The sequence below is a fragment of the Treponema ruminis genome, assembly GCF_014201975.1.
GTDB lineage: Bacteria > Spirochaetota > Spirochaetia > Treponematales > Treponemataceae > Treponema_D > Treponema_D ruminis.
This window is the reverse complement of sequence record NZ_JACHFQ010000007.1, coordinates 1-55,258: the sequence shown is the minus strand read 5'-3', so window position 1 is coordinate 55,258 and position 55,258 is coordinate 1. Positions and strand designations below refer to the sequence as shown.

60 protein-coding genes, 1 pseudogene and 1 riboswitch are annotated in these 55,258 nt (G+C 40.5%); of the genes and pseudogenes, 26 read left to right on the top strand and 35 right to left on the bottom strand.

Going from position 1 to position 55,258, the window contains the following annotated elements:
• Positions 1-222: 222 nt before the first annotated feature.
• The 8 genes from HNP76_RS11275 to HNP76_RS11240 all read right to left on the bottom strand — a co-directional run bounded on the left by HNP76_RS11275 (position 223) and on the right by HNP76_RS11240 (position 7,799).
• Positions 223-789 (bottom strand): leucine-rich repeat domain-containing protein, encoded by a 567-nt coding sequence (locus tag HNP76_RS11275; protein WP_184660560.1) that lies wholly within the window; start codon positions 787-789, stop codon positions 223-225.
• 105 nt (positions 790-894) lie between these two features.
• A complete protein-coding gene (locus tag HNP76_RS11270; RefSeq protein WP_184660557.1) occupies positions 895-1,389 on the bottom strand; it encodes a leucine-rich repeat domain-containing protein in 495 nt (164 codons plus the stop codon).
• Positions 1,390-1,408: 19 nt separating this feature from the next.
• Positions 1,409-3,544 (bottom strand): leucine-rich repeat protein, encoded by a 2,136-nt coding sequence (locus HNP76_RS11265; RefSeq protein ID WP_184660555.1) that lies wholly within the window; start codon positions 3,542-3,544, stop codon positions 1,409-1,411.
• A gap of 55 nt (positions 3,545-3,599) precedes the next feature.
• Positions 3,600-5,021 carry a vWA domain-containing protein gene (locus HNP76_RS11260; RefSeq protein WP_184660553.1) on the bottom strand — a complete coding sequence of 474 codons (1,422 nt, stop codon included), beginning with the start codon at positions 5,019-5,021 and terminating at the stop codon, positions 3,600-3,602.
• 25 nt (positions 5,022-5,046) lie between these two features.
• Positions 5,047-5,319, bottom strand: coding sequence for a hypothetical protein (locus HNP76_RS11255; protein ID WP_184660551.1), 273 nt, complete (start codon positions 5,317-5,319; stop codon positions 5,047-5,049).
• A complete protein-coding gene (locus HNP76_RS11250; protein WP_184660549.1) occupies positions 5,319-6,659 on the bottom strand; it encodes an AAA family ATPase in 1,341 nt (446 codons plus the stop codon). The genes HNP76_RS11255 and HNP76_RS11250 overlap by 1 nt, the downstream gene beginning before the upstream one ends.
• Positions 6,660-6,709: 50 nt before the next feature.
• On the bottom strand, positions 6,710-7,345 hold the full coding sequence (locus tag HNP76_RS11245; protein WP_184660547.1) for a sigma-70 family RNA polymerase sigma factor: 636 nt from the start codon (positions 7,343-7,345) through the stop codon (positions 6,710-6,712).
• An 85-nt stretch (positions 7,346-7,430) separates the two neighbouring features.
• Positions 7,431-7,799 carry a DUF2493 domain-containing protein gene (locus HNP76_RS11240; protein WP_184660545.1) on the bottom strand — a complete coding sequence of 123 codons (369 nt, stop codon included), beginning with the start codon at positions 7,797-7,799 and terminating at the stop codon, positions 7,431-7,433.
• Between the two features lie 78 nt (positions 7,800-7,877).
• Here HNP76_RS11240 and HNP76_RS11235 point away from each other — a divergent pair, with 78 nt between their 5' ends.
• Entirely contained in the window at positions 7,878-8,600 is a 723-nt protein-coding gene (locus HNP76_RS11235; protein WP_184660543.1) for a hypothetical protein, read from the top strand.
• Positions 8,601-8,615: 15 nt separating this feature from the next.
• Here the strand turns inward: HNP76_RS11235 and HNP76_RS11230 are convergent, their stop codons facing one another.
• The gene (locus tag HNP76_RS11230; RefSeq protein WP_184660541.1) at positions 8,616-8,825 is read right to left on the bottom strand and encodes a hypothetical protein; all 210 of its coding nucleotides are present in this window, start codon (positions 8,823-8,825) and stop codon (positions 8,616-8,618) included.
• Positions 8,826-9,013: 188 nt separating this feature from the next.
• Between HNP76_RS11230 and HNP76_RS11225 the strand changes: the two genes are divergently transcribed.
• The 5 genes from HNP76_RS11225 (at position 9,014) to HNP76_RS11205 (ending at position 11,225) form a co-directional block, all read left to right on the top strand.
• Positions 9,014-9,376 (top strand): hypothetical protein, encoded by a 363-nt coding sequence (locus HNP76_RS11225; protein WP_184660539.1) that lies wholly within the window; start codon positions 9,014-9,016, stop codon positions 9,374-9,376.
• Positions 9,373-9,897, top strand: a complete 525-nt coding sequence (locus tag HNP76_RS11220; RefSeq protein WP_184660537.1) for a hypothetical protein — start codon at positions 9,373-9,375, stop codon at positions 9,895-9,897. The genes HNP76_RS11225 and HNP76_RS11220 overlap by 4 nt, the downstream gene beginning before the upstream one ends.
• Positions 9,898-10,265: 368 nt before the next feature.
• Positions 10,266-10,490, top strand: a complete 225-nt coding sequence (locus HNP76_RS11215; RefSeq protein WP_184660536.1) for a hypothetical protein — start codon at positions 10,266-10,268, stop codon at positions 10,488-10,490.
• Positions 10,491-10,551: 61 nt separating this feature from the next.
• Positions 10,552-10,800, top strand: coding sequence for a hypothetical protein (locus HNP76_RS11210; RefSeq protein ID WP_184660534.1), 249 nt, complete (start codon positions 10,552-10,554; stop codon positions 10,798-10,800).
• 119 nt (positions 10,801-10,919) lie between these two features.
• A complete protein-coding gene (locus HNP76_RS11205; RefSeq protein ID WP_184660532.1) occupies positions 10,920-11,225 on the top strand; it encodes a hypothetical protein in 306 nt (101 codons plus the stop codon).
• Positions 11,226-11,394: 169 nt separating this feature from the next.
• Here HNP76_RS11205 and HNP76_RS11200 read toward each other — a convergent pair whose 3' ends face one another.
• Entirely contained in the window at positions 11,395-11,757 is a 363-nt protein-coding gene (locus HNP76_RS11200; RefSeq protein WP_184660530.1) for a hypothetical protein, read from the bottom strand.
• Between the two features lie 117 nt (positions 11,758-11,874).
• On the opposite strand from HNP76_RS11200, the gene HNP76_RS11195 reads away from it, so the two are divergent.
• Positions 11,875-12,081: a hypothetical protein gene (locus HNP76_RS11195; RefSeq protein ID WP_184660527.1), complete on the top strand. Its 207-nt coding sequence runs from the start codon at positions 11,875-11,877 to the stop codon at positions 12,079-12,081.
• 106 nt (positions 12,082-12,187) lie between these two features.
• Positions 12,188-12,529 carry a hypothetical protein gene (locus HNP76_RS11190; RefSeq protein ID WP_184660525.1) on the top strand — a complete coding sequence of 114 codons (342 nt, stop codon included), beginning with the start codon at positions 12,188-12,190 and terminating at the stop codon, positions 12,527-12,529.
• A gap of 61 nt (positions 12,530-12,590) precedes the next feature.
• Here the strand turns inward: HNP76_RS11190 and HNP76_RS11185 are convergent, their stop codons facing one another.
• On the bottom strand, positions 12,591-13,151 hold the full coding sequence (locus HNP76_RS11185; protein WP_184660523.1) for a hypothetical protein: 561 nt from the start codon (positions 13,149-13,151) through the stop codon (positions 12,591-12,593).
• Positions 13,152-13,246: 95 nt separating this feature from the next.
• Positions 13,247-13,462: a hypothetical protein gene (locus HNP76_RS11180; protein ID WP_184660521.1), complete on the bottom strand. Its 216-nt coding sequence runs from the start codon at positions 13,460-13,462 to the stop codon at positions 13,247-13,249.
• A 127-nt stretch (positions 13,463-13,589) separates the two neighbouring features.
• On the opposite strand from HNP76_RS11180, the gene HNP76_RS11175 reads away from it, so the two are divergent.
• Positions 13,590-15,029, top strand: a complete 1,440-nt coding sequence (locus HNP76_RS11175) for an ATP-binding protein (RefSeq protein ID WP_184660519.1) — start codon at positions 13,590-13,592, stop codon at positions 15,027-15,029.
• Between the two features lie 148 nt (positions 15,030-15,177).
• Here HNP76_RS11175 and HNP76_RS11170 read toward each other — a convergent pair whose 3' ends face one another.
• On the bottom strand, positions 15,178-15,519 hold the full coding sequence (locus HNP76_RS11170) for a hypothetical protein (RefSeq protein WP_184660517.1): 342 nt from the start codon (positions 15,517-15,519) through the stop codon (positions 15,178-15,180).
• A gap of 149 nt (positions 15,520-15,668) precedes the next feature.
• On the opposite strand from HNP76_RS11170, the pseudogene rhuM reads away from it, so the two are divergent.
• Positions 15,669-16,136, top strand: a pseudogene (gene rhuM / locus HNP76_RS11165) (RhuM family protein); the annotation flags it as partial.
• Positions 16,137-16,373: a hypothetical protein gene (locus HNP76_RS11160; protein WP_184660515.1), complete on the top strand. Its 237-nt coding sequence runs from the start codon at positions 16,137-16,139 to the stop codon at positions 16,371-16,373.
• Positions 16,374-16,545: 172 nt separating this feature from the next.
• Here HNP76_RS11160 and arfB (HNP76_RS11155) read toward each other — a convergent pair whose 3' ends face one another.
• The 7 genes from arfB (HNP76_RS11155) to HNP76_RS11125 form a co-directional block, all read right to left on the bottom strand.
• Positions 16,546-16,956, bottom strand: coding sequence for an alternative ribosome rescue aminoacyl-tRNA hydrolase ArfB (gene arfB, locus HNP76_RS11155; protein WP_246462685.1), 411 nt, complete (start codon positions 16,954-16,956; stop codon positions 16,546-16,548).
• A gap of 22 nt (positions 16,957-16,978) precedes the next feature.
• Positions 16,979-17,617, bottom strand: a complete 639-nt coding sequence (locus tag HNP76_RS11150) for a metallophosphoesterase (RefSeq protein ID WP_184660511.1) — start codon at positions 17,615-17,617, stop codon at positions 16,979-16,981.
• A gap of 1 nt (position 17,618) precedes the next feature.
• Positions 17,619-18,449 carry a metallophosphoesterase family protein gene (locus HNP76_RS11145; protein ID WP_184660509.1) on the bottom strand — a complete coding sequence of 277 codons (831 nt, stop codon included), beginning with the start codon at positions 18,447-18,449 and terminating at the stop codon, positions 17,619-17,621.
• An 18-nt stretch (positions 18,450-18,467) separates the two neighbouring features.
• Positions 18,468-18,986, bottom strand: coding sequence for a hypothetical protein (locus HNP76_RS11140; protein WP_184660507.1), 519 nt, complete (start codon positions 18,984-18,986; stop codon positions 18,468-18,470).
• 59 nt (positions 18,987-19,045) lie between these two features.
• A complete protein-coding gene (locus tag HNP76_RS11135) occupies positions 19,046-20,098 on the bottom strand; it encodes an RNA ligase family protein (RefSeq protein ID WP_184660505.1) in 1,053 nt (350 codons plus the stop codon).
• 135 nt (positions 20,099-20,233) lie between these two features.
• Entirely contained in the window at positions 20,234-20,578 is a 345-nt protein-coding gene (locus HNP76_RS11130; RefSeq protein WP_246462683.1) for a helix-turn-helix domain-containing protein, read from the bottom strand.
• Positions 20,579-20,864: 286 nt separating this feature from the next.
• Positions 20,865-21,284: a helix-turn-helix domain-containing protein gene (locus tag HNP76_RS11125; RefSeq protein WP_184660503.1), complete on the bottom strand. Its 420-nt coding sequence runs from the start codon at positions 21,282-21,284 to the stop codon at positions 20,865-20,867.
• Positions 21,285-21,444: 160 nt separating this feature from the next.
• Here HNP76_RS11125 and HNP76_RS11120 point away from each other — a divergent pair, with 160 nt between their 5' ends.
• Entirely contained in the window at positions 21,445-22,911 is a 1,467-nt protein-coding gene (locus HNP76_RS11120; RefSeq protein ID WP_184660501.1) for an ATP-binding protein, read from the top strand.
• 263 nt (positions 22,912-23,174) lie between these two features.
• Here HNP76_RS11120 and HNP76_RS11115 read toward each other — a convergent pair whose 3' ends face one another.
• Complete coding sequence (locus HNP76_RS11115; protein WP_184660499.1) at positions 23,175-23,696, bottom strand: O-acetyl-ADP-ribose deacetylase; 522 nt, start codon at positions 23,694-23,696, stop codon at positions 23,175-23,177.
• 96 nt (positions 23,697-23,792) lie between these two features.
• On the opposite strand from HNP76_RS11115, the gene arfB (HNP76_RS11110) reads away from it, so the two are divergent.
• Positions 23,793-24,203 carry an alternative ribosome rescue aminoacyl-tRNA hydrolase ArfB gene (gene arfB / locus HNP76_RS11110; RefSeq protein ID WP_184660497.1) on the top strand — a complete coding sequence of 137 codons (411 nt, stop codon included), beginning with the start codon at positions 23,793-23,795 and terminating at the stop codon, positions 24,201-24,203.
• A complete protein-coding gene (locus HNP76_RS11105; RefSeq protein ID WP_184660495.1) occupies positions 24,197-25,054 on the top strand; it encodes a DUF72 domain-containing protein in 858 nt (285 codons plus the stop codon). Before arfB (HNP76_RS11110) ends, HNP76_RS11105 begins: the two co-directional genes overlap by 7 nt.
• Here the strand turns inward: HNP76_RS11105 and HNP76_RS11100 are convergent.
• A complete protein-coding gene (locus HNP76_RS11100; RefSeq protein WP_184660493.1) occupies positions 25,044-25,499 on the bottom strand; it encodes a very short patch repair endonuclease in 456 nt (151 codons plus the stop codon). The genes HNP76_RS11105 and HNP76_RS11100 overlap by 11 nt on opposite strands.
• A 140-nt stretch (positions 25,500-25,639) precedes the next feature.
• Between HNP76_RS11100 and HNP76_RS14465 the strand changes: the two genes are divergently transcribed.
• A complete protein-coding gene (locus tag HNP76_RS14465; protein WP_184660491.1) occupies positions 25,640-26,929 on the top strand; it encodes an ATP-binding protein in 1,290 nt (429 codons plus the stop codon).
• Positions 26,930-27,093: 164 nt separating this feature from the next.
• On the opposite strand, the gene HNP76_RS11090 is transcribed toward HNP76_RS14465, so the two are convergent.
• The 3 genes from HNP76_RS11090 to HNP76_RS11080 all read right to left on the bottom strand — a co-directional run bounded on the left by HNP76_RS11090 (position 27,094) and on the right by HNP76_RS11080 (position 31,447).
• On the bottom strand, positions 27,094-28,407 hold the full coding sequence (locus HNP76_RS11090; protein WP_184660489.1) for an LlaJI family restriction endonuclease: 1,314 nt from the start codon (positions 28,405-28,407) through the stop codon (positions 27,094-27,096).
• Positions 28,407-29,495, bottom strand: coding sequence for an AAA family ATPase (locus HNP76_RS11085; RefSeq protein ID WP_184660488.1), 1,089 nt, complete (start codon positions 29,493-29,495; stop codon positions 28,407-28,409). The genes HNP76_RS11090 and HNP76_RS11085 overlap by 1 nt, the downstream gene beginning before the upstream one ends.
• Positions 29,496-30,013: 518 nt before the next feature.
• Complete coding sequence (locus HNP76_RS11080) at positions 30,014-31,447, bottom strand: DNA cytosine methyltransferase (RefSeq protein WP_184660903.1); 1,434 nt, start codon at positions 31,445-31,447, stop codon at positions 30,014-30,016.
• Positions 31,448-31,669: 222 nt separating this feature from the next.
• Here HNP76_RS11080 and HNP76_RS11075 point away from each other — a divergent pair, with 222 nt between their 5' ends.
• From HNP76_RS11075 to HNP76_RS11045, 7 genes are all read left to right on the top strand, one after another.
• Positions 31,670-31,894, top strand: coding sequence for a DUF3791 domain-containing protein (locus HNP76_RS11075; RefSeq protein ID WP_184660486.1), 225 nt, complete (start codon positions 31,670-31,672; stop codon positions 31,892-31,894).
• Positions 31,894-32,385, top strand: a complete 492-nt coding sequence (locus HNP76_RS11070) for a DUF3990 domain-containing protein (protein ID WP_184660484.1) — start codon at positions 31,894-31,896, stop codon at positions 32,383-32,385. The genes HNP76_RS11075 and HNP76_RS11070 overlap by 1 nt, the downstream gene beginning before the upstream one ends.
• The gene (locus tag HNP76_RS11065; RefSeq protein ID WP_184660482.1) at positions 32,378-32,596 is read left to right on the top strand and encodes a hypothetical protein; all 219 of its coding nucleotides are present in this window, start codon (positions 32,378-32,380) and stop codon (positions 32,594-32,596) included. Before HNP76_RS11070 ends, HNP76_RS11065 begins: the two co-directional genes overlap by 8 nt.
• A gap of 89 nt (positions 32,597-32,685) precedes the next feature.
• Positions 32,686-35,631, top strand: a complete 2,946-nt coding sequence (locus tag HNP76_RS11060) for a DUF3427 domain-containing protein (protein WP_184660480.1) — start codon at positions 32,686-32,688, stop codon at positions 35,629-35,631.
• Positions 35,567-36,055, top strand: coding sequence for a (deoxy)nucleoside triphosphate pyrophosphohydrolase (locus HNP76_RS11055; RefSeq protein WP_246462682.1), 489 nt, complete (start codon positions 35,567-35,569; stop codon positions 36,053-36,055). The genes HNP76_RS11060 and HNP76_RS11055 overlap by 65 nt, the downstream gene beginning before the upstream one ends.
• A 235-nt stretch (positions 36,056-36,290) precedes the next feature.
• Complete coding sequence (locus HNP76_RS11050) at positions 36,291-36,470, top strand: hypothetical protein (protein ID WP_184660478.1); 180 nt, start codon at positions 36,291-36,293, stop codon at positions 36,468-36,470.
• The gene (locus HNP76_RS11045) at positions 36,463-37,215 is read left to right on the top strand and encodes a tRNA1(Val) (adenine(37)-N6)-methyltransferase (protein ID WP_184660476.1); all 753 of its coding nucleotides are present in this window, start codon (positions 36,463-36,465) and stop codon (positions 37,213-37,215) included. The genes HNP76_RS11050 and HNP76_RS11045 overlap by 8 nt, the downstream gene beginning before the upstream one ends.
• A gap of 93 nt (positions 37,216-37,308) precedes the next feature.
• Here HNP76_RS11045 and HNP76_RS11040 read toward each other — a convergent pair whose 3' ends face one another.
• A complete protein-coding gene (locus HNP76_RS11040; protein WP_184660474.1) occupies positions 37,309-38,613 on the bottom strand; it encodes an NCS2 family permease in 1,305 nt (434 codons plus the stop codon).
• Positions 38,614-38,648: 35 nt separating this feature from the next.
• A complete protein-coding gene (locus HNP76_RS11035) occupies positions 38,649-39,014 on the bottom strand; it encodes a metal-dependent transcriptional regulator (protein WP_184660472.1) in 366 nt (121 codons plus the stop codon).
• A 184-nt stretch (positions 39,015-39,198) separates the two neighbouring features.
• Between HNP76_RS11035 and HNP76_RS11030 the strand changes: the two genes are divergently transcribed.
• Positions 39,199-41,271 (top strand): methyl-accepting chemotaxis protein, encoded by a 2,073-nt coding sequence (locus HNP76_RS11030; protein WP_184660470.1) that lies wholly within the window; start codon positions 39,199-39,201, stop codon positions 41,269-41,271.
• Positions 41,272-41,474: 203 nt separating this feature from the next.
• On the opposite strand, the gene HNP76_RS11025 is transcribed toward HNP76_RS11030, so the two are convergent.
• The 8 genes from HNP76_RS11025 to HNP76_RS10990 form a co-directional block, all read right to left on the bottom strand.
• The gene (locus HNP76_RS11025; RefSeq protein ID WP_184660468.1) at positions 41,475-43,154 is read right to left on the bottom strand and encodes a Na/Pi cotransporter family protein; all 1,680 of its coding nucleotides are present in this window, start codon (positions 43,152-43,154) and stop codon (positions 41,475-41,477) included.
• A gap of 1 nt (position 43,155) precedes the next feature.
• Positions 43,156-44,172: a PASTA domain-containing protein gene (locus HNP76_RS11020; RefSeq protein ID WP_184660466.1), complete on the bottom strand. Its 1,017-nt coding sequence runs from the start codon at positions 44,170-44,172 to the stop codon at positions 43,156-43,158.
• A 3-nt stretch (positions 44,173-44,175) separates the two neighbouring features.
• Positions 44,176-45,171, bottom strand: coding sequence for a methionyl-tRNA formyltransferase (fmt, locus tag HNP76_RS11015; protein ID WP_184660464.1), 996 nt, complete (start codon positions 45,169-45,171; stop codon positions 44,176-44,178).
• A gap of 17 nt (positions 45,172-45,188) precedes the next feature.
• On the bottom strand, positions 45,189-45,764 hold the full coding sequence (gene def, locus HNP76_RS11010) for a peptide deformylase (RefSeq protein WP_184660462.1): 576 nt from the start codon (positions 45,762-45,764) through the stop codon (positions 45,189-45,191).
• A 22-nt stretch (positions 45,765-45,786) separates the two neighbouring features.
• On the bottom strand, positions 45,787-47,154 hold the full coding sequence (gene hisD, locus HNP76_RS11005; protein WP_246462678.1) for a histidinol dehydrogenase: 1,368 nt from the start codon (positions 47,152-47,154) through the stop codon (positions 45,787-45,789).
• A gap of 89 nt (positions 47,155-47,243) precedes the next feature.
• Positions 47,244-48,671 carry an alanine/glycine:cation symporter family protein gene (locus HNP76_RS11000; protein ID WP_184660460.1) on the bottom strand — a complete coding sequence of 476 codons (1,428 nt, stop codon included), beginning with the start codon at positions 48,669-48,671 and terminating at the stop codon, positions 47,244-47,246.
• A 67-nt stretch (positions 48,672-48,738) separates the two neighbouring features.
• Positions 48,739-48,837, bottom strand: a riboswitch (glycine riboswitch).
• A gap of 236 nt (positions 48,838-49,073) precedes the next feature.
• Positions 49,074-49,916, bottom strand: coding sequence for a 5-dehydro-4-deoxy-D-glucuronate isomerase (kduI, locus tag HNP76_RS10995; RefSeq protein ID WP_184660458.1), 843 nt, complete (start codon positions 49,914-49,916; stop codon positions 49,074-49,076).
• A 46-nt stretch (positions 49,917-49,962) separates the two neighbouring features.
• Complete coding sequence (locus tag HNP76_RS10990) at positions 49,963-50,307, bottom strand: hypothetical protein (RefSeq protein ID WP_184660456.1); 345 nt, start codon at positions 50,305-50,307, stop codon at positions 49,963-49,965.
• A 113-nt stretch (positions 50,308-50,420) separates the two neighbouring features.
• On the opposite strand from HNP76_RS10990, the gene HNP76_RS10985 reads away from it, so the two are divergent.
• The 3 genes from HNP76_RS10985 to nrdG all read left to right on the top strand — a co-directional run bounded on the left by HNP76_RS10985 (position 50,421) and on the right by nrdG (position 55,053).
• Positions 50,421-51,995 carry an HAL/PAL/TAL family ammonia-lyase gene (locus tag HNP76_RS10985; RefSeq protein WP_184660454.1) on the top strand — a complete coding sequence of 525 codons (1,575 nt, stop codon included), beginning with the start codon at positions 50,421-50,423 and terminating at the stop codon, positions 51,993-51,995.
• 303 nt (positions 51,996-52,298) lie between these two features.
• Positions 52,299-54,476: an anaerobic ribonucleoside-triphosphate reductase gene (gene nrdD, locus HNP76_RS10980; RefSeq protein ID WP_184660452.1), complete on the top strand. Its 2,178-nt coding sequence runs from the start codon at positions 52,299-52,301 to the stop codon at positions 54,474-54,476.
• Between the two features lie 70 nt (positions 54,477-54,546).
• A complete protein-coding gene (gene nrdG, locus HNP76_RS10975) occupies positions 54,547-55,053 on the top strand; it encodes an anaerobic ribonucleoside-triphosphate reductase activating protein (protein ID WP_184660450.1) in 507 nt (168 codons plus the stop codon).
• Positions 55,054-55,258 lie beyond the last annotated feature (205 nt).

Here is a 55,258-nt window from a genome sequence, read left to right as displayed (position 1 = left end):
TTCAAATCATGTGGTATAATCATAGGCTTTGTATGTGAACTATACAAAATGCAAACCAATAATGACTTTAGTTGTATCCCACTTTGCTGATTCAAAATCCATTGTAAGATTTAAGATATCCTGAATCTCTTTTTCATTTTCCTTTGTTCTATAGTTTTAATGTCCATTTATTACTCCTTATGCGCCAGCGTTAGCGACGTTATTCGTTATATCATGAGGTCCCTATAGAGCCACATCACCGTCAGAACATTTCACGAACTTTGCTGGAACACCGTCATTCCAATGCTCTCCTTTTTCAATTTCTTCCCATTGTGCCACTGTGCCGCCGAATTCTACTGATGAAATCCTCTTGCAGCCGAAGAACCCGCCATTAGCGATTTCCTTAACACCCTCAGGGATTACAACATTTGTCACGCTAGAGTCGAGACACACCGCACTACCATCTTCCACCAGAAGAATGGGCTTCTCCCATACGCTATCAGAACACTTCACAGCCTTAATCTTTGCAGCTGAAAAGCTGAACAGATTAACTTTATGCTTCACGGCATCCCATTGCGCTTTCGTGCCTCTAAACTCTACCGATTTAAGCGAAGGACAGAATGCGAACGTCAAAGCTTCGATTTCTGTCACAGTCTCAGGGATTACCACCGATGTAAGTGATTCGCAGCCAGAAAATGCCTTCCTGTCGATTTTCGTCACGCCCGCAGGGATTTCCACATTCACGGCGTTCTTTTCACAACTTGTTACAACTCCATCTTTTATTGTTAAAACATCATTCTTGTTTGCCATTTATACAACTCCTATTATGCTTCCTGTATATCAAAGCCTAACGCTCTGGTAATTTCCAGAAATTGCGGCATATCAGTAGCAGTCCACTTTGTTTTAAATTACCGTTTACGCAATAATATTGCCGTCAGAACAATTAACAACAGGATAAGCTTTGAAAGTTTCATCACTAAGCTCTACTTTATCCCATTGCTCCAGAGTTCCTTCAAATTTGAAGTTAGCAATATCAATGAGGTCAAAAGCCCACTGCTCGATTGTCGTAACTGACGCAGGAATCGTAATCTCAGTAAACTTTTCGCAGCCTAGAAATGCACTTAGTCCGATTTTTTTGAGATTTTTGGAGAATTTTACGCTGCGAAGATTTTTGCAATGCTCGAAAGCCTTTGGACCGATTTCTTCTACGCTGTCTGGCATTATCACAGTTTCTATTGAGTCGCAAGCGTTGAAGGGGAAATAAAAAACACCGTCGGTTTTTACACCTTGTAAGTGTTTGCCTCTGTCGCTATCCTCGACATTGCCTGCAATTACACGAACGCCTTCCGGAATAACGACATTCTTCATATCGCCGTCATAGGCTTTTAAGATTCCATTTTCAATTAACATTGATTCTCACGCTCCTTAGTTATGCTTCTTTACCTTTTTTGCTATTTTCTATGCTATCCATAATTTCATATCTGTTATCAAGGGCATTCAAATCTGCAAAAAGCTCATCTCGTAAGCCATCCAGCAAATTTTTCTTTGCTTCATAAAATGAACCGCTCCAAGATTTTTCATCACGCCATTCAGTTTTTTTATTTTCTGGACAAGATGAACGATATTCAGAGAATATTTCTGTAATTTTTCTAAGCCCTGTCAGCTGTTTCTCTTTAGTTCTCAAATCGTTTTCAAGAGGAATTATATGGTCTATTGAAAGCTGCCTCCAACCTTTCAGGACATATTTTTTTTCCTTTTTACTCCAAGCAAAAGAGTTTTCAACTCTTATTTTACCGTCGGCCGTGCGGGTATAAAGACGGGATTTAATTCCACTTTTTTGTATTACCGTAAACTCGCCGTTTTTGAGCAGTTCAATTTGCTTCACATCCTGAATCTTGCATCTTTTTTCACCTGTCTCATCCAAAAGCAAATCCATGTTGTTTATATTTTGTTTCATGAGTCTTTCCCATGGATTCTCATTTCCGTTAGAATTCGTATTTGCAAAAATTCTTGTAATAGTCCGAATCGGATATAAAAGTCCACGACCGCCATCAAGCCCAAACTTCGGATACCATCGGCTTTGTGAAGTAAGGCGGGAGCGGAATTTGCTTATAAGGTCGTTATTATTCAAAGTTTCGATAACCGAAGTATCACCAGATGCAGGAGCATTTTCTGAATATGAGCTGACCTGTTCGGATTGTCCAGCAGGGGATTCTGAATCTGTACCAACTGCATCTTGCTCAAGTTCTTCTTCGTCTTCCGGGAAGTCTTCATAATCATGCTCAAGATATGTTATGAATTTCTTAAAGGCACTTTGCTTGTTGTTCCAGCCTTTTTTTTCTGCTGTCGTAGATGCCGCATTTACTTTTTCTGTGACAGCAAAGGCGATTTCTGCATAACCGTCAGGCAGGCGGTCAAACCAATGCTCCCCATGCTCTTCATTCAATTCATTTCTGACACTACGAAGCCATGTCTTATAGCTTCGGGCAGTTCCGATTCCGACATTTCCACCATCCGATGCAATTGCCCATCTGTAAAAAAATTCAAGCCGCTGCTCAAATGGAATTTCTTCACGCTGTTCTTGATATGCTTCTTTTTCTTCCTGAACATCTGGTACGGACGAAGATTTTTTTTCTAATTGAACCTCACCGTCTTCGCACTGAACGGATGTTGCAGGAAAATCATCAAACCATACGGCATCTTTTGTAAGCACCTTCCATTCTTCGCAAGTACCTGAGAATTTTATCTGGGAAAGCTGTTCACAACCAAGAAAAGCATTTTCATTTATATCAAAAACCAAAGGAATTTCAATCTTTTTACATCCCCACGGACATAAATACAGATTTTTTGTTTCTATAGTTTTATCGGTCGGAGACAAGTTGATTTTCTCAAGAATCAGTCCATTTTCGGATGTGTACCATGTATTTCCGTCTGCAACAACAAAGCATGTGAGTGAAGTACAATTTTCAAAATCTGTTGCTCCAAAAGAATCTTTTTCAAGTGTATTTGGGAATTTTATACCGTTAAGGTTTTCGCAATCATGAAAAACATTGTCAGGAATATATTTTAGCTTTGTTTCTGATAAATCAAGTGCTATTCCAACATTCTCATTTTCCCGCAATGAATCAGCAATATCAAGCAAAGTCTCTTCATTCAAATCACCGGCTATTTTGATTGTATAAATTCCGGATTTTAATGCCTTTATTGTGGATGCAGTTTTTTCAGGGGAAAGCTTTATGACCTTACGAGCGGAATTAGAATCTGCATTTGCAATTTCATGCTGACGAAGCCATGCCAGCAAATACGGACGATCATTATTGTTTTCCTGCTCATACCAGTCATTTGTCAAAAGAAATTGCTGCCCGTTTATAACGAGTGGATTTACATAATAACGATATACATTTCTGCCCTCATACGGAATAAGCATAGGGACATTTAGTCCCAAATACTGCTTACAGTAGTCTGGGTTTCTGAGATTATTTAGTTCTGCATCAGAAATTCCTGCTTCCAGCACCTGACGAACAACAGTTCTGGCAATTTCACCGATTTTTAAATTTTCAAACATAGCTTTTCCTCCAATTTTATAAATATATCACAAAGCTCTACGGTGTCAAATTTCCTTACAATGCCACGAACAATGTCTCCACCTCCTTGCAAAATGCGTAAAACTTTTCTTCATCCAGATAAGATATCTCTTTTCGGTTGTCTGTCCAGCAGATTCCGTAGCAGGAACAACGAAGCTTTTTTATCTCGGTAAGCCACTTATCCAGATAGTCACAATAGTCGCTGATGATAAAAAGCTTGTCGTTCTCGCTGCAAAAACGGCTGGCGGTGTATTTGATTGCGGGGGCAATTTTGGTTCCACCTCCTTTTGGAATTTCCTTTATTCCCTCCCTTAAAGAATCAATTCTTTTTAAATCTGTATCCCAGAAAATTACCTTACTTTGTTCTCCGACTCTGTTTTTTATTTCAGAAAACAAGTCCAGAAGCTGGGCAAGGCTTTCTTCTTTTACCGAACCGCTTGTATCAACGATGACGTGAACATTTCCCTGCACATAATCACTATGTTCGATTGTTTTTCCCCGCAGGATGTTGCCAGCCTTTCCTCGATTTGCAAGATACAGATAATCAGTTCTGATATCTTCAAAATTATCAACCGCGCGATCCGTTATAAAACGGCTTACTTCCGGGCCAAGCTTGTTAATTGTAAAGCTTTTTGTTTTTCCAGGCTGAATTCCTGTACTTTCTCCTTCCGTTTTTCTTAATACTTCTGCCGAAAGCTCATCAGCCATATCTGAAGTACAAGCAGCCCTTCGAATAACTTCACCTGGAATTTTGCTTCCCTTTTCTAATAATTGTCTCTGCTCGCTGCGTAATCTTTCACAAATTCTTTGCATAACAGAGTCAGGATTCATAATGATTAAGTCTATGTAATGCTGCCAGGAAAGCCCCCGTGGAAAGCCATAATCTTCTGCAAAAACAGGAGTTATAAGATAGGCTTTTGGGTTTCTTTGCCTTGCATAAAAATACAGGGCAAGCTTTTTTGCTGCAATCGAACGACCGGGAAGTTTATTATCTACAATAAAAGATAATCGTTTTCTTTCAGCCAGATTCAATTCTTCCAGAACAAATTGCTTTTCACCTTCATCAAAAACCTTGCTGTTAACCTCCATATCCATAGCATAATTTTTTAAGAGATGAATAAGACTCTTCATTGTTCGAAGTTCGGTAGCTCTTGCAAACGAAATATACTTTGAAAAGCTTTTCCATGTCCCCCTCAGCTTTGCTTCAATCTGCTGATTTAGGGCTTCTTCATAACGGAGATGCTGAAAAACAATATGTCCGATTTCATGCATCAAAAAGGATTTTCCGCTACAAAATTCCGAGGTGTATATTTTATAACAGCTGTTTGCATTTCCGCTTCTTGTGACCAGAGCAAGTGCCTCATTTGCCAAGCCCGCCTTGGGAAGCTTATTATGGGTACAAACAATAAGCCGCAATTTCTTTTTTAATTCTGAAAAATGCTTATATTCATGTTTCATAAATCAATTTTCCCCCATTAATTTTTCAATCTATGTAGTAATATAATCCGAATAGATTTCCGAAAAATTCATCCGCAGCGACAGTTTTTACATGACCGTTTTCAAGCTTGTATATGCATAAAAGGTCGTACCTACTGATAGGCTTAACAGAAGGTTCGCCCCCAGAAAGCTCATCCTCAATAAGGAATATATTTTTATTATTAATTCCAAGCTTGTAATATTGCTTTGTCTTGTTATACAATTTGGAGCTTTCTTTAAGCTTTGCAAGTACAATCCCTTCCATTTCATTTATTTTCATTAAGCGGCCTCCGTTTGAATACAGGTGTTCATATAAAACTTATAAGTTGTGATAATTTCATCCAGTTTTGAGCTTACACACTCTTTTTTCGACCTAGGAATATGCTCTGAAGCGAGTAATGAAAAAATCTCAACTGCGTCATAATCCTTTCTCAAGCTGATAAGGTCTTCCTTAGAGTTTTTATTGCTTAAAAGGATTTTTGAAAGACCTTCTGTATCGGTCTTAAACTTCTGTTCAATTTCTGAATAGATTTCCATACAGACTTTTGAAAGATCTGCAACTTCAAGCTTATCTTCAAAGGCAAGAACGGCTTCTATATTTTCAGCAAGGCTGAGTTCATGATTGTAAGCCAGAGATTTTTTCTCTTTTTTCTTGCCATCTAATTCCTGAAGGGCATCTTTTGTAAGCTCGCGAATAAACTTTCTGAAGGCATTGAGCTCCTGGATATCAGAAAAAGAATTAAAGCCAAGCCCTATAAGTCCGTCCAGAAACTTTCCAATATAATCAGGCTTAGTAAGCTTGATAGAATACATTGCCCGGAAAATATTTTTGAAGTAGCCGATTGTTCTGCCTGAAATAAAATTGTAAACCTCACCGTTTTTTGAATAATCTGCTGAAAAAACATTGTTCAGGCGTTTGTTTTCAACATTCAGAGAGCCTTTTGTATTGTCCTTAATGCTGTAAGTTGAATTGATTTTTTCAAAAATTCCACGAACAGCCGCCAGGGTCTTTTCCTTGATTTCATCAGTAAGCTTGCGATGTTCAAATTCTGGTAAATCCTTCTCAAACTCATCCACATCCTGAAGAAACTCGGAATAAAGTCCTTCAAAAGACTGAGGCCCGAAGTTCACCACACAAAAGCGGTTCAGATTTGGAGAGGTTATATCGCACATCGGCGGAAGATTGTCCTTGTAGTTGCTGGCGCTTGCGATAATTGTTGATTCCGGAAGCTTCTGACCGTTTCCGATTGTGCGCTCGAAAATCAGGCGGTACAAGCTGGCCTGAACATCTTTTGGAGCACCCGCGATTTCATCAATAAAAAGAACTGAAGGAAGGCCGTCTTTTTCAAGCTCAGTGATTGTATGAAACCATTCCGGCGCCTTTGTTCGAAGGTAGTTCGTACCCGCTCCGTCATTCACCATGTAGCCAAGAATCTCGCTACGGTCAAATGCGCTTCCAATCAGGCTTTCCACATGATATCCGTTTCGTTTTGCCCACAAATTAACGATTGTAGTTTTACCCATTCCAGGATTTCCAAGATAAAGCATTGGAACACCCGAAATCTTGCTTAATTCAAAGCCTGTAAGCATCAGGTCCCGCATGAAATTTGTATTGTTCATTTTTCCTCCTCGTGTATGTGTGCAAGCCCGCATGGGCCTGCATTTTTTTATTAGCCGACAAAGCGCTCAAGATTTTCACGAAGGTGCTCAACGGCATTTTTTTCAATCTGCTGCATTCGAGAGCGAGTTCTACCCTTCATTGCCCCGATTGCTTCAAAACTATGTTCTTCTTCGTTAAACAAACCGTGATGAAGGATTAAGACTTCGCGTTCATTTGCTTTAAGAGAAAAAAGAGCCTTCAAAAGCCGTTCTGTTGCAATATTGTTTTCGCACACTTCTTCAACAGAAAGATTTTCTGTATCCGCAAGACCGGATCCAAAAGATTCTTCATCACCATCAGGATCAAGGGGAGCGTCAAGCGAAACAAGCCGGCATTTTTTTCTTCTACGCTGATCTACAGCCTTTTGCATGAACAGCCAGATCCACGACTTCGCATAGGTTATAAGCTTAAAGCCCCTTGAATAATCAAATCGATCAACAGCCTCAACCAAACCAAGAATACCTTCCGCAACCAAATCCTCAGTACCTACTCCATACCCCCGAAAAGACTTTGCAAGCGATCTAACAAACGGAATGTTTGACACAATCAGTTTTTCGCGTGCAGCCATATCACCTGCCGCAGCAAGTTTTGCATACTCGATTTCTTCCTGAGCGGAAAGAATTTTTGTTGTGTGGAACTTTGTCATTTTGGCCTCTTTACTATTGCCGATAAAAAGAATATGTAACGAAAAGGTGGACTGCCCCATGAGGCAGGGCAGTTATAAGGATTTTTTATGACAACTTTTTTACGACTTTAAAAGTCTTAAAGTTTCTTCTGCACAAATCAATGTCATTTTTTGTACCGCGTGAAGAACCATCCCAAAGAACCAAAACGAAGTCGGCCGCAGCAACCATTTCTTCGTTACGACGAATGCCGGCCCCCCTGCCATAGCGGGCCCAGTCAGCATTATGAACTTCGACCGTAACCCCGTGTGACTGGGCCCAATTACCAGCCACTGAATCAACACCCTTTGCCCCTCCTTCGATAATAACGAGCGATGACATTTCCAAATTTTTCTCAGAGATGTACTGCTCAATTTGAGAAAAAATCCAAGCAGAGTCCGTAATTGAACGACTACCACAAACCAATAATTTTGCCATATTAACCTCCTATGACTGCTATATATAAAAAGTAAAAAAAAGGTGGACTGTGTATCAAAATGAGGATAATATGAAAATATGAATGCAAAAGACTATGCAAAAATCATTGGTGTCAGCAGAAAGTTTCTGGATAACTACCATAAGGAGTATGCAAAAAAACAACAAGAAAGGTGGTCTTTAGAGGTTTGGGAAAGTCACAAAGAAAACATTCTTAAAAGATATAAGCTTGGGAATCACAGAAAATATACAGACAATATTCCTGTTATGATTTTGAAATCTGGAAGAGAAAGAGATGCTAAGATACTCGGAATTTACCCGATAGAGGAAAAGGAAAACTTACGCAAATATGTTAGAAATCATCTTGTTTTTAAAGAAAGCTATTCGGAAAGATTTGACAAAGAATTACACAAATTAAGGTACATTGCTAAGAATCAAAAGATAGCAGACGGGAAAATCGATAAACTTGGTTTATTTAATGCGTGGAAATTTTTGCTCAAGAAACTTGCAGAATCAGATTGCCTGAAAAGTAATTATGTTCTCAAAGAGGGCAAAAGAAATCCTAAAAACAATCCAGAAAATAAAATAAAAATAGACGATATTAAAAAGTATAATAAAGATCATCTGTCCTCTAAAGCTCTGGACGAAAAATTCTACAAATGGTGTTGTCATTGCCAAACAAAAGATGCGTCCTGCAGAAAATATATTCATCAACGGTATTATACAGAAATGATAATTGAATGGAAGGAAAAGCACGGTTTAATCGATGAAATAATCTTTTGCAGAAATCCACGAGGCAAGTAAGTTAAGTAACAAAACCTACGGTGCCCCGCGTACCCGCCCAAAAACATGTGTGCGCCGGATGTCCTTTTTGTCGCACCATTCGATAAAGGCTTCCAGCGCATTGCCAGAAAGCTTGCTGTTCGAGGGACCAAGAGCCTGGCGTACATCAAACTGGGGAGTGACCTCTATGCATATTTTGTACTTGCCGCGATATTTTGCATAAACGATTGTAGCCCGACGTTCCATTACAGCGTGCTTGTACCCCCAGCGTATATGTCAAAGAACTATCTGGCGAAAGCTTTGCGCTAGTTATAATATGTAAAAAATGTTTTATTTGTATAAAAAGAAGAGTAAAAAAATGGGGAAAAAATTTGTTAATCTTTTCTATACTTTCTAAATAAACTTCATATATTACTTATGAAGGAGATGTATTTTTGAATAAAACTATAAAATTTAATAACTGTGCATTGTTTAATTTACAAACTCTAAATGGCATTATTAGGACAACATGGGGCATGCACTATGATGAGTCAGAAGAAAAAATTGAAGATGCTTTTCAACGGGGCATTGTTGATTTTGATCATGTTAAAAATAGATATGACGAAACTTTTAATATGAAAAATGGCCCTTTTGATTATGATATAGATTATGAAAAAAAATTACTTAGTAAACTAAATGAAGAGTTTAAAACAGTAAGGTCATACAAATTACCATGGTTCATGAAAACTTATACCGACTTTATCGAGGAAAAATTTAATGAACTTATGGTAATCTACAAAAATGGCGGATGGAAATGAACTATAGCAATTGTTTGGTAGAAGCTCTAAAAGCATGGATAAAAGACCCGAAAAATGTGAAGATTATTTATTTGCCCAAGAAGTGGAATAATGGCGCAAAACATTTTTTATGGGTAAAAGGCGGCAAAGTATATCATTATGAGGCTCGAAATCAAAATAACAGAAAGCCGTTTTTCAAGGGTGTCTATAAAGAACAGGATTTAGATACCTTTGAAGCTTTCATTTTGCACAAACTGGGTTATAAGCCTAGAATAAACAAGAGGCATGTTGCCAAAAAATTGCATTTACCTTCTCTTAATAAAGCAGGTTTTCTTAATTGGGCTGTTTACTATCCAGACGATGATATACTTGATTTCCCGGAAAAAAATAAAATATGCAAGTATGTGTTCATCCATGATGAAAAAGGAATCAGAACAGAACTGATAGAAAATCTTAATAAAGATGACTTTGAATTTTTACAGTGGAAATATCTGAGTTCTTATGATGATATGTGGAACATATTGAATAATGACCAGAGGTAAAAGATATAATTAAAATTTTGTGTACAGTAGCAGGAGCAGATAACTGGTATGACATTCTGACACTTGATTCTACATCAATGAAGAATAATAATGATGCAAAGCATAAGATTCAGAAAAAAGGAAAGCCAGTTACTCATGACAGAATTATTTCTGAGTTAACATTTGGTTTTTGGACATCGTTTCTTACCCCAAGGTATTCTCAGGCATCTTTCCAGAGTAAAATCATTAAAACTTGTTTTAGAGGCGTTCCTGCGGCTCAAAGAAATATCAAATATTTGCAGACAAGATTTGATAGAATCCGTGTACTAAGAAACAGAGTTTGCTTTAGCTGTCATTTCTACATATTATAATTATGAAGGAGGCCAGCTATGGATTTAGAAAAGATTAATGAAGAATATATTTTTCAATATTTGCCAGAAAATTATTCTATTCTTATGGTTTCGCCAAAAGATACTGTTACTATTAGTTGTTTTCCAATGCTTTCTATAAAAGAGGGACTTACTATCGCAAAAAAATATAATAGTAGGTTAGATTATGATAGTAATAATCCTAACGCAAAAAATGTTAGAGACTATTTAAAATCAATTATATAATAATTGGTGTGGTTGACGACCCTCCAATTTTGGAGGGTCGTCAACCTGAAGGAGGCTAGTTATGGAATATTTTGTTATATATGATAAATTAGATAATGGCGAGCTCTTTTTGGAAAAGAATGATGAAAAGTTTAATATTCTTAAAAGGGGCTTTCCAACTCTTGAAAAAGTTTCATTTGATGAAGCAGTAAAAATTGGTAAAGAAAGAAATATTTTAATTAGGTCAGTTTACACTCAGCAAGATGAAGAATATAAAGATGAAGCGCCTATAGTAGAAAGCCTAAACAAGCGTATTCAAGAAAGCCTGTAATTTCTTCTTTAAGCCTTCTATATTATACTTAAAAGTATCTTTTTTCTTCACTTCTACATTTTTTGTATAACGACCGTCAAATTTTGGAGGGGCGTCAACCCTAATAGTAGGTGATAACTATGAATATTTTTAATTTTTTTAAGAAACCAAATTGTCATTTGAATATAAATGATTTTTGTTCAAAGTTTAGAATGACTAAAGACTTTGTAATTATTTCTTCTAACGCTGCTAAAAATGATCCTAATTTTAAGGGTAGTTATGATATATTAACTGGCCTAAGAAAAGCTGCTCTTTTAAGGGGTAGCGATGGTGGATTATATATTGGAGCTAGTGCTTCTTTTATGACTAAAGAAGAATATAATATTTTAAAAGCATATTTTCTATCTAATGGCGGCGAAGAAATTAGATTTTTTGATTATAATTAAACATACCCAGGCTTAGATTTATAATCTATTGGTAATCATGAAAAAATAGAATTAGATGATTTAAGTTTAGAATGGTATCTTAAAAATTTAAAATTTGTTGATATGAATAATATTCATAATGCTTTTGCAGCATAAATCGCAAACCACCCTTAAAATAAGGCCCTTATTTTTATTTCCATCCGCCATTTTTATATATTACCATAAGTTCATTAAATTTTTCTTCAATAAAGTCCGTATAAGTTTTCATAAACCATGGTAATTTATAAGATCTCACTTTTTTGAATTCTTCATTTAATTTATTTAATAAACTTTTTTCATAATTTATATCATAATCGAAGGGACCATTTTTCATATTAAAAACTGCATCATATCTATTTTTAACATGATTAAAATCAATAATGCCACGTTGAAAAGCATCTTCAATTTTTTCTTCTGGCTCATCATAATGCATGCCCCATGTAGACATAATTAAACCATTAAGAGTTTGTAGATTAAAAAGTGCGCTATTATTAAACTTTATAGTCTTAGCCATAATAGTCTCCTTTATATTTATAATATATAGCTTTTTTAGAAAATATATAAAAGATTAACAAAATTTAATATAAAATTTGTAATTATATAATTTGTAATTATTTCTACTAATTTCTTTATGGAATATTCTAAATTAGCATATTATGCGGCACTTTTTGCCAACGATTTGAAACATATACATATTCATGCTGCCGGTGAAAGCATGGAAGATATTAGAACCGAAGCTGACACTCTCTTTTATAAGGCTATGAGAGATTATGAAGACTTCTCAAAATTAGCTATTATGTATAACGACCGTCAAATTTTGGAGGTTCGTCAACCATAACTCTATTTTGGTTTGAAGATGAGCGTGATATAGCTAGTGAGTATTTTTTTATAATTTTATATTTTCTATATACTTTTTATATATTATATAATGTAAGGTGTATAATATGATTTTTAATAAGAATAATCAGATTAAATTTAACTCTAAAGCACTTTTAACTTTAGAGCTCATATTAAATGAACTTTATCAGGCTACCTATCTCGAAAATAAAAATACTTTTAAAAATACATCTGGCACTCTTAATGAAACAATAGGTCAATATAAGAAACTACTTAATAGTCCAGAATCTTATTATAAGAAAGAAACAATAAAAAGCATTTTATCAGATTGCAATAATATCATAAAAGATTTAGATAAAAAAAAGGTATATTGGCCATATCAAGATCAATATACCTTTGCTAAGCAAGAATTTTTCTCTTTTATTAAAAAATATAAAGAATTAGTCTAGGCAGCTTTTTTAGTTTTAATATGTTCGTATAACGACCGTCAAATTTTGGAGGGTCGTCAACCTAAGCGGTGAAAATATATTTTATGATATTTTTAATGTAAAACCATACTGTTGTATTTTCAGTAAAAATATCATTTCTACCAAGAATAGTTCTATAGAGGGTTTCAAGATTATATTGATAGCTTGAAACCCAATTATTTTTTTCTTTAGCCTTATTAAATATAAAATTGTAATCTTCTTCAAGAAGACCAATTTGCTGAAACTTAATGCACATTTTCTGATACATCTTTGGGTAATTTGTAAAATCAAGAATCTTAAAAAGATACTGTCCACTCTTAAAAATACCTCTATCATATACCCACTGACGAAACTTATATTTGAAAGAAGTCTTTCTATCGTAATAGTCCATTTTAAGAAACTTAACATAAGCGTTTGGATATTCTATAAAAGCGCCGCCTTTAGTATATTTTACTTTTACAGAAAAAATTTTGCTAAGTTTATCAAAAAGCTCTTTATTCTCAAAGGGCTCACCAAGTTCGTCATCTCCAGGCTCATTACGCCAAGTATAATAGGCCTTCAAGAACATATCAACTGTATCTTTCTGAACTTCATATCTTTTCATAGTATCATCCATTTATACTTAAATTATGTAAAAGATTAACAAAAAATATAAAATTTTATAAAAAAGAATCTTTTTTTACTAATTTTTTATAGGCTTCAAGAAAAATTATTTGAAACAATATATAATAATGCAAAAAGTTTAAGTATAACGACCGTCAAATTTTGGAGGGTCGTCAACCTAATCATCGAAAACTCAGGTAGAGTATTTTTTCCGAGGACGGCGGCAGGGCTTTCTTCAGCAATTTCAGCATCCTTGAAGGCTTCTGGCTGTGGATGAAGGCTTTCTGGAGAGACGATTGATTTGAAGGTCATGGTAGTAGAATAACATGAAATTACTTCACTGACTTTGAAGTTGACTTTGAAGTGACTTTGAAGTAGACTCTGAAGTAAGTTCAAAGTCAACTTCAAACACCTTGAACTTATCAGGAGGATTGGTGTCATGCTTCTCGATGATATTATAAAAATCTCAGCAATGGAAAGTGTAAATATTGAATGTAAATCTCGCTTGAACCGAGAGAATACAGAAGGATGGCTTAAAACTATAGCTGGCTTTTCTAATGCAGAAGGTGGTTCTTTTTTTATTGGAGTTGAAGATAAATCAAATAAACTTATAGGCTTCACGCGCAAAGAAGCTGATAATGAACGCAATTTCTTTAATAATCAGATTAATGAACACATATTTCCTCGTCCAATATACAAACTTTCATTTATAAGCTATCAGATTCATGATAAAGAACTTTTTATAATCAAAATAGATGTTTCTGAATCTCCAATAAAACCGATAATCCTGAAATTTAAGAATGTTCCTTCTATTTATATGCGTCGTGAGGGGTTCACAAATGGTGCAACTTACGAAGAAATAATCGCAATGAGTATAAAAAGCCACAATACACAGTTTGATGTACTTGATTCTGGTTATGAATATAAGCGGGAAAACTTTACAAAGTTGCTTTCATTTTACAGTGAACATAATTCTGGCAAAGAATTAACTGACAAAGCATTGCAGTCAATGGGATTCTTTACAAATGAAAAAATATTAAAGAATGGTGCTGTTCTTTTTTCTGATGATTATTCTGGAGAAAGAACTCAAATTCAATGTTCTCTTTTCGCAGGTTTTACTAAAGGTAGTGAAAGAATTATAACAATTAACAGATTTAGCGGAAATCTTATTGATTCTATAAATTTTATAATGGAATTTGTAAACCTACGTATGAATCATGCAATGGTAAAACTTCCAGATTCAAGAATCGATTTAGATGCATATCCAGAGCGTGCACTTTTTGAAGGAGTAATCAATGCCCTGGCTCATAGGGATTATTTTCTTGAGGGGACACAGATTCAGATTGATATGTTTAAAGACAGAATGGAAATTTCTTCCCCAGGAAGTTTTTATCAGGGAGAAAAAATATCAAAGACTTATGATCTTTCCAATATTATTTCAATGCGCCGAAATGAATTAATTTGTAAAGTTTTTGTAAAATGCAATGTAATGGAAGCTGCCGGAACCGGATTCGATAAAATTGTTTCAGATTATGCAGATGCAGACGAAAATCATAAACCATATATTTTCTCATCATCAGACCATTTTACACTCGTTCTTCCAGATTTAACCTATTCTTTAGGTATTAAGAATGACAGCATTCCAGCAATTGATGTTTTGCCAGCGCCTCCAGTTTCCGAGCATGATGAAAAAATCCTTGCCTTTTGCTGTAATGCACCTCGAAAAGCAAGTGAGATAGCAAATTATCTTGGAATATCAGATTCTACATATTTCAGAACCAAAATACTTGATGTCCTCGTAAGTTCGGGTTATTTGATAACGAATAAACAAGGAAACGCAAAAGCTTATAAGACAGATATAAAAAAGGTAAAAGTCTAGTAAAGTTTTATATACTCAGTATAAAAATCTTCGGGACAACAGCCCTAAGGCCTCATCTAAAACTGTAATAATAGCGTAAATTTCGGCCTGCGGGTTAAAACTCTGAAGGTCGAAATTCTAACCAAAAACTTTAAACAAAACGCAATTTTTAACTGAAATTTACTGTTGCAATCTGTGTTGTTTTTTGGAAAAAGGTGATGTATAATGCAAGAAATGCAACATTCTGAAGGGGTGTGATACTAGCGGAGACTCTTTTGACCTTCTCATAACCTGTCATTACGGTCTTCAAAGCTTTTCTTCCCGTAAGTGCGTGAGGAGTTTCCTTGAAATTGTTGGATTTTAATCGCCGGAGTTTTGCGCGGCTGATTCCGCATCTCCGTTCCAGCTCCGCAAGATTGACTTTCGCAAGGTCAAAACTTTCGCCTTGCTCTGTCTTCATATCTTGGAGCGCTTGTGCTAAACTGACTATAGAGTCATTATCATTTTTCATATTCCTCCCTGACTGAGTTTCTGGTTACTATTCAGTTTAGAGAGTTTTATATGATTTGATAATGGCTTTTTTATTTGAACTAGATTTTGGCGATTTCCGCTGGACTTAGGTGTGGCTGAAATCGGCGAACTCTAACACGGCTTAAAAATTGCGGCCAGATTTTCGATGATGATTACTTTATAAGACTTCAAGATGAATATAATGAGATTGCCGTCTCTAAACGTTCATTCATACAAAAAATAACAGATTTATTTGCAACAGCGTATGATTATGACAAAGCAAGTTTGATTACACATCAATTTTTTCAAAAACTTTCACGTTTGACTATTTCTCTGACTGAAGAGGATAAAAAATTACTTTTTGCTTTCTATCTGAGAATTGCCAATAAAAAACTTTCCACCAAGATTCCTCTCGTAATGGATGACTGGATTTATTATTTCAATCTTCTTTTTGATTTGAAGCATAACAGCGATTTGAAATCGATTATTGAAAACAAAGTCTATTTTTCAAAGCAAACTTATTATGAAACTCTCGACTTAAAGAAATCATGTGCTAATCCCAATATTCAAAATTTTGAAAATGAACTATTTGAAATATTGAAAAACAAAGAGGTCTAAATGAAAGATGATGATTTTATCGGTTATAGTATGGAAATGCATTATATGACACCGGATCAAAAAGTGCTTTACTTAAAAGAACTTGTGGACAGTATGCAAAAGGATTATAAGAAACCTAGATTCATTGTTACGTCCGTCGAAGAACTGGAACAAAAACTAGATGAAGGATTTAAATCTATTGAAGAAGAACGAAAAGAAAATGCTTTAATTGCAACTTGGACTGACAAAAGCCTTTAGCATTATGATGTACAGACACAGTTGCATATTATGAAGATTCGATTGAGACTAGAACATCAATTAGGAAACTTCTACAAAATGGGCTTAAAAAAAGATGATTTTCCTACAAAACCAATTCAGGAAAAAATAGACAAACTTCCCAAGTATGAAGATGAAAAATCTTCATATTAGATTACCAGATCTTTCCCCGTTTCTTTTTAATCTCGCTACGGATTTTCTTGAGCTTTAATTTACGCTCTTTACTGGCACGAGTCGGCTTAGTTTTTATTCGTTTTTTAGGAATAACAAGAGCCTGCAAAATTCTGTTTTCAAGGCGGGAAAGTGCAATTTCTCGATTGCGTTCCTGATAACGTTCATCATCAACGTCGAGGAAAATACAGTCTTCTTTATTGATGATGGCAGCCAGTTTTGAACGAAGCCGAATAACTTCTGCATCTGTAAGGCCACCAAGCGATGTAACAGGAACAACAAGATGAACTTTTGTGTTCACCTTGTTTACATTCTGACCGCCGTTTCCACCGCTGCGGGCAAAAGTCATTTGAGAATTATTGATTATGGATTCGTGAAGCTTTGCTCGGTTCATTTTCTCTATTGTAGTCATTTCTTTAGGAATTCTCAATTTTACTCAGTATTTCTTTTAAGCTCATAATGCGACAATTATTAGCATCCATACAAACATTGATATACTTTGCTGGATCCACTTTCTGCTTTGGATAACTCGTGTTGTATTCTCCAGTAAAATAATCTTCAGTCACCATAGTATCATGAGTATGGCCATGAATGTTTACAAGTGAACTTATAGAATCGATAAATACAGGTTCATGCGAAAGCACAATATTTTCAAACTGAAAAGGTCCTTTATAAACTTTATCAAAACCAAGATGCTCGAAATACTCTATATAATTTGAAAATGGTTTCTTTTTTGCTCTGAGATCATGATTTCCAAGAATTAAATTCATCTTTCGATTTTTCTTCATTCTCATTATGTCATTCATAATTCGGGATTCCTCAAGTCTTAGATTCAAATATACATCACCTAAATTCCAAATCAGACAATCCTCCGGAAGTGAATCAAATTTTTTAAGTATAAACTCATTCATTTGAGAACAGCCTTCCGGGGAATAATCAAATTGACGATTGCAATACTTGATTATATTTGTATGATACAGGTGCAAATCGCTTGTAACAAAAATATTATCAGGTGAATATCCCTGCAGAAAATCCTCTTTTGTTATCTGTTTCATACTATTTCTCCAACAAAAACTCATCCATCCTTTCTGCATTTCCAGAATCCTCATCGGGATAACCAACCGGATTTAGCTTCAGATGAATTGTCCTTCCATCACCTTCTACTAGATCCTTAGTTCGGACAGAGTGAGTATGACCAGCTAGCCAGATACAATTATCTTTCAGCTGGTCCAGATATTTCTGTCCATCAAAATAGAAAAAAGTCGTGTAGATATCATTTTTATAAATCTCCTCAACTCCAAAAAAGAGCGGAATGTAATGAGTCATTATGATATCAGGCTTTTGGGAAATCACATAATCCAGTTTTTTCATTTGAGAATCAAGAATGTCTTTGTGAACATTTCCCATGTATTCCCAGTGGCGGTAATCAAACCAGTCTCTCCAGTGGCAAAGAAATTTTGCCATGTTTCCTTCCGGCTCTGGATCAATTTTATAAGCCCAGCAAAAATCATTAAACGCCATTGTGCCGCCAAACTTTACGCCTTCAAACTCTTCAACTGTACCATCGAGAATGGAAACATTACCCAGCTTCGAAACTTCTGCCTTCAGAAAATCTAGTTTTGGCTGAGTTTCTGTAAACGGATTATTTCGAAAATAGGACAAGTTCCCAACTGTCAAATCATGATTTCCAAAAACAACAAAAATCTTTTTGTAACGTGGTGAAACCATCTTGTAAAATTCAACAAACAGATTCGGATCATCACAAGTGTCCCCTGCGACACAAAGCACATCCGCTGGTTTGAGAGCATTGTTTATGTAGTTTTCTAGACTCACACGATGATTTATGTAATGATCAACATGCAGGTCGCTTGTCATGTAGATTTTCATATTAAAACTCCAGATAAATTATCGATACTCTAAAAGACAATGTATTTCTTGGGTTCGTTTGGAACACTTTTCAGAAAAATCATAATCATAATTTGCTAGTAATACAGATACAAATTCTAATCCAACCTTATAATAATTCACTTCAGCAATATCTTTTCTTCGAGATTCAATAGCACCTTTCGTCCAGGCAATTCGTTTCATTGCTCTTTCTACAGCATTCCTTGATTTCGATGTATGGACAATATAATAATCATTTTCTCGATCAAATTTGATTTGGGTGATATCTGCTTCAATATCATCAATATAATCCTGGAGTTTTTTTGTGGTTAGTACGAATAAACCCAAAATTTGATACTTTTCTTCTTGAAAACTCCAAAATGCTTCTGTGAGTTCTTCTGAAGCTTCATCTTGCCAATCGAAAGCTATATCTAAGTGATTGTGAAGGAAATTTGCATTAAAATGGCCAACGTATGAATATTTTTCTTCTTTGTCGTTTAATTTTTCAGCTATGATGGGAGCTATAATATCAACACTCATATATTTTTCCTATAATTAAATTTTTTACCTGTATGAATTACTCATACAGGTATTTTTTGTTACTTCTGCTTCAAAAGGTAATCGTTGTTAATCACCTTCATAGAAAGCGGACCTTCAAGGATTTTGCTGTAAACAGGTTCGATTGGCCTGATGACAATTCCTTCCTTGTGATTACCGCTGGCATACTTTCCTTTTGCCCTTTCGATGAACTCATCTACAGTTTTGTAAGGAAGATTGTCTCCTGTTTCCTCAACAGGAACCATGTTCAAACCGGCAACGTCACAAAAGGCCTGCATGGTTTTCAGACCAAGTCTTTTTCCCTGATCCATATCACGCAAAGTGAAAACGTACCATTCGGCAGTTACAAGCTTAAGCGGATTTTTCTGGATGCCTTCTCCACAGAACTCACCCTGAACCGCTACATTTTTCAATCCAATAGCCTCAGCTCCCTTTTTGATTTTCTCAATCACATTGTGCTTATGAACAAACTTCCATGCCGGGCTAGTCTCATCATCAGCAATTTCGTAATTCCTTGAGCAGACTCCAAAGTCACCGTCAATCAGATACATAGTCACGCTGGTTCCATCCATCTTGGTTGAGATGTAATATGGAACGCCCTTGAACTCGTCAATCAATCCAGGTTCTGCCTGAACTCGGATTTCGTCAGTCTTTGGAATACCGTGTGGAAAATCCCCGATAACTCGTCCGCTACCAGTGGCAATTTCTGCAACTTCCCACTTCTTTACACCAAGTTGTTCGCTTACAATATCACCAGTCTTCCAGGCATGGCCATCGAGCGGTTCGATTCCATCCAGAATTGAAAGTGGCAAAACAAGACCCTGTGAAACCTGTCCTCGGAAGTTTCTCGTCTTCATCAAAAAGCCTTCGCCGTTCAATTCATTGCATCTGTAACATCCGTCTCGCAAAAACTCAAACTCAGGCTTCACTGGCAAAAATGCATCTACTTCAAAATAAACGCATAAATCGTATTTCTTAAATACGCCCTTTTTGGTAACACATTTCCATCCCAAAACGGAAACGACTTCTATCCTGTCGGCCCCTTCTATCGACTGTACGTCCCAGATAGTCTGGACACTTGCTAATTTTCTCATGATATTTTCCTTTGATTACAATAAGGGCGTAACGGAACCCTTTTTTATTTGGTAGCGATGTTTTAATTGTATGATTGGATTTTCAGTCTGTCTGTAAACCATTAATTTAAAAAGATGGCTTACAGACAGAAAAGATTAGGCACTCAGCCGCAATTTGCAATCGTTACAATTCTTGTTGCATAGCTTCTCAATCTTGTTTGAAACGCACGAAACTTCAATTTCAATCATGCGCTGGATTACAATCTCTTCGACTGAAACGTCAAACAAGTGGGCAAGCACAAGCAAGTTGTCGATTGTAGGAATAGATTTTCCGCATTCCCATGCATACACAGCCTGCGGATATTCAAAACCGAATACGGCCTGAATATCGTGAACAGTGTATCCACTTTTGATTCTGAGTGATTTAATTTGTACACCGGTTGCTTTCAGATCAACAACCGGCCTTTGAATAGTTACGGTCCTCATATGATTTTTCTCCATTAACAAAAACTCCATTATCTTTTATTGCCTGCCCAGGCATTTTGTAATTCCAAAGTGTGCGTAGAATCATTGCACGAGATAATTTTGTAATGTCAAATGTGTCTGTGCTCATTACGCACTCCTTTTATAAAAGATAATTTTTACGCCAACGGCGTATCGGGTTTTTGTCTCCGGTTTGCAAAACCATTGAGACACGGCGCTCGGCTTCTTAGGGCCAGCGACTTTAATTTGTGTTTTGTATTTTCACTTTAACAAATAAATTTTCATTTGTCATTAAAGTTGTAGTTTAAATTTCAAGCTCTTCACGAATCTCTTTCATCGCTTCATGAAAATCCTGAATCTTACCTTCCTCAATATCAGCCAAACCTTCAAGCAGATGATTAACAAGACTCCTATATGTTTTATACTCAGGAATATCTTCATGAACTTCCAAACCTGAAAAATCAACTTGCTTCAGAACATACAGTTCTTCAACATGACATTTATAAAGTTTAGATAGGAGATCAAAGTTTTCGATGCACGGAATATTCTTACACTTCTCATTTTCCCAAGCATAAATTGCTACAGGTGTCTCAAATCCGAATATTTCCTGCAGCTGCTTTACGCTATAGCCGTTTTTATTACGCAGTTCTTTTAAGAGTCTCGAAGTTGCTGGAATATCAACAACTGTCCGTTTTGTTGGTTTAAGTGAATAGGAATACTCCATAAGTTCATTATAATAAGATTTCACAAAAAGAATAGTAAACTGTTAGTTTAAAAAAATTACTTCACAATATGCGAAAAAGATAGTGAAGTGAAATGAAGTAATACTTCACTCTACTTCACTAAAAACTTCATTTATAGTAAAGTGGAATTAAGAGGTGCTTATGCTGATTGAAGAATTAATTCCCGGAATAAACATTGAAGATACTCAAAATGAGTTTAAAAGAATCATTGAAGAAGGAAAATCCGAAGATTCTGGAAAGTCAAAAGAGATTGGCTGGCTAAAAACAATTGCGGCTTTTGCAAATACATTTGGCGGCACTTTGTATATCGGAGTCGATAACAATACTCATAAAATAATTTCTTTGGATCATGATGCAGCTGATAAAACAATTTTGATGATAAACCGCCAGATTAAACAGAGAATTGAACCATCTATTTCATATTCAATAGATACCATCCCAATTAAAGAAGCGGAAAAATCTACAAGATATATTTTAAAAATTTCTGTAGAGAAAAATACAATACTGCCTGTCACTTTGCATGAAGAAAATCTCCTCGGAATCTATATTCGAAGTTACGGAAGTTCCCTGCTGGCTACTCCAGAACAGATTCGAGAATTAATTCTCTTAAGTGATAACAATCCTTTCGACCAGCCATTTACAGAAGAAATCTTTGATAAAAACAATTTCAAACAGATTTTTGATTTGTACAAAGAAAGAAATGAGTCAGAACTTACAGAAAAAGCTTTAATTTCCGCAGGCTTTATTAATTCAGACAAAAAACTTTCTAAAGGAGCACAGCTTTTTTCTGATAATTACAAAAATGAAAGAACGAAAATTGTATGTACAGTTTGGCCAGAAATAACCAAAGGAAGTTCTATAGTCTTGGCTTCTGAAGAATTTGAAGGAAATCTAATTGATTCAATTAAGTTTGCAACTCACTTCATTCAGAGTCATTCTGTAACAGGATTTAAGAAAGTTGATGAAAGCCGTATTGATTATTTTTCATACCCGGCACGTTCTATTACAGAAGGTATCGTTAATGCTATAGCTCACAGAAATTACTTCATCCAGGGAAGTCAGATTGAAATAAATATGTTTAAGGATCGACTTGAAATCACTTCCCCAGGAGCATTGCTGGGCGTTGTAGCTTTGCAAAAAGAAAAAAATATTTCATCCATCATTCCTCGCCGACGAAATGAAGTTATCTGCAATATTTTGGAATATCTTCGCTATATGGAATCAAAAGGCTCTGGCTTCGATAAAATTGAACAGGATTATGCAGGTAAGGGAGAATCTTTCAAGCCGTTTATTTCTTCAAATGGCAATTCATTTACACTAACATTACCAAACCTTACATATTCAAATGGCGTTATTGATGAAAACTCAATTCCAAATATTAATGTAAATGGCATTGTTACAGGAAAAAATGACAAGGCAATTTTATCATTCTGTTTTGCAAAAGCCCATACAGCAAAAGAAATAGCAGACTATCTTGGAATAAAAGCATCTACATATTTTAGAAAAGAAATCCTCGATGTTTTAGTGAAGGATGGATTTCTTATTGAGAGTAAGGAAGGTAAAAGTTCTGAATATTTATCAAATCGAGAAAAAATCGTTACAGTATAAAAATCTTCGGGACAACAGCCCTAAGGCCTCATCTAAAACTGTAAAAATAGCGTAAATTTCGGCCTACGGGTTAAAACTCTGAAGGTCGAAATTCTAACCAAAAACTTTAAACAAAACGCAATTTTTAACTGAAATTTACTGTTGCAATCTGTGTTGTTTTTTTTGGAAAGAGTTGGTGTATAATGCGAAAAATGCAACATTCTGAAGGGGTGTGATACTAGCGAAGACTCTTTTGACCTTCTCATAACCCGGAGGCCGTAGGTTCAAGCCCCTGCCCCCCCTACATACTCCCCATAATCCTCTTGCGCCATTCCAAATTCCCGTGCTCCAAAGAGAATCAGCGTAATCTCATCAAACTCCCCCTGGTGTACTTTCATCGTCTCCACCGCGACCTTAATCGCTTCCCTCTGCGGATAGCCGTAAACTCCGGCTGAAATCAGCGGAAAGGCGATTGTCTTAAGGCCTTTTTCTTTTGCGAGGTTCAAGGAATTTTTGTAGCAGGACGTTAGCAGCGACTCTGCCTCTGCCGGGCTGTGCTCGTAATAAATCGGGCCGACGGTGTGAATCACGAATCGGGACGGAAGATTGTAGCCTTTTGTGATTTTCGCCTGACCGGTTTTGCAGCCGCCGAGAATACGGCATTCAGCGAGAAGTTCCGGGCCGGCAGCGTAATGAATTGCACCGTCAACACCACTGCCTCCGAGAAGAGAAGAATTTGCGGCATTTACGATTGCATCGCAGCTAAGTTTTGTTATGTCACCTTTGATAATTTTGATTTTTCCCATGCCCACCATTATATCACATGTCCAAAGAAATTCTTTAAACTAGAAACTTAATGACAAAGCCAACTTTTTTTGCTAAATTGAATTTCAAATCGCAAAATGAACAGAACGCAACTTCACGAATCAATCATCAATAATTCTCAAGTCACTTTTGCCCGGAGCGGTGGAAACGGCGGTCAGAACGTAAACAAGGTGAACACGAAAGTCCATCTTGCCATTGCCATCACTTCCCTCGCAGGCCTCACTGATGCAGAAATTGTCCGCCTGCGCGCAAAACTTTCCGGCATCATCAATAAGGAAGACTGCCTTTTTCTCGATGTCGACGACGAACGCTATCAGGAACGCAACCGCGAAATCGCACTTTCCCGTCTCGAAAGCAGAATCGTCCAGGCACTTGTTGTCCCCAAAAAACGAATCAAAACCAAGCCGACCCGTGCCAGCAAGGAACGAAAACTAAAGCTCAAGAAAATCCGCAGCGAAATTAAAAAAATGAGGGGGAAGATTTGGTAGAAGAAAGTCCGGCCAGCCCCAACGCCCCCAAGAGCCACACAAATCCCAAGTCCAGCATCCTCATCGGCACCAGTGGCTACGACTACCCGGAGTGGAAAGGCGTTTTTTATCCGCCAGAAGTAAAGCGCGCAGATTTTCTTTCCTATTATGCTACTCAGTTCAACGCCCTGGAGCTCAACAACACTTTTTACAACATGCCCACCGCTGAGAGGCTTCTTTCATTTTACGAGCGGAGCGAAGGCCGATTGCAGTTCAGTGTAAAGGCAAACCGGCTTCTCACCCATGAAGTCACATCAGAATGGCAAAAGACCGCGGACGACTTCAAGCAGGCCCTCACCCCTCTTTTGGAAAAAGCCAGCCTGAGCGCAGTCCTTTTTCAGTTCCCGCAAAACTTCCACTACACGCCAGACAATCGAATCTATCTTGCAAATTTAATAGAAGATTTTGAAGCATTTCCGGTCCTGATAGAATTCCGCCACGCAGGATGGATTCGGGAATCAGTCTTTGAGGGGCTGGAAAAACGCGGCGCCGGATTAGTCTACTGCGATATGCCCCAGCTAAGGAACCTTCCCGACGGCAAGACAGTAAAATCCCCCTTCATCGGCCCAAACGCCTACATCCGCCTGCACGGAAGAAACGCCGGAGCCTGGTATGCAAGTTCAGAGCGACAGAACGGCAGCGCAAGATATTGTTATGATTATTCCGATTCAGAATTAGAAAGCTTCGTCCCGGTCATTTCAAAAGCAATGAGCGAAGGAAAGAAAACGCAGGTCTTTTTCAACAACCACCCCGACGGAAGCGGCGCCAAAAACGCAAAACGCCTCAAAGACCTGCTCGCCCCTATCCCCTGATTTCAAGAAAAGGCTCGCCCGCCTCTTCAAGCCATCTGCTGATCTGCTCCGTGACCTCATCGATTTTCCTGCGCGAGTTTTTCCCACGGATGGCGCACTCCCAGACAAAACAGACCCGCCAGCACTGATCCTGATAGTATTTGAGGTTTTCAGCATCGCGTTCCCTGTTCCGCGAAAACTTTTTCTGCCAGAAAGCCTGATTCGACTTAGGAAAACGAAAATACTGACACCCCTCATGCGCGTGCCAGAAGCAGCCGTTAATAAAAATCACCGCATAATAGCGCGGAAAAATAAGGTCAGGCTTACCCGGATACCGCTTGTCACAAATCCGATACCGAAACCCCGCCTTAAAAAGAGCCCGACGAATAGTCCTTTCAGGCGAAGTGTCCCTGGAACGGATGCGAGACATGTTCAAATGACGGCTGGCAGGAGAGAGGGTGTCCATAAAGAAAGTATAGCGCAGAAGCGGCAAATGGGTAAGGGTAATAACAAGCCCCGAAAAAATGTTAAATTTGAGTAGTTTAAGCCACGAAAAAATGTGTATTTTTACTTGTTTCGGGCCAGAAAAAGTGTTAATCTAATATTGTGGAACGATTTGCAATTGATGAACTTAAAAACTGGAAGGAAAAAGCTGACAGAAAGCCTCTTGTCGTGATGGGTGCCCGTCAGGTTGGAAAAACATGGCTCATGCAGGAATTCGGCAGGCGTTTTTACAAGAAAGTTGCTTACATTTCTTTTTACAACAACAATGCAATGAAGCAGGTCTTTGAATCTGATTACGACATAAAGCGGATTCTTTCATACCTGAATATTGAAGTCGGCTTTCCAATTACTCCGGAAGATACCTTGATTATTTTTGACGAAATTCAGAATGCACCAAAGGCGTTTGAGTCGCTAAAATATTTTTGCGAAGATGCCAGCGAATATCATATAACGGCGGCTGGTTCTTTGCTTGGCGTTGCACTTCATCAGGGAGTGTCATATCCTGTGGGCAAGGTTGAACTGCTCAATCTTCATCCCCTTAGCTTCCGCGAATATCTTTATGCAATGAATGAAAAGCCGCTTGCAGACGCTCTTTTGACAAAAGACTTTTCGCTTATTGACGGCTTTGCACAAAAATACATCTATCACTTAAAGAATTATTATTATGTCGGCGGAATGCCTGAAGCTGTAAAAAACTTTGCACTTCACACTGATTATACTGAAGTACGTTCGATTCAAAAAAACATCATAGCGCAGTACCGCGGAGATTTTGGAAAGCACGCAGAACCACGTGAACTTCCAAGAATAAACATGGTTTGGGATTCCATTCCCATGCAGCTTGCAAAAGAAAATAAAAAATTCTTTTTTGGAAACATAAAAAAAGGAGCACGAAGCAGCGAATTTGAACTTGCGATTCAGTGGCTTTTAGACAGCGGACTTGTCCATAAAGTAAGCCGTGTAAATGAACCTCACATTCCGCTTTCGTCATACAGGGATTTTTCTGCATACAAGCTTTTTGTTCTTGACGTAGGACTTTTGTGTGCAATGGCAGAACTTGATGCCCGCACGATTCTTGAAGGCAATTCGCTATTTGTTGAATTCAAGGGTGCGCTTACAGAACAGTTTGTCCTTCAGGAACTCATAGGCACAACTCAGTACACTCCGTTTTATTACGGCACAGAAAAATCAACTTTTGAACAGGACTTCCTCATACAAAAAGAAAACTCAATCGTCCCAATTGAAGTAAAGGCAGAAACAAACGTCCACTCCCAAAGCCTCAAAGCCTTCCACGAAAAATTCAAGCCCAAACACTCCGTCCGCTTTTCGCTGCTTCCATATCGAGAGCAGGACTGGATGACGAATATTCCGCTTTATGCAGTGTGCGTGGTGTAGCGGGAGAGCAAAATTAGAGCTGATAGTTCGCATAAGAATATGCAAAAGGAACAAGGAGGGGGAAGTCTCCCCCTCGCTCCAATACCTCTCACTACGCGAAAATGCCCAAGCAAGCTTGGTCACTTTCTCTCCGTTCGGGTATTTCCGCTACCCTCTCTGCGGGCTCAAACGCCGCCCGCAACGCCTGCTGAATTTTTTGTAATTAGATTAGTAAGTTCTTCAATAAGCTTTTTATCTTTTGGAATGTGCTTGGACATAATTGATTTTATATCCAAAGTAAATCCATATATTTTTGAATAAGATTTCTCTGTTTCATTTTTATAATCAGCATAGGAATATCCAAAATATTGCAGATTTGATCCGCTTTCAATTTCTCCGGGAAGAATGAAAGCATTATAGATTTCATTCGTATTGAGAACATCTTTTACATCTGCTGGAAGTGAAGAAGGTGAATTTTCAACATATTCTGCGTATGCAAACTGCTTTACAATCGAACCTGTTCCCGGTAAATCGTAATCAAATTTTGAAACGCCATATTTGTAATATTTTGAATCGAGGATGAAAATCTTTTGATTTTCTTTTCCGCGATCTGTAATCATTATTGTATCAGGACGGAGTGAATACTTTTTGTAAACATCATTGCTAAAATTTGCCTGTCCTTTCCCCTCAATGAACCAGTGACATTTTGGATAAAATTTTTCCTTGTCAGGCTCTCCGAACACAGTATCAACAAGCCGCTCCCAAACACCTTCAAAATGCTCTGTACCAAAATAGAAATTTTTTGTATCGCTCGAAGAATCCATATAATCAATTACAAGAAGCATGTTGTGAAAAAGCATCAGCCTTTTTTCATCAAAACTATGCGCGATTTTGGATTTTACGACAGCCCTAAAAAGATTTGCATTAAAGGCAAGTTTTCCTTTCTGCGGCATGAACGAAGAAAAAATCCAGCCAATTTTTGAAAAGCTTTCGTAGACGAGAGTTTTGTGAATCTGGCTTATGAGTTCATTTTCGTTGTGATTTGTTCTTCTAGTTATGAATTCCAGATATACGGCTGAATCCTGAACAATCTGCGGGCGAATCTGTTTTATTGTCCTGCTCCAGTTGATTTTTCCAGAAGAAGAATGCCTGTAAACCGCTTCATTTTCTGAGTAATAGCCGTTGTTCATAAAATCAGAAATCAAAAACATATATGCATGAATCGGAAACTGAGAGGTCTGATTTTTTGAAGACGAACCGAGTATAAAAGAATCTTCATGCTCGCAGAATGTTGAAAGAACAGAAATCAGATTCAGAATATTCTTGCGGATTTCTTTCTCATCGTCCGACTTTCTGTAGCCCAGCGGAAAATTTATAGAAAATTTTCCATTTTTATGTTTGAGACCAACAAATTCATCTCCATTCAGTTTTGCATCGTATACACATGCATCTTTTAGAGAGACTTCAGAAGTGTTTAATTCGGCCTCATTTGCAAGCATTATTCTGTCTCACCTACATCAGATTCTGCTTGCACGTTATCCAGTTGCGATATAAAACTTGTATTCTTAAAGATAGTCCAGTTACACGGAGCACTTTCATCTCCGTTTTTGAAAGCAGAAACAATTGATTCAAGACTAGAAGTTTTATCCTTTATGTCAAATATTTCTTCCCGGCTGAATTTGAATGCATCATCCCAAAGATATTTGAGGACTTTCTCTGCGAACTGCTCTTTCGAAATTTTTCCGTCTTCGGCCTTTACAAACCAACAGCCAAGCCGTTTGTCCTCCATGCTGCTCATTCCCATCGAAGAAGACATTTCACCGATTCTCTTATTGATGTGCGTCTGGAACTGCTCCCATGTTACATTTGTTCCACCAATTTCTGCAGTACGCTGAATTTTTGCATTTTCATCTTTATCATCAAATTGATTTTCAACAAGCCTCATATCCCAACGTCGCTGAAATGCGTTGTCGAGTGTGAATACATTCTGGTCGCTTGTGTTCATTGTAGCGAGGAGAGATAGATTTGGAGGAAGACGGAGAGAGGTGTTTTCGTTGAATTCAATATTTCCGACTTTCTTTGTTGTCGGTGGAGTTTTATCGGAATAACGTTCATCCTCACTTCGAATAAAAGCATTTATATCCAAGTTTTCTATTGAATATGAACTCCATCCGTCAGAATTTCTGTCAAGCAGTTGGAACAAGTCGCCGAATATTGCCGCCGCATTTCCGCGGTTTATTTCTTCGATTATCAGATAATAAGGTTTGTCAGGATTCTTCAAAGCACGTTTCAAAATTCGGGTAAAAGGACCAGCCTTAAATGGATATTCCAATCCGCCATTTGTCTGAACAGGTAGAATCTGACCAACGAAATCCGCGTTTGTATATTCAGGGTGGAACACAACACGCATTTTCTGCTCATCAGGAAGTGATTTTGTTTGCTCGTTGATTTTGTGGGACTTGCCAGAGCCTGGAACACCGTAGTAGATGATTTGGGAAAAGTTTTGGGTGTAGGAAGATGAATTTTTTTCATTATTAAAATTCTCAAAAAAAGCTTTTTTATCATTTCGATTTACATTTACTTCCATTTTTCTTTCTCCTGATGGAATTATGTTGATTTTGTCATTTTCTATTTTCAATGATCCTGAATATCGATTTATTACATTTTTGAAAATATCAAGTTCGCCAACAGAATCCTTTAGAATTTTTTCACACAATTGCTTAAAATTATTAAAAGTCGGATCGCATCTCAGTTCTTCCTCTAAAGTTGCTACTATAAAAATGGGTTTGTCTAATTTTTCAAAACCTCTTGTATATGGGTTTGGAACATAATAATTTTTAAACCAATTTCGCAGGTAAGATTCAGCGTCAGTTTCAGAAATATTCGAAGAAAAACGTGGATGATAGATATTATTTTCATCGATGTAATACAGTGCTGTTTGAGATGCAAATTGGTAAACCGTTTTTGCAAAAGACTCTCCCCATTTAGATTTAGCCATTTCTTTTTTAAAGTCTTCTGCCGCCATTTCTGCTTTAGGAAGTGTTTCTACAATTTCACAAATTGTTTTTGGAGTCGCATTACGCCACCTGCATATTGGATCAGCCATTATTCTTCTCCTTTCAAGAGTTGTGGATAGCTTTCCAAAATTGATTCCATTATGTGAATCAAGACATCAACAACAATTGAATTTCCTGCTTGTTGATAGGCAGAAGTATCTGAAACTGGAATTTTGAAAGAATCACTGAATCCCATGAGCCTGAAACATTCTCTTGGGGTAAGTTTTCTCAATCGACCGTCTGTAGTTACATAATTGTCAACTCCAGCACGATGCATTTTGTGCATAGTTGTAAGCAATGGACGGGCTACTTCCAAATCAGTTTTGGGTTTTGAATAGAAATTTTTAGTTCCGGTTGCTAGAACATATTTTCTTACTTTTTCTGAGAGAAAATACTTTTCAAGATTTTCTTTTATTTTTTCTTTAGCTTCTTTTTCGCTTTGGAAAACAAAATCTCCATGCCAATTAAACTGTTGGTTCTTTTTTTGACACAGCTGGATTTCTCCATCAATTTGCGTATATCGTTTTGTAAGATTTTTCTCAGCAGTTACAAAATCAACACCTTTTTCAGGAAGAAAATAACCGCCTGGAGCGTTATCGATTAGAAAATCCTGCATTTTCTTTTTGAGTTCGATCGGTTTTGGAAATTCAAATTCTTTTTCAAGCTTCAAGTCCTTTCTGAAACCAACTACAAAAACTCTTTCTCTGTTTTGCGGGATTCCATAATCTTTTGCATTGAGAACAGCTTTTTTCCATGTGTAATCTAAATCAGTAAATACTTTAGAAATAGTTTCCCAGGTTCTTCCTTCATCATTACTGAGTAATGCTTTTACATTTTCATAAATAAATATTTTAGGACGAATTTCTTTTACTAAACGGGCATATTCGTAAAAAAGTGTTCCGCGAGTATCTGCAAGTCCACGTTGTTTTCCAACCAAACTGAAAGATTGGCATGGACTTCCCCCAACAAATAGATCTACATTTCCCTTGTATTGATTTCCATCTAAAAAAGAAACATTCCAATGAAAATCTTTATTATCAAGAGAGTAATTCGCCATATAAGTTTTCTTTACTTTGTTACTGTCTTCTCTATTTTTATAAAGAGAATCCACATATTCTTTTTGTTTTTCATACGATTCAATTTTAGAAAGCTCTTTTAAAACACGGAAAGAATTAATTTTTTCATGTAACATTCCAGTTCTTTGGCATATATCTTTTATCTGTCGATTAATTTTGTTTTCTGTCGAGTTTTCAAGATTCATTTTTTTGTAAATCTTTACTTCTTGGTTAGTTCTTTCAAGAATTAGGTTTAGTTCATTTTTATACAGATCATCTTCGTCATTTTGAACTTCAATTTTGTTGATTTCTGTTGTTAATGCAGAGAGTTCTTTTTCGATTTCATTAATGTCTTCAGGTATTTTTTTTGAAAGAACATCTACATCTCCGTTATCACATGCAAAAATTATTTTGTTTTTGAGATTCATTCTTTCTAATGCATGTTCTATTGCTCCAATTCCACTGAAAACAGTTGCTAATCGAATCGGGGGCGTTGCGGGGGTGTCCCCCGCAGAAGGGGTAGCGAAAGACGCGTTAGCGGCTGTAGCGAGGGGAAGGCTTTCCCCTTCTGGAGCGCACTTTAAACGGTCGTTTTTGGTGCTACCCTATTGGGCTAAAAAGTGTTACAATACTGTGTTTAGGAGGCGAACATGCAGCGTGTGTCAGAAAAGGATAAAATCGAATACACGGTTTCTCTTGTGAGCGACTTTGCAAAAAAGCATTCGCTTTCTACAACACAGGCTTTTAATTATCTTGACAGATTTAATGCAATTGATTTTATAAACCAGCATTACAATATTACGCATACACTCCCGTATAAAGAAATTCTTGATGATTTAGCACTCTATTGCAAAAATCGGGGAGGAAATTTGTAATGACTTTGTATCATGGTTCAACTGTAGAAATAAAAGAAATTGACTTAAATCTTTCCAAGCCGAATAAAGATTTTGGAAAAGGATTTTATCTTTCTGACAATTTTGAACAGGCTTATGAAATGGCAAAGTATAAGGCCGGATTGTTTGTGACAGAACCTTATATAACAAAATTCGAATTTGATGAAAATCTTTTGAAAAACGGAAACTTAAAAGTTCTGTCATTTTCTGAATACTCAAAGGAATGGGCAGATTTTGTCTTTAAAAACCGCAATCAGGAGAATCAAGATTTTACTCACGATTATGATATAGTAACCGGTCCAATCGCGAATGATAGAGTCGGTGCTCAAATCCGCCGTTTTGTTGAAGGTGACATTACTTTTGATACCTTTTTGGAAAGACTAAAATATATGAAGGGGATTACCTTTCAGTATTTTTTCGGTACAGAAAAAGCAATTCAAACGCTGGTAAACAAGGGGCTCTGCAATGAATGACGTTGAATATCAGATTGAATGTACCACGAGAGACCTTGCCACGTATCTTGTAAGGGATTTTTCTTTTGATGTTGAGCAGGCTTTAAGAGCTGTGTACAATTCCCAGCTCTATCAAAAACTTTGTGATCCAAAAACAGGGCTTTACTTTCAAAGTCCGCTTTATGTATACGACTATTTAAAGAACGAAATAAAAACAGGAAAACTTCAATGAGTAACGATATGAATAAAGAAGAAAAAAACATCACCAAAAACGACCGTTTTTTGTGGCACTTTTTTGCATAAACTTACAGGTGGCTTTGCATGGAATCTACTCAATTCATTTACAACGGACGAACTCGAAGTTTCTTTAACACTCTTGTAGAAAACCTTCAGCAATGTTCTGAATTCAAAATAAGCGTTGCTTTCATCACTTACGGTGGGCTTCAGGTGCTGCTTGAAACTTTGCAGGCTCTTTCCGAGCGAAAGATTCCAGGTGAAATACTGACAACAACTTACCAAAACATGACGACTCCGGAAGTCTTAAAACGTCTTTCTGAATTCCCGAACATCAAGATTAAAGTTTATGTTCCTCCCACGGAAAAGGAAGGATTTCATGCAAAGGGGTATCTTTTTCACAAATCATTCAGCGGCAAAGACCAGTGGACTGTAATAATTGGCTCTTCAAACATAACCGGGCGGGCACTCAAGACGAATGTTGAATGGAATGTACTCCAGAACGAACCTACGCAGCAAGCACAGGAACCAGGAGTCTTTGCAAAATCCGTCCTTGATGAATTCGAACAGCTTTGGAAAAGTCCCTGGGCTAAAGAATACTCGGATGATTTTCTTATTTCATACCGTGACTATCTCGCACGAATAAAAAAAGATGTTAAGGTCAAAAAGATCAACGAGCTTTTTACATACGAGCGTTCTCAGGCAATCCAGCCGAATGAAATGCAGCAGGAAGCAATCGTAAAACTTGATCGCCTGAGGAAAACGGGGGCGACAAAGGCTCTTGCAATTGCAGCTACAGGCAGCGGAAAAACTTACATGTCTGTCTTTGATGCGCTACAGGTCAAACCTAAAAAACTTCTGTTCATTGTCCACCGCGAAGATATTCTTAAAAAAGCAAAGGAATCTTTTGATACAATCTGCGGTGCAACAGAAAAAAATTATGTTTCAGGTTTTTATACGGGAAATCAAAAGGACACAGACTGTACGTATCTGTTTGCAACCCGCGACACGATGAGCCGTCATTACGAAGAATTTTCACCAAACGCTTTTGACTACATTGTAATTGACGAAGCCCATCACGCATCAAGCGAAAGCTACCAGAAAATACTTTCTCATTTTAAGCCTGACTTTTTGCTTGGACTTACGGCAACTCCTGAACGCAGCGACAACGGAGACATTTACGCCCTCTTTGACAATAACATTGCCGTAGAGATCCGCTTGCGTCAGGCACTGGAATACAATTTGATTTGTCCTTTCCATTACTTTGGACTTACCGATGCAGAAGGAATTGACTATTCAAAAATTACTGCGGAACCAGGCACATCTGAATACACTGACTCCATTGCGAAAATGTTGATGGTCGGCCACCGTGTTGATTACATTATCAAAAAAATGAAATTTTACGGACACGACGGTCAAAAAGCTAAGGTTCTTGGATTCTGCCAGACAGTAAAACATGCAAAATACATGGCAGAAGAATTTTGTAAACGTGGAATCCCTTCCGTTGCCCTTTCAAGCGAAGACAACAAGAGTATTGATGAGCGCATTGCATTTACAAAGCGTCTTGAAAACGATGATGATGAACTGCAAGTTATTTTTACGGTTGACCTCTTTAACGAAGGTATTGATATTCCGTCCGTAAATACGATTTTGATGCTACGTCCAACAGAATCTTCTATTATATTCATTCAGCAGCTGGGACGAGGTTTACGAAAACTTGCGGATAAGGAATTTGTTACGGTTCTTGATTTTATCGGTAACTACAACAAGTCATTCCTAATGGCAATTGCCTTGAACGGAAAACAGAACTTTGACAAGGATTCTCTTAAAGTTGAAGTTGAAACCGATTTTGCGGATTTACCGAATGGAACTTACATTCACATGGACAAGATTACAAAGCAGCAGATTCTTCATCAGCTGGAAAGCGAACGATTTATGTCCATGAAGTACATGAAAGAATCATATCTGAATTTTAAGCACGTCTGCGGTGGTAAAGTTCCAATGCTGATTGATTACCTTAAACATGACGGCAGCGTTGATCCCCTACGTTTTTCATCTTTCAATCCGACTTACAAAACATATCTTGAATTTTCCGCATACATGGAAAAGGAAACGCATCCGGAACTTTCACTTCTTCTTGAAAACGAAAGCTTTAAACAACTCTTGCGTCTTTTTACTTTTTATACGCCAGCAAAGCGAATTGAAGAATTTGTAATTGCAGAATGTCTTTTAAACAGCACGGACGGTTCAGTTGCCCTTGAACAGGTTGAAAATCAGGCACAGAAATATCTTGAACTTGTTAAAAAAGAAAACATAATTCATGCAGCTGAGACTTTGAGTGGAAAATATTTTGACTCAAGCGAATTGAACCGTTACGTAAAATGCCTGTTGGAATTTGACGGTAAAACAGTCTCTTTCAAAGACGAAGTAAAATCAGCTCTTTTTGAAAATAAGAACTCAAAAGTCTGGTTCGAAGATTTGATTCAATACAACCTCATGCGCTACCAGGATGACTTCGGCAGTTCAGATTATGGCTTCCCGTTCCTAAAGCCATATTACGAATATTCAATGCGAGACACAGCGCTTCTCTGCAATTACAAGAAGATTCATTCTTCTTTCCGCGGACAGGGGCTTTTGACTTCTGCCAAACCGGATTATTTTATCTTTGTAAACCTTCACAAAAATGCAAACATCAAGGAATCCATCAATTACAAAGATAAATTCATTTCTCAGGGAGTATTTCAGTGGCAGTCACCGAACAGTACAACTCAGGATTCGGAAGTCGGACAGAACATTATTTTCAGCTACAAGCGCGGAATAAACCTGCATCTTTTTGTTCGCAAATTTGAGGAAGTCGAAGGCGTTACCCAGCCGTTCGTTTATCTTGGAAAAGTCGTTCCTTTTTCTGATAGTGCCGAAGGAAACAAGCCTATTACAATTCATTTTGCTCTTGAAAATCCTGTACCAGATGAATTATATTTGGACTTCAAAACACGAACAGATGCACTTGGAAAAGAATCTGAATCAGATTAACATAACTGAGGAATTTAAAATGAAACAAATAACAGTCTCCGGCGCCATCATCCTCCGCACCAATCCCCGCACCCACCAAACCGAAGTCTTCGCCACCCAGCGCGGGTATGGCGACTGGAAGGGCTGGTGGGAAATCCCCGGCGGAAAGCTTGAGCCCGGCGAAACTCCCGAGCAGTGCATTGAACGCGAAATCCGTGAGGAACTTGCAACGGAAGTGCACGCGGAAAAGATTCTCGGCGTGGTGGAATACGACTACCCCACTTTCCATCTGACCATGCACTGCATTTTATGCACGATTGTCTCCGGCGAACCAAAACTCCTGGAACACGAAGCCGCCTGCTGGCTCACACGCGAAACGCTTCGCTCCGTAAACTGGCTCCCCGCCGACCAGCTGATTCTGGATAAGATAGAAGCTATTTTGTAAAAGAACAAACCTCGAGTTCTATTTACCAGTAAACTACAAATCATGCGGAAGCAAGGTTCGACCCTGAATCCACTTTGTGCGGGCGAGCGCAGCGAGTCCAATTTCCAAATACGCACAACCGTGGATTCCTAAGGGGCGGTTCTTGCTGGAAGCATGATTTGTGCTTTGCACGTTAATTCAAAACTCGAGATTTGATTTGAATGACAATTTCCGCTGTTTGCAATATACTTTTCTCATGGCAAACGGTGAAGAAGATTTACGCGAAAAGAATAAGGATTCCCTGCCGCCTTCTGAAAAATATGACGAGTGGCGGGTTTTTCAGGGGCGCGAAGATGCCCAGATGCTGCAGGAAAAGTCCTCTTCCTGGAAGAGCAAAAAGGACTGGAGTGAAAAGTACGACCGGCTCGATGACTAATCCCCCAGACCTTCCCTGCGCCGAACTTTCCACGGCCACATTTCCAAAAATCAATCTCACAATCATGCAGGACAAGTCGGCTTTCTGCTTTGGAATCGATGCCGTCCTTCTGTCTGATTTTGCGCGTGTCAAAAATAAGGCTCAGGTTTTCGATTTGGGAAGCGGGAACGGAATAATCCCTCTTCTGATGAGCCGGACTTCCCAGGCCTCTCACTTTACGGCCCTTGAAATCCAAAAGGAAGCCAGTGCCCTTGCAAGCCTTAATGTTGAAAAAAATCAGCTTGAAGAAAAAATCCAAGTCGTCTGCGGAGACATAAAGGATGTGCGAAGTCTTTTTCCGCCGGAAGCTGCCGATGTAGTGACCAGTAATCCGCCCTACGCCAAGGCAAACGCTGTACGCAAAAATCCCAATGAAAGTAAAAATATCGCCCGACACGAAATCCTTTGCAATCTGGAAGATGTCGTTTCGGCTGCAAGTTATCTTTTAAAATCAAACGGAAGCTTTTTCATGATTCACCGGCCGGAACGCCTTTCTGAAATCTTTGTCATGTTTGCAAAATACAAACTGGAGCCAAAGACCTTGCAGCTGGTTCAGCCTTATTCAGATTCAGCGGCGACGATGATTCTAATCGAAGGCCGGAAAAATGCCCGCCCGGAAATAAAAATTCTCCCTACGCTCGTGATTTACAAGTCGCAGGGAGAATACTCCGAGTCAGTTAAAAAGATTTACAAGAATTATAAATAATAAAAAAATTGCCGCACGGATGCGGCATAAAGCAAGAGGATTGCGAGAATTTAGCGGTCACAGACCGGTAAATTCTCGTCAGGACAGGATGTCCTATTTTATTGCCTCAAAAAAGATATCGAACAAGAATACGATTGCCAAAATCCATGTGACGCAAGGAATGTCCTTTGCTTTTTTTGAAACGACTTTGCACAAAACGTATGAAATGATACCGAATGTGATGCCCTTTGAAATTGAGTAAGAGAATGGCATTGCGATGATTGTGATGAAAGCCGGGATTCCTTCTGAAATGTCTCTGAAATCGATTCCCATTACAGCGCGCATCATGAGGAAGCCTACGAAAATCAAGGCTGGAGCTGTAGCTGCGGCTGGAATCAAGGCGAAGAGTGGGCTGAGGAAGAGGGCTACCAGGAAAAGCAGGGCTGTTACGACCGAAGCCAAACCTGTGCGTGCACCTGCTGCAACACCAGAAGAACTTTCTACGAAGCTTGTGACTGTTGAAGTTCCCAAACAAGCACCAACGACTGTACCGATAGCATCAGAAAGAAGGGCGCCCTTTGCGTTAACTACGTTTCCGTCTTTGTCCTTGAGGTTTGCCTGTTCTGCAACGCCAAGCAAAGTGCCGATTGTATCAAACAAATCAGTGAAAAGGAATGTGAAGAATACGACGAAGAATTTTACTGTGAGTACGCTGCCCCATTCAAACATGAAGAGGTGTGGAGTTGCCGGAGTTGAAACCGGTGAGAAATCCTTTGGAATAGAAGTTACGCCGAAAGGAATTCCGATGATTGTCGTGATGATGATGCCGACAAGGATTGCTCCAGGAACTTTGAGTGTATAAAGGATGACTGTGATTACGAGGCCCAGCATTGCAACGATTGCAGATGCGTGCTTCATGTCAAAATTTACGAAAGCAAGAGGTGTTCCGGCATCACCAGTGATGATTCCTGCGTTTGCAAGACCAATCAAAGTGATGAAAAGACCGATACCGACTGCAACTGCTTTTCGCAAATTGACCGGAATTGATTTAATGATTGCTTCACGGATTCCAAAAAGAGAAAGAAGAATGAAGAGAATACCTTCAAGCAAAACAGCTGTGAGGGCAAATGCCGGTGAACACTTCATGCCGAGAACGACTGTGTAAGTGAAGAAAGCGTTCAAGCCCAATCCAGGTGCCAGAGCGACTGGAAGGTTTGCACAGAATGCCATAACCAGGGTTGCGATTGCGGCTGAAATTGCTGTAGCCGTAAAGAGTGATCCCCACTGCAATCCTGCAGCTGAAAGAATTCCCGGGTTAACTGCGAGAATGTAAGACATAGCGAGGAATGTTGTAATACCACCGATGATTTCGCGGCTTACACTTGTTCCACGCTCCTTAAGTTTAAAAAACTTTTCCATAATATGGACTCCTTATTTTTTAAATTCTACAAGCATTATGAGTTTTCATCAACCCATTTTTGAATTCCGGCCACGACATCAGCATCAACCTGATGCTCAACGCGGCAGGCATTCTCCTCGCACTGGTCTTCGCTCAAGCCGGTGATTTTCTGAAGGAAAACAGTGAGCAGTTTGTGGCGGTTGTAAATATCTTCGGCCTTGGACTTGCCCTTTTCAGTGAGTTTAAGCATGTTTCCCATGCCGAATTCAACAAATCCGTCTTTTTCAAGCAGACCCATTGCCCGGCTTACGCTTGGACGTGAAACTCCCAGTTTATTTGCAACATCAACTGAACGGACAAAACCGTTTTCAATCTGTAATCTCAATATCGCTTCGAGGTAATCTTCTCCACTCTCGTACATATTTTCTCCTATTAATTAATGAAACAATTGTTGTCTGTGACTTATTATAACATCTTAGGCAAAATATCGCAAACAAGATTTTATAATAGAAGAGAATTTAAAATTGTATGAATTTTTTTTGCAAATTTTTAAAGCTATGTTATAATTTATTTTAAGACTTATTTACTTTTTACAGGAGAATCTCATGGGTATCAAAACCAAAATCATTCTTGCCATGCTTGCTCTAATTTTCCTTACAGCCTCAGCAATCGCAAGTTTCAGTTATTTACAGTCAAAATATGAACTTACCAAGGCTGTTGAAGCTGGAAACGAAGCTCTGGCAAAGACTGTTTCGTCAAGAATCGAAACAATCCATGGCCGCGAGTTCAAAATGCTTGAAACCATTGCAAACACTTCAATCTTTCAGGATCCGGAAGTTGACTTACACGATAAATGGCTTCTGGCAAATTCAACAGTCAAAGACCACAACAAATACCTGGGTATGGGCTGTTACGATGAAAAGGGTGTCGGATATGGTACACACGGCAATTATACTGACATGCACGAGCGGGAATATCTCCGCCTTTCAATGCAGGGCCAGCAAGCCCTCATGGATCCGAACTGGTCAAAATCCAACGGTCACCTCAGTACATTCTATGCAGTTCCTTTCACAGACACAAACGGCCGCCAGATTGGTGAAGTTACAGCAGTAGTCGATGCATCATCTTTGTGTACCACATTATCCCACATCACAGTCGGAAAAAGCTCTACCCCATTCGTAATCAGCCGAAAAAGCGGTAAATATGTAGCCCACGCTGACCAAAAACTGGTAGAGAACGAAGTCGTAGTTGCAGACTCTGCTCCACAGGGATTTAAGGAAGTCCTACAGAAAATTCTTTCCGGAGATGCTGGTGCCGGAGTTTACTACGATGAAATTGCAAAAGAAAAAATGGCGGTTGCCTACCAGCCAATCCAGGGATGTGAATGGTCAGCAGTTTGCGTCGCTCCCTACAATGATTTTTACAGCGGAATCACAATCCTCTTGCGGGCAATGATTTTAATCGCAATCATTTCCCTCGTTGTTGCAGGTGCAGTAACTTTCTTCATCGTTTACTTCTCAATCAAGCCTCTTAAAACTGTCAGCGATGCAATCAACGGAATCGCTTCGGGCGATGCAGACCTCACCCGCCGCCTCAAGGCAAGTGCAAATGACGAAATCGGTGACGTTGTAAAGGGCTTCAACAAATTCAGCGAAAAGCTCCAGACAATCATCGGTGACGTAAAGAATTCTAAGGATGATTTGATTGTAGCAGGTGACGACATGAGCTACGCTTCACAGGACACGGCAAGCTCAATCACAGAGATTATCGCCAACATCGAAAGCATGCACAAGCAGATTGAAAACCAGAAGTCCAGCGTAGACCAGACAGCCGGTGCCGTAAACGAGATTGCATCAAACATCGAATCCCTCGAGCGCATGATTGAAAGCCAGTCGAGCGGTGTCACAGAGGCTTCTGCCGCAGTTGAAGAGATGATCGGTAACATTTCATCTGTTAACGCTTCAATGGATAAAATGGCGACTTCATTCGGTGAACTTCGCATGAATTCCCAGGCTGGATTCAGCAAGCAGAAGGTCGTTAACGAGCGCGTAAAGGAAATTGAAACCCAGTCGGCCATGCTTCAGGAAGCAAACGTCGCAATCGCAGCCATCGCAAGCCAGACAAACCTTCTTGCTATGAACGCCGCAATCGAAGCTGCCCACGCAGGTGAAGCCGGAAAGGGATTCGCAGTCGTAGCAGACGAAATCCGTAAGCTTTCAGAGACTTCAACGGCTCAGTCAAAGACAATCGGCGACCAGCTCAACAACATCAAGAACTCAATCAACGACGTTGTTGTAGCCTCAACCGAAGCAAGCACTGCCTTTGATTCAGTTTCACAGAAGCTTGAGGAAACAGATGCCCTTGTAATGCAAATTAAGGCGGCTATGGAAGAGCAGAACGAGGGTTCAAAGCAGATTATCGATGCCCTCCACAACATGAACGACAGCACGGTCGAAGTCCGAAACGCTTCTTCTGAAATGGAGGAAGGAAACAAGATGATTCTTGATGAAGTCCGCCACTTACAGAACGCTACCACGGTCATGAACCAGAGTATGGAAGAAATGTCCATCGGCGCACGCAAAATCAACGAAACCGGAGCCACATTGAACACAATCTCCGGCAAGGTTAAAGAATCAATCATTCAGATTGGCACTCAGGTCGACCAGTTCAAGGTCTAGCCTCTGCCTTTAAAAAGCAAAACCCCGCATTTCACATGAAGTGCGGGGTATTTTTTTGTCTTTTGATTTTATCTCAAATCACCGGCTGCGTCGAAACATTCGAACCAAAATTACATCCTTGTAATTTTGGATTCGTACGAGAAATTTGCAGGCAAATTTCTCTCTCTGCTTTTTCCCCGCATCCGTGCGGGAATTTTTTTTTATTATCTCAAATCACCGGCTGCGTCGAAACAGCGGTCACCGATTTTTTCAATCTGGCGGATGATGTCCATGTACAAAAGCTCGGATCGTACGTCACTTCCGCTTTCAAGTCGTTTGCGGGCAATCTTTTTGAGGGCTTTTCGCTCATCATCAATCTGCTGCTCAAGCTCGCTTGCAAACTGGAACTGCTCCGGCGTAAGCCTCTGGATTCTCGCAACATTCTTGTAGATAAAGTACATAAGCTGGCGTGCAAGCTCAAAATATGGAAGAAGCCTGTCGAAGTCTTCCTGGTTGAAGGTCATTTCCTTTTCGATTGCCTTTTTGAGCTGGTATGCGATGTTGAGACAACCGTCTGCCATAGCTTCCATTTCGGCAATCAGCTGCATCATCAGTGCGGCGTTGTCTTTTGCCGAGTCACTCAAGTGAAGGTGGGTACAGCGGACAAGATACTGGGTGAGCTGCTCGTTCATCTGGTCACAATAATCTTCGTGGAGAACAATGCGCTCGTAACCGCCGGTCACGAAATCAGAATTAAAGTTTGAAAGGCCAGCCTGCAACTCATCGAACATCTGGGCAACTCTGTCAGAAAAGACCCTGACTTCGTTCTGGGCTCGGAATACACAGCCTTCCGGCGAGTCAATTGCCATTCGCTCGTTAAATTCAAGCTTGTAGATATTTGCTTCGTCTTCCTTGTCGTCTTTAATAAGGATAGAAACGAAAGCCGCAATCTGATTTACAAATGGAATGAAAATTACCGTACCGATAACCTTGAAGACGGTGTTGAGCATTGCAATCCGGTAAACGATATTATGGCCCGGAGAAATAAGTTCGACAAAAGCCATGAAAGGACGGAAGAAGATAAGGACGATGATTACAGTGGCAACGTTGAAAAGAACGTGAACTGCGGCAGTGCGTTTTGCATTTGCGTTTGCACCGATTGCCGCCAGAATTGCATCGACAGTTGAGCCGACCGAACTTCCGATAATCATTATTGCACCGAAGCGCCAGAATTCGTTGAGCTCTTCAATGCTTGCGTTTCCTTCTTTTGACATTGCGACAGCCATACCGATTACGATAGCCGACATTGCCGAAGAAGAATGGATAAGTGCTGTAAGGAAAATACCGATTAAAAGACCGATTGCGTAGCTGATAAAGCCGAAGTTGTTTACGACGCCGATGAAGTTGATTACAAAACCTTTAACCTGTGGGACTGCAAAGAAGTCTGAAAGTCCGCCCAAGCCAAAGAAGAGAAGGCCAAAGCCCATGATAGCCAGCCACAAGCCTTCTTTTGATTTAAATCGCTTTAATATGTAAAGAATGTAGCCCAGACCGAAGATTGGAATCGCGTAGTCCTTGATTTCGAAGCTTGAACCAAGGGCTACAATCCAGCCTGTGACCGTAGTACCGATATTCGCACCGAAGATTACGCCGACGCCCTGTACAACAGAAAGAAGTCCTGCGTTTACGAAGCTTACGAGCATGACCGTAGTTGCACCCGATGACTGAATAATCATCGTAAGGATACAGCCTGTCAAAAGTCCGACAAAGCGGTTGCCGGTCATGAATGCAAGTGCAGCCTGAAGCTTCTGACCGGCACTCTTTTGGATTCCGTCGCTCATGAGCTTCATGCCGTAAAGCAAGAAACACAAACTACCTGCAAAATTAATAATATTCAATATCATATTAGTCCACCGTTTGTCGGGCTACACTTCTTCCCGCGATTGAAAGAATCAGTTCGCTGTCTTTTTCTGCGATGTATGGAATAGTCACATTTCCGCCTTTGTGACGCAATGTGATTAATGTCTGTTTTACTCCGTTTTTAGATGATTCGAGGGTCATCTCAACAGCATAAGGATATTCCGGGAGCTGGGCTGTAAAGAGACCCATTACCTCGTCATCACTCTGCTTTTTAGGAAGGGCAATTTCTGCTGAAATTCGAGAATAATTTGGAACATATTCGCCGGAAGCCGTTTCCTGAGAAGTGACCGTTCCCTCATTTTCACCGTTTTCTGCAATATGAGCCGTAAAATCGAAAACAAGGCGTGAACTTGAAATCGTAGAAATCAGTTTCTGGAAATCAAAGCCGACGATGGCCGGAACGCGGGTATTTTCGTATTCCGCACCCTTACTGACGATAAGTTTTACTGTGACCGGATTTGAAATGATTGTGCCCTCTGGCGGATCCTGGGCAAGAATTGTGCCCGCCTCGCTCTGGTCTGATTTGTAGCTTGGCTCAGCAAGAACAATGAGGGGGCGGGAAGAACCTGTAAACATGGTCTGCAAGTTGATTTTAACGTCGTCGTAGTTCTGACCGATGTAATTTTCGACATGATCAAGAATTACGCCACGGCTTACAGTGAGGTTGACCCTTCTTCCGGCCTTGACGATTGAGCCGCCTTCCGGATTCTGATTTAAGATTTTGCCTGCATCATCAGGATTGTCTGTGTATTTGAGCTGAATTTTTGGATAAAGTTCCTTTGCCTGAAGCTCAAGAAGTGCCGTTGTAAGCTCTTTTCCCTCAACATTTGGAACCATGACCTGCTCTGGACCGCGGACAGTCGCAAAAAATGTAATCCAGCAGAGTGTGAACATGAATACAAGGGCAAGAATCACAACTACCAGGAAAGTTTTTTTATTGTTATTGAGCGAAGAAAGAATCTCAAGACTGTTATTTTTGATTTTTTCAGAAAGTTTACTCATCTTTTAGTCCGTTTTTCGTGTGTCTAATCCTAATATAGAACCGACAAAATTTCTAGCACCATTGAGGAAAGACTTATAATCCATGGCCTTTTTTTTCTCCTGCTGAAGCTCAGTTACGACAAGAACCGAACCGTCTCCGCAGGCAATTTCTATGCCCACTGACTTTTGATAAGGAAGAACCGTACCGGGCTTTTCCGAAGTTTTTGAGTCAGACGGCCGTGCTTTTAAAATCGTGACCTTGACTCCGTTGAAATCAGTAAAGCACAAAGGATAAGGCGTGTATGCGCGAATCTGGCAGTCGATTTGGGCAGCGGACTTGTTCCAGTCGATGATTCCGTCTTCTTTTTTGAGGAAGGGAGTGTAGCTTGTCTCGCCGGACTGCTTTTTGCCGATTAATTCTGAATCTGAATTCGCCGCTTCTTTGAGGACTTTTTTGAGAAGCTTGAGTCCTGCTTCCGTTACCCTGCTTGAAGAGCCGTCGCCGTCCATCAAAGAAAGGGTTGTTTCCGAACCGTCAAGCTTGATTTCTGACTGGGCAAGAATATCACCCTCGTCAGTCTGCAGGGCAAGTTTTTGAACCGTTACGCCCAGAGTCTTGTCACCATTGAGAAGAGCTGCCGGAACCGGAGTACACCCGCGGTATTTTGGCAGCAGGGAAGGATGAAGGTTGATTCCGCCGAGCGGGAAAAGAGCAAGGAATTTTGGTCCGAAAATGCGTCCGTAGTCAAAAGAAACGAGCAAGTCAGCTTCCAAAGGAGAAACTGCCTCTCTGGCTTGGGCTACAAGATGGTCAAATTCAAAAACAGGAATATTGTTTTCGCGGGCTGCAAGTGCAACTTCGGTTGGAATCAAATCAGAATGTCGCCCGCGGGTAGACGGAGGATTTGTAAGAACACCCGCAATCTCAAATCCACATTCGGACTGAGACGCGATGAGACCTTTTAGAACGATGCTGGATGCCAGCGGAGAGCCGGCATAAATTATCTTTAGTTTTCGCACTGGGGGAATCCTCCCTCTTATTTGTTTTTCTTGGCTTCTTTTGCTGCAAGCTTTGCCGCAATCTTTGCAGATTTTTTTGCCTTTTCTGCTTCTTTTTTGGCAGCGCGCTCAAGACGTCTTTTCATTTTTTCGGTAACGTCTGCGGCAAAATTCGGGTCGCCACGGTCGATGTAAACGATTCCTTCAAGGTGGTCGTACTCATGCTGGATGATTCTGGCCAGAAGACCGTCTGCACTGAGGGTGAACGGCTTGCCGTTTTCGTTGAGGGCCTGAACAGTGACCTTTGAAGGACGCTTGATGGTCTCGTTGAAGCCAGGGAGTGAAAGACAGCCCTCGTCATAATCACACAAATCATTGCTTGTAGAAACAATCTGAGGATTGATGAAAACACGGCGGACATCATCATCAGAAATGATGACGAAATATCTTCGTGAATCGCCAATCTGTGGGGCAGCCAGTCCAACGCCGTCTGCATCGAGCATGGTCTGGAACATTTCGTTGAATGTCTCGCGGAGAGAATCATTGATATCTTCTGGCTGAACCGGAACAGCCTTTTTTCTTAAAACTTCTTCGCCTAATTTATAAATCTTCATATTAATCTCCAATCTTTTGCTTTTAGGCAAGTCGAATTCTTGCCGCACGGGCGTGTCCTGCAAGTCCTTCTGCATCGCCCAGAGTGCCGGAAGCATTTGCCGAAGCTACGGCTCCCTTTGAACCTGGAATTGCGCGCAAAATCGTGACAGTCTTGAGGAACATGCGTACACTCAGGCCGCCTGTGAATCTTGCGCTGCCGGATGTCGGCAATGTGTGGTTGAGGCCAGCGGCATAATCGCCGAAGACTTCCGCACTTCCGTGACCGACGAAAAGCGAGCCGTAGTTGTGGACGATTGACTCAATCTTGTCGCGCACGGCTCCTTCTTCCATGGCAAGCTCGAGGTGCTCAGGAGCCTTGCGGTTGGCACATTCTGCTGCCTGCTCAATATTGTCACAGACGATGATTCTTCCGTAATTTTGAACGCTCTGCTCGGCAGTTGCTTTTGTTGGAAGGACTGCCAGCTGCTTTTCGATTTCTTCTGCGACAGCCTTTGCAAGTTCTTCTGAATCTGTTGCCATTACAGGCTGGGCTACGATGTCGTGTTCAGCCTGGGCAAGAAGGTCTGCAGCAACCCAAGCCGGGTTCGCACTCTTGTCAGCAATGATGAAGACTTCGGTTGGGCCTGCAAGCATGTCGATTCCAACTGTGCCGTAAACGAGTTTTTTTGCCTCTGCAACGAATTTATTGCCGGGACCGACGATTACATCACATCGTGGAACAGATTCCGTTCCGAAGGCCATGGCCGCGACTGCCTGAGAGCCGCCGCAAGCAAAAGCCTTTGTAACGCCACAGATGTAGGCAGCCGCCATGATGTTTTCGTCTGCGTAAGGTTTTCCGCCGACAAATGGTTTGCCCGGAATGCCGGTTCCCTGTTTTTCGGCAGCGGCCTTGTCACTTGGGTGAACGCGAGGCGGTGTGCAGAGAATTACTTCCTTAACGCCAGCGGCAACGGCCGGAGTGATTGTCATTACGACACTTGAAACGAGGGGGAATCGTCCGGCTGGAACATAAGCTCCGGCTCGGTCAACTGCGATATTTTTCTGACCTGTGAAAACGCCAGGCTCAAGCTCGACCTCAAAATCATCAAAAGACTCGCGCTGTTTTTTTGCAAAGCGGAGGGCAAGGTCGTGGCTGTATTCAATTGCCTTGTACAAATCAGGATTTTCGCGCTGCATCTTCTCGGCAGCGGCTTTAAGCTCAGCCTCTGGAATTTCAAAAGAGCTTGGTGCCGAAAGGTCAAATTTTGCACCGTACTCAGCAAGAGCCTTGTCTCCGCGCTTTTTTACGTCGGAAAGAACGTCCTTTACAATATCAATTGAACCGCCAAAATCACGGCCGTCAAAGAATTCCGGCTCGATGTCTTTATAGAGCTGTATTTTCATCTTCATATGGAAGATTTTAGCGAATTTTTGCAACTTTTACAATGAAAAAGCCCGCCGATTGAGACCGACGGGCTTTGAAGAGGAATCAGATTTTCCTACAGTTTCGGATATTTATTGAAGTAAGATTCTGTTTCCTTTGCGATTACTCCGCTCAATACGATGAGGGAGATACAGTTAGGAATTGCCATGAGACCGTTTGTGATGTCGGCGATTGTCCAAACTGCAGAAATTGTCATGTAAGGTCCGATTGCAACTGCAATGATGTAAAGCCATCGGTAAGCCTTTACGACTGTCTGGTTGCCCTTGCTCAAGTATTCAAGACAGCGCTCTGAGTAGTAGTCCCAGCCCAAAATTGTCGTGAATGCGAAGAAAATCAAACAGAGCATGAGAAGGAACTGGATGCTCTTTCCGTCACCGCCGAGGATTGTTGAGAATGCCTTTGCTGTGAGGGCAGCACCGCTTGCTCCGCTGTTCCATACGTCACCGCCAGCGATGATGATTGAAAGACCTGTCATTGTACAGATAATCAGTGTGTCGATTACTGTACCTGTCATGTTTACCATACCCTGCTCAACAGGCTCGTTTGTCTGAACGGCAGCTGCTGCGATTGGAGCAGAACCCAAGCCAGCTTCGTTTGAGAAGATACCGCGTGCGATACCTTTCTGCATTGCTGTCTTGAGGACAACGCCCAAAGCGGCACCTTCGAGAGCCTTGAGGCCTGTCTGTGCACCGAATGCGCCTTTGAAGATAAGCTCGAAAGCAGCCGGGATTTTTGTTGCGTTCATGATGAGGACTGCGAGACCGAGGAAGATATAGATGAAAGCCATTGCAGGAACGACTTTTTCTGCAACTTTTGCGATTCGTTTGAGGCCGCCAATGATTACGAGGGCTGCACTTACAGTAATGATTGCACCACCGATTACTGTTGCCCATGAATAAGCGTGCTCACCGATATAGAAAGCGATGTTTGCGTTTTCAGGGTCGAATGCGTTCTGAATTGCACCACAGATACCGTTGATCTGTGTAAATGTTCCGATACCAAGGAGACCTACGAGAGTTCCGAAGATTGCGAAAAGAACTGCGAGCCACTTCCATTTCGGACCCATGCCTTTTTCGATTGTATAGAAAGGACCGCCGAGGATGTGTCCGTCAGAAGCTACCTCGCGGTATTTGATTGCGAGCATACATTCTGCATATTTTGTTGCAGTTCCAAGAATTGCGGCAAGCCACATCCAGAAGAGGGCGCCAGGACCACCTGCGAGAACGGCTGTAGAAACACCGACAATGTTTCCTGTACCGATTGTTGCAGAAAGAGCTGTACAGAGGGCGGCAAATCCTGAAAGCTCACCGTGACCTTCGTTTTCCTTGAAGATGCTCTTGAAAGCTCTTCCCAGCTTTGTGAACTGAATACCCCGAGTTGAAACTGTGACTACGATTCCCGTGATGAGAATGAGCGCAATTGTCGGGATTCCCCAAACCACGTCATCAATGGTGTTAAGAATGTTGTTAATGGTTGAGAACATTTTGTTCCCCTTTAAAAAGAAATAGAGCTGAACGACCTGTTCAGCTCTCTAGAGTGGTTAGAACATTTTGTGATGCCCTGTCCGTTTTACCTGAGATATCGGTTGTAATAACCTTAACCCTTCGGTGTTCCATTTGGTGCAATGGAAACTCTCCAGAGAGCCGCGATTTGCCCACAAGCAAAAGCACGACCTTTTAAGTATATCGGAAAGAAGGGCTTTTGGCTATAGATAATTTCAGGGCGCTTCCCGCTGGCGCGGGCCGGCTGTTCCGCCCTTCGCTCACGCTCATTGCCAGCAAGCTGGCAACTTCGGGGCTACATAGCCTAGCGCAAATCCGGTGTGCGTATGAGGCGGACAAGCCGCCTCGTCCTGCAAGGAAGTTATTGAACTTCTCCCGCCCTGCTATCGCAGGTCAGGAGTGCGGATCCAGTCCTGGTCTGTGTATGTACGGTTTTCGCCGCCCATGCTCCAGATGAAGGTGTAGTTGCTTGTACCGCAGCCTGAGTGGATTGACCAGCTTGGGTTGATTACGGCTTCGTCGTTGTGCATTACGATGTGGCGTGTCTGGTTTGGCTCGCCCATGAAGTGGAATACAATCTGATCCTCTGGGAAGTCAAAGTAGAAGTAAACTTCCATGCGGCGCTCGTGTGTGTGAGCCGGCATTGTGTTCCAGACTGAGCCTGTCTCCAGGTGTGTCATGCCCATTGAAAGCTGGCAGGTGTCAAGGATTGACGGGTGAATGTACTGGTTGATTGTGCGGTCGTTTGACTCAGCCTGGCTTCCCATGTGAACATGATTTGCCTGCTCATAAGTGATGATTCGGCTTGGGTAAGTGCAGTGAGCTGGTGTTGAGTTCATGTAGAATTTGGCTGGATTTTTTGCATCTTTTGAAGCCAGTGTAACTTCTTTTGTGCCGGCACCGAGATAAAGTGCATCGTAGTGCTTGATTTCGTAAGTTTTTCCGTCTGCAACGACAAGGCCGTCACCGCCGATGTTAATCATGCCAAGCTCACGACGCTGCAAGAAAAAGTCAACGCCAAAGTCTTTCATTGCGTCGATGTTTTTGTCGAGCTTAACTGTCTCGTCAACAGGCATACAGCCCAAAGTTACGATTCGGTCGATGTGGCTGTAAACCGCAGTAACGTCATTTTTGATGAAAATGTTTTCGATGAGAAATTCATCACGAATTTCTTCTGTAGTCATTCTTTTGAACGGCTCTTTTCCTGTTGAGTAACGAATATCCATGTAAAATCTCCTGAAAGATTGCTGTTGTCAGGAAGAGCCTGACAAGCTAGTCTTTGTTAGAATCAGATGAATCAGAAGAAAATGCTTCTTTGAAGCTTTTGCCGAAAGACTTTGCTGCTGAACCGATCTCCTTTCCAGCTTTTTTGGCAGCATGGCCGACTTCCTTTCCGGCGTTGCCTACAGCTTTTCCAGCTTCCGCAAATTCTTCGTTAGAATCATCCACTTTAGATTCTGCCTCTTTTTTAGAAGATTTTGTTGCCTTTTTTTTGTCTTTTGCTGACTTTTCAACTTTCTGTGAAGCGGAATCAGATTTTTTTGCAGAAAACGCAGGAACAGCCGAAATCATAAAAAGCGATGCTGCTGTAATTGTAAGGATTTTTGCTATTTTCATATTTTACTCCGTACTCAGTTTTAAGATAATTTCGAAAATTGTAGCAAAAATGCAGAATTTTATCCATAAAAACAATTTACCACTTAACAAAAAATCTCTAAACTTAAAGCATTATGAAAACCATCAACGGAAATGAACTTACTATTGAAGATGTCTGCGACGTTGCCTATAAAAATGAAGAAGTCGCACTCCCGACTGACAAAAAATTCTGGGAGACTCTGGAAAAATCACGAAAATTCCTTGAAGATTACATTGCGACCGGCGTGCCAACTTACGGCGTAACAACTGACTTCGGCGACAGCTGCCATAATCAGATAAGCGTGGAAAAAGCCGGAGAATTACAGCGCGTTATCTGTGCTTATCACGGAATCGGTCTCGGCCCCAAATTCGATCATGAGACTGGCCGTGCCGTTATTCTTGCCCGCCTGAACGGGAACGTAAAGGGCGGTCATTCGGCAATCAGGCCGGAACTTGCCCGCATGATGGTAAATCTTTTGAACCACGACATAATCCCGGTGATTCCACAGCTCGGCTCAGTGGGTGCTTCCGGGGACCTCACCCCTCTTTCATATCTTGCGGCCGTTATCATGGGTCAGAGGGAAGCTTATTATAAAGGAAAAATTGTTCCCGCAGCAGAGGCACTAAAAGCCGAAGGTCTGGATCCGCTCCCAATCGAAGCAAAAGAAGGACTTGCTTTGATGAACGGAACCAGCGTCATGACAGCAGTTGCCTGCCTCGCCTGGAAAAAGGCCCAGCGTCTTGCAAACATCTCCGACTTTCTCACGGCGGTAACATCAGAAATCACACGCGGCAAGGACACGCCTTTCGTCACCAAAGTGAGCCAGCTTAAAAATCACCGTGGCCAGATGGAAAGCGCAGTTTACGTCCACAACATTATTTTAGAATCAAAACGAGTCTGGAAATACGAGGACTTTTTGAAGAATCAGATTGAAAAGCTTGACGGAAAAGGCTTTGTCGCCCAGCAGAATAAAATCCAGGACAGATATTCAATCCGCTGCGCACCTCAGATTAACGGCGTTTACCGTGACACATTGCGTTTTGCCCGCGAAATGATTACAGAAGAACTTAATTCCGCCAACGATAATCCGCTTGTGGACATTGATACAGGTCGTCTTTACAACACAGGAAATTTCTACGGAGGACACATTTGTGCGGCCTGCGATTACATGAGGACTGCACTTGCAAATATCGCGGATTTGAGCGACAAGCAGGCTGAAATCATCATCGACGGAAAATTCAACGGACTTACCGAAAACCTGATTCCTTACACGCCGGCTGACCATCCGCGCGCGGGATTACGACTCGGGTTCAAGGCGGCTCAGATTACGATTTCTGCAATCCGCGGCGAAGTTGCCACCTACTGCTTCCCGGTTTCGCTCACTTCGGCTCCAACCGAAGCACTCAATCAGGACAAAGTTTCCATGGGCACAATCTCGGCACGAAAATTCACCGAGCAGATTGAGCTTGTCTTCCTCCAGTTCGCGACACACCTTCTTGCGGCAATGCAGGCGGTCGATCTTGCGGGTATCAAAGACTTTGCGCCGTTCACCCAAAAAGTTCATGACGAGGTGCGAAAAATGAGCGCGTTCGTTGAGGATGACAGGCCTTTGGACAAAGAAGCCGAGACCGTCGCCCGATGGCTCAAATCAACAAATCTTTTTGAATAAACATAAATTCTTATCCCTGCTGAAATTAAAAAACAGCGGGGATTTTTTTATTTTTTTTCTGTTTTCCACTTGATTAGAAAAAAGCGACATTTTTTGATTTTACTGACTTTCTGTAAAAAAACGGTTGACTTAATTCGCATGTAAAATTATCATTTGAAAAGTTAATAAAAAAAACGCTATAGGTAGTGTAGATTTAACCGATAATAACGGTGTCAGACACTACACACAAATTCGAATTTGTCAAGCATTTTTTTTCAAAAAAACTAAAAAATTCTCAAATGTGATGTCTGGAGGGGTAATGGCATGAAAATTATTAAACGCAACGGTGAAGAAGTCGTCTTCGATCTTAAAAAAATCATTACGGCAATTTCAAAAGCGAACAATGAAGTTCCACCGTCGGAGCAGTTGGCAAACAGCACAATCAACAGTATTGCGGAAAATATCGAAAAACAGTGTGCTGCAGAAAATCACGAGATGAATGTTGAAGCCATTCAGGATTTGGTCGAAAAGGCAATCATGAAGGCAGGTGCATTCGACATCGCCAAAAAATACATTACATACCGCTACCAGCATCAGCTCATGCGTCGTGCCAATTCTACGGACTCGCAGATTCTTTCTCTTCTTGAATGCAACAACGAGGAAGTTAAACAGGAAAACTCAAACAAAAACTCAACAGTCGTTTCAGTTCAGCGTGACTACATGGCCGGTGAAGTTTCAAAAGACATCACAAAGCGATTCCTTCTCGACGAAGACATCGTAAAGGCTCACGACGAAGGACTCATCCACTTCCACGATGCAGACTACTTCGCACAGCACATGCACAACTGCGATCTGGTCAACCTTGAGGACATGCTCCAGAACGGCACAGTCATTTCAGGAACCAAAATCGACACACCACATTCATTCTCAACAGCCTGCAACATCGCCACACAGATTATCGCTCAGGTTGCTTCTTCTCAGTACGGCGGTCAGTCAATTTCTCTGGCTCACCTGGCTCCGTTCGTAGATGTAAGCCGCAAAAAGTTCCAGCGTGAGACAATGCGCGTTGAAGAGCAGACAGGCGTAAAATTCAGCGACGAACAGTTCAACAAAATCGTAGAAATGAGAATCCGCGACGAAATCACCCGCGGCGTTCAGACAATTCAGTATCAGGTTGTCACACTCATGACAACAAACGGTCAGTCTCCTTTCATCACTGTCTTCATGTACCTCAACGAGGCAAAGAACGAGCAGGAAAAGGCCGACCTCGCCATGATTATCGAAGAAATGCTCAAGCAGCGCTATCAGGGCGTTAAAAACGAAAAGGGATTCTGGGTTACACCAGCCTTCCCAAAACTCATTTACGTTCTCGAAGAAGACAACATCGAGCCGGGCTCAAAATATTACGCACTCACAGAACTTGCTGCAAAATGTACAGCCCGCCGTCTTGTTCCTGATTACATTTCCGAAAAGAAAATGCTCGAACTCAAAGTCGATGCAAACGGCAAAGGAAACTGCTACCCTTGCATGGGCTGCCGCTCATTCCTCACTCCATACACCGACGAGCAGGGCAAACCAAAATATTACGGCCGCTTCAACCAAGGCGTAGTTACAATCAACCTCGTTGACGTAGCATGTTCTTCTGGCGGTGACTACAAGGTATTCTGGGAAATCTTCGACGAGCGCCTCGAGCTCTGCCACAAGGCCCTCATGCGCCGACACCAGCGATTGCTGGGCACTCCAAGCGACGTTGCTCCAATCCTCTGGCAGCACGGTGCCCTTGCCCGCCTCGAAAAAGGCGAGAAAATCGACAAGCTTCTTTTCGGCGGCTACTCAACAATTTCTTTGGGCTATGCAGGTCTCTGCGAGTGTGTCCGCTACATGACAGGCAAACCTCACACAGACCCGGATGCTACACCATTCGCAATCGAAATCATGAAGCACCTCAACGAAAAGTGCGCCGAGTGGAAGGCTGCGTCAAACATCGCATTCTCACTCTACGGTACACCGCTTGAGTCAACTACATACAAGTTTGCAAAATGCCTCAAAAAGCGATTCGGTGAAATCGAGGGCGTTACAGACAAAAACTACATCACAAACAGCTACCACGTTCACGTTACAGAAAAGATGGACGCATTCACCAAGCTCAGCTTCGAAAGCCAGTTCCAGGAGCTTAGCCCGGGCGGGGCTGTAAGCTATGTTGAAGTTCCAAACATGGAAAACAACATCCCGGCTGTCATGACCCTTCTCAAGCACATCTACGAGAACATCATGTACGCCGAGCTTAACACCAAATCAGACTGCTGCCAGAAATGCGGTTACACTGGCGAAATCCAGATTGTAACTGACAGCGACAACAAGCTGGTCTGGCAGTGCCCTAACTGCGGCAACAAAGACCAGGCAACAATGAACGTAGCCCGCCGCACTTGTGGTTACATCGGCACACAGTACTGGAACCAGGGCCGCACTCAGGAAATCAAAGAACGAGTCCTTCACTTGTAAAGATTTTCTGACCAATCTAAAAATACTTGATTGCCTGGTTCTGCCAGGCAATCTTTTTATAAAAAATATTATGAATTACGGAATAATTAAAAAAATCGACATTGCGGACGGCTTGGGTGTTCGCGTTTCACTTTTTGTCTCTGGCTGCCGCAATCACTGCAAGGGCTGCCACAATCAGATTACCTGGGATTTTAACTTCGGAAAGCCCTTCACAAAAGAGACCGAGGATGAAATCATGGAAGCCCTCAAACCGGCCCACATCGCAGGACTCACGGTTCTTGGCGGAGAGCCATTTGAAGAAGAAAATCAGGAAGTTCTCGCGCCATTTTTGGAGCGGGTCAAAAAAGAACTGCCAAACAAAAACATCTGGTGCTACACAGGCTATCTTTACGACAAGGACTTGCTGCCGGCCGACGGACGCAAGCACACTCCTTTCACAAACCGAATGCTGGCCTGCATCAACGTTCTGATTGACGGCCCCTACATCGAAAAAGAGCGGGACTTAACGCTCAACTTCCGAGGAAGCCGCAACCAGCGAATAATCGACCTGGAGCACAACTGCTTAATGAAGCTGTAAAAGAAGCTATAATCGGAGGACGGTTCGCTTGCTAGAAAAAAAAATCAATTTATAAATAAAAAATCCTGCACTTAGCAGGATTTTTCTGGAGACGACCGGACTCGAACCGGCCACCCTTTGATTGCGAATCTTTTAGCTAGTCACTTATATAGTATTATACAACACTATTTAGCATTAGTATATCATTGAAATATAAAGAATTGCA

What these genes read in the sequence shown, in the direction of transcription:
- kduI (WP_184660458.1), bottom strand. Translation starts at nt 49,916, where the DNA reads ATGGATATTCGTTACTCAACAGGAAAAGAGCCGTTCAAAAGAATGACT.
- HNP76_RS11195 (WP_184660527.1), top strand. Translation starts at nt 11,875, where the DNA reads ATGGAATATTCTAAATTAGCATATTATGCGGCACTTTTTGCCAACGAT.
- HNP76_RS11255 (WP_184660551.1), bottom strand. Translation starts at nt 5,319, where the DNA reads ATGAAAATAAATGAAATGGAAGGGATTGTACTTGCAAAGCTTAAAGAA.
- HNP76_RS11170 (WP_184660517.1), bottom strand. Translation starts at nt 15,519, where the DNA reads ATGAAAAATGATAATGACTCTATAGTCAGTTTAGCACAAGCGCTCCAA.
- HNP76_RS11240 (WP_184660545.1), bottom strand. Translation starts at nt 7,799, where the DNA reads ATGGCAAAATTATTGGTTTGTGGTAGTCGTTCAATTACGGACTCTGCT.
- HNP76_RS11150 (WP_184660511.1), bottom strand. Translation starts at nt 17,617, where the DNA reads ATGAAACAGATAACAAAAGAGGATTTTCTGCAGGGATATTCACCTGAT.
- HNP76_RS11245 (WP_184660547.1), bottom strand. Translation starts at nt 7,345, where the DNA reads ATGACAAAGTTCCACACAACAAAAATTCTTTCCGCTCAGGAAGAAATC.
- HNP76_RS11260 (WP_184660553.1), bottom strand. Translation starts at nt 5,021, where the DNA reads ATGAAACATGAATATAAGCATTTTTCAGAATTAAAAAAGAAATTGCGG.
- HNP76_RS11230 (WP_184660541.1), bottom strand. Translation starts at nt 8,825, where the DNA reads ATGGAACGTCGGGCTACAATCGTTTATGCAAAATATCGCGGCAAGTAC.
- HNP76_RS11050 (WP_184660478.1), top strand. Translation starts at nt 36,291, where the DNA reads ATGGCAAACGGTGAAGAAGATTTACGCGAAAAGAATAAGGATTCCCTG.
- arfB (WP_184660497.1), top strand. Translation starts at nt 23,793, where the DNA reads ATGAACAGAACGCAACTTCACGAATCAATCATCAATAATTCTCAAGTC.
- HNP76_RS11035 (WP_184660472.1), bottom strand. Translation starts at nt 39,014, where the DNA reads ATGTACGAGAGTGGAGAAGATTACCTCGAAGCGATATTGAGATTACAG.
- HNP76_RS11275 (WP_184660560.1), bottom strand. Translation starts at nt 789, where the DNA reads ATGGCAAACAAGAATGATGTTTTAACAATAAAAGATGGAGTTGTAACA.
- HNP76_RS11060 (WP_184660480.1), top strand. Translation starts at nt 32,686, where the DNA reads ATGGAATCTACTCAATTCATTTACAACGGACGAACTCGAAGTTTCTTT.
- HNP76_RS11200 (WP_184660530.1), bottom strand. Translation starts at nt 11,757, where the DNA reads ATGGCTAAGACTATAAAGTTTAATAATAGCGCACTTTTTAATCTACAA.
- HNP76_RS11120 (WP_184660501.1), top strand. Translation starts at nt 21,445, where the DNA reads ATGCTGATTGAAGAATTAATTCCCGGAATAAACATTGAAGATACTCAA.
- HNP76_RS11185 (WP_184660523.1), bottom strand. Translation starts at nt 13,151, where the DNA reads ATGAAAAGATATGAAGTTCAGAAAGATACAGTTGATATGTTCTTGAAG.
- HNP76_RS11210 (WP_184660534.1), top strand. Translation starts at nt 10,552, where the DNA reads ATGGAATATTTTGTTATATATGATAAATTAGATAATGGCGAGCTCTTT.
- nrdG (WP_184660450.1), top strand. Translation starts at nt 54,547, where the DNA reads ATGAATTACGGAATAATTAAAAAAATCGACATTGCGGACGGCTTGGGT.
- HNP76_RS11270 (WP_184660557.1), bottom strand. Translation starts at nt 1,389, where the DNA reads ATGTTAATTGAAAATGGAATCTTAAAAGCCTATGACGGCGATATGAAG.
- HNP76_RS11020 (WP_184660466.1), bottom strand. Translation starts at nt 44,172, where the DNA reads ATGAGTAAACTTTCTGAAAAAATCAAAAATAACAGTCTTGAGATTCTT.
- HNP76_RS11145 (WP_184660509.1), bottom strand. Translation starts at nt 18,449, where the DNA reads ATGAAAATCTACATGACAAGCGACCTGCATGTTGATCATTACATAAAT.
- HNP76_RS11100 (WP_184660493.1), bottom strand. Translation starts at nt 25,499, where the DNA reads ATGGACACCCTCTCTCCTGCCAGCCGTCATTTGAACATGTCTCGCATC.
- HNP76_RS11070 (WP_184660484.1), top strand. Translation starts at nt 31,894, where the DNA reads ATGACTTTGTATCATGGTTCAACTGTAGAAATAAAAGAAATTGACTTA.
- HNP76_RS11080 (WP_184660903.1), bottom strand. Translation starts at nt 31,447, where the DNA reads ATGAATCTCAAAAACAAAATAATTTTTGCATGTGATAACGGAGATGTA.
- HNP76_RS10990 (WP_184660456.1), bottom strand. Translation starts at nt 50,307, where the DNA reads ATGAAAATAGCAAAAATCCTTACAATTACAGCAGCATCGCTTTTTATG.
- HNP76_RS11250 (WP_184660549.1), bottom strand. Translation starts at nt 6,659, where the DNA reads ATGAACAATACAAATTTCATGCGGGACCTGATGCTTACAGGCTTTGAA.
- HNP76_RS11115 (WP_184660499.1), bottom strand. Translation starts at nt 23,696, where the DNA reads ATGGGAAAAATCAAAATTATCAAAGGTGACATAACAAAACTTAGCTGC.
- arfB (WP_246462685.1), bottom strand. Translation starts at nt 16,956, where the DNA reads ATGAACCGAGCAAAGCTTCACGAATCCATAATCAATAATTCTCAAATG.
- HNP76_RS11215 (WP_184660536.1), top strand. Translation starts at nt 10,266, where the DNA reads ATGGATTTAGAAAAGATTAATGAAGAATATATTTTTCAATATTTGCCA.
- def (WP_184660462.1), bottom strand. Translation starts at nt 45,764, where the DNA reads ATGAAGATTTATAAATTAGGCGAAGAAGTTTTAAGAAAAAAGGCTGTT.
- HNP76_RS11090 (WP_184660489.1), bottom strand. Translation starts at nt 28,407, where the DNA reads ATGCTTGCAAATGAGGCCGAATTAAACACTTCTGAAGTCTCTCTAAAA.
- HNP76_RS11190 (WP_184660525.1), top strand. Translation starts at nt 12,188, where the DNA reads ATGATTTTTAATAAGAATAATCAGATTAAATTTAACTCTAAAGCACTT.
- HNP76_RS10985 (WP_184660454.1), top strand. Translation starts at nt 50,421, where the DNA reads ATGAAAACCATCAACGGAAATGAACTTACTATTGAAGATGTCTGCGAC.
- HNP76_RS11055 (WP_246462682.1), top strand. Translation starts at nt 35,567, where the DNA reads ATGAATTATATTTGGACTTCAAAACACGAACAGATGCACTTGGAAAAG.
- HNP76_RS11205 (WP_184660532.1), top strand. Translation starts at nt 10,920, where the DNA reads ATGAATATTTTTAATTTTTTTAAGAAACCAAATTGTCATTTGAATATA.
- HNP76_RS11085 (WP_184660488.1), bottom strand. Translation starts at nt 29,495, where the DNA reads ATGGAAGTAAATGTAAATCGAAATGATAAAAAAGCTTTTTTTGAGAAT.
- HNP76_RS11065 (WP_184660482.1), top strand. Translation starts at nt 32,378, where the DNA reads ATGAATGACGTTGAATATCAGATTGAATGTACCACGAGAGACCTTGCC.
- HNP76_RS11135 (WP_184660505.1), bottom strand. Translation starts at nt 20,098, where the DNA reads ATGAGAAAATTAGCAAGTGTCCAGACTATCTGGGACGTACAGTCGATA.
- HNP76_RS11040 (WP_184660474.1), bottom strand. Translation starts at nt 38,613, where the DNA reads ATGGAAAAGTTTTTTAAACTTAAGGAGCGTGGAACAAGTGTAAGCCGC.
- HNP76_RS11030 (WP_184660470.1), top strand. Translation starts at nt 39,199, where the DNA reads ATGGGTATCAAAACCAAAATCATTCTTGCCATGCTTGCTCTAATTTTC.
- nrdD (WP_184660452.1), top strand. Translation starts at nt 52,299, where the DNA reads ATGAAAATTATTAAACGCAACGGTGAAGAAGTCGTCTTCGATCTTAAA.
- HNP76_RS11265 (WP_184660555.1), bottom strand. Translation starts at nt 3,544, where the DNA reads ATGTTTGAAAATTTAAAAATCGGTGAAATTGCCAGAACTGTTGTTCGT.
- HNP76_RS11045 (WP_184660476.1), top strand. Translation starts at nt 36,463, where the DNA reads ATGACTAATCCCCCAGACCTTCCCTGCGCCGAACTTTCCACGGCCACA.
- hisD (WP_246462678.1), bottom strand. Translation starts at nt 47,154, where the DNA reads ATGAAGATGAAAATACAGCTCTATAAAGACATCGAGCCGGAATTCTTT.
- HNP76_RS11235 (WP_184660543.1), top strand. Translation starts at nt 7,878, where the DNA reads ATGAATGCAAAAGACTATGCAAAAATCATTGGTGTCAGCAGAAAGTTT.
- HNP76_RS11130 (WP_246462683.1), bottom strand. Translation starts at nt 20,578, where the DNA reads ATGGAGAAAAATCATATGAGGACCGTAACTATTCAAAGGCCGGTTGTT.
- HNP76_RS11125 (WP_184660503.1), bottom strand. Translation starts at nt 21,284, where the DNA reads ATGGAGTATTCCTATTCACTTAAACCAACAAAACGGACAGTTGTTGAT.
- HNP76_RS11220 (WP_184660537.1), top strand. Translation starts at nt 9,373, where the DNA reads ATGAACTATAGCAATTGTTTGGTAGAAGCTCTAAAAGCATGGATAAAA.
- HNP76_RS11140 (WP_184660507.1), bottom strand. Translation starts at nt 18,986, where the DNA reads ATGAGTGTTGATATTATAGCTCCCATCATAGCTGAAAAATTAAACGAC.
- HNP76_RS11160 (WP_184660515.1), top strand. Translation starts at nt 16,137, where the DNA reads ATGAAAGATGATGATTTTATCGGTTATAGTATGGAAATGCATTATATG.
- HNP76_RS11075 (WP_184660486.1), top strand. Translation starts at nt 31,670, where the DNA reads ATGCAGCGTGTGTCAGAAAAGGATAAAATCGAATACACGGTTTCTCTT.
- HNP76_RS11025 (WP_184660468.1), bottom strand. Translation starts at nt 43,154, where the DNA reads ATGATATTGAATATTATTAATTTTGCAGGTAGTTTGTGTTTCTTGCTT.
- HNP76_RS11180 (WP_184660521.1), bottom strand. Translation starts at nt 13,462, where the DNA reads ATGACCTTCAAATCAATCGTCTCTCCAGAAAGCCTTCATCCACAGCCA.
- HNP76_RS11000 (WP_184660460.1), bottom strand. Translation starts at nt 48,671, where the DNA reads ATGTTCTCAACCATTAACAACATTCTTAACACCATTGATGACGTGGTT.
- HNP76_RS11175 (WP_184660519.1), top strand. Translation starts at nt 13,590, where the DNA reads ATGCTTCTCGATGATATTATAAAAATCTCAGCAATGGAAAGTGTAAAT.